Source organism: Rhizobium sp. ZW T2_16 (assembly GCF_044987325.1).
GTDB classification, from domain to species: Bacteria; Pseudomonadota; Alphaproteobacteria; order Rhizobiales; family Rhizobiaceae; genus Neorhizobium; species Neorhizobium cellulosilyticum.
On record NZ_JBJDRG010000011.1, the window covers coordinates 53,282 to 110,110 of the forward strand.

Annotated in this window: 54 protein-coding genes and 4 pseudogenes (2 of these 58 only partly in view); 32 read left to right on the forward strand and 26 right to left on the reverse strand. The window is 58.3% G+C overall.

Annotated features, from left to right (window positions below):
• Nucleotides 1–294 carry the 5' portion of a LacI family DNA-binding transcriptional regulator gene (locus ACI3K0_RS21850; protein ID WP_148142965.1) on the reverse strand. It extends 729 nt beyond the left edge of the window, so 294 of the gene's 1,023 nt are visible here — the first part of the coding sequence; the start codon lies at nt 292–294; the stop codon falls past the left edge of the window.
• 168 nt (nt 295–462) lie between these two features.
• Here ACI3K0_RS21850 and iolG point away from each other — a divergent pair, with 168 nt between their 5' ends.
• The 10 genes from iolG to ACI3K0_RS21900 all read left to right on the forward strand — a co-directional run bounded on the left by iolG (nt 463) and on the right by ACI3K0_RS21900 (nt 11,916).
• Nucleotides 463–1,452 (forward strand): inositol 2-dehydrogenase, encoded by a 990-nt coding sequence (gene iolG, locus ACI3K0_RS21855; RefSeq protein ID WP_148142966.1) that lies wholly within the window; start codon nt 463–465, stop codon nt 1,450–1,452.
• Nucleotides 1,453–1,597: 145 nt separating this feature from the next.
• Nucleotides 1,598–2,521: a sugar ABC transporter substrate-binding protein gene (locus ACI3K0_RS21860; RefSeq protein WP_148142967.1), complete on the forward strand. Its 924-nt coding sequence runs from the start codon at nt 1,598–1,600 to the stop codon at nt 2,519–2,521.
• Between the two features lie 67 nt (nt 2,522–2,588).
• Nucleotides 2,589–3,695: an ABC transporter permease gene (locus tag ACI3K0_RS21865; RefSeq protein ID WP_148142968.1), complete on the forward strand. Its 1,107-nt coding sequence runs from the start codon at nt 2,589–2,591 to the stop codon at nt 3,693–3,695.
• A 2-nt stretch (nt 3,696–3,697) separates the two neighbouring features.
• Nucleotides 3,698–4,477 carry an ATP-binding cassette domain-containing protein gene (locus ACI3K0_RS21870; protein WP_148142969.1) on the forward strand — a complete coding sequence of 260 codons (780 nt, stop codon included), beginning with the start codon at nt 3,698–3,700 and terminating at the stop codon, nt 4,475–4,477.
• Nucleotides 4,478–4,487: 10 nt separating this feature from the next.
• Nucleotides 4,488–5,612: a Gfo/Idh/MocA family protein gene (locus ACI3K0_RS21875; protein ID WP_404946253.1), complete on the forward strand. Its 1,125-nt coding sequence runs from the start codon at nt 4,488–4,490 to the stop codon at nt 5,610–5,612.
• 5 nt (nt 5,613–5,617) lie between these two features.
• Nucleotides 5,618–7,543 (forward strand): 5-dehydro-2-deoxygluconokinase, encoded by a 1,926-nt coding sequence (iolC, locus tag ACI3K0_RS21880; RefSeq protein ID WP_206828231.1) that lies wholly within the window; start codon nt 5,618–5,620, stop codon nt 7,541–7,543.
• On the forward strand, nt 7,540–9,372 hold the full coding sequence (gene iolD / locus ACI3K0_RS21885; protein ID WP_206828232.1) for a 3D-(3,5/4)-trihydroxycyclohexane-1,2-dione acylhydrolase (decyclizing): 1,833 nt from the start codon (nt 7,540–7,542) through the stop codon (nt 9,370–9,372). The genes iolC and iolD overlap by 4 nt, the downstream gene beginning before the upstream one ends.
• 10 nt (nt 9,373–9,382) lie before the next feature.
• Complete coding sequence (gene iolE, locus ACI3K0_RS21890) at nt 9,383–10,279, forward strand: myo-inosose-2 dehydratase (RefSeq protein WP_404946254.1); 897 nt, start codon at nt 9,383–9,385, stop codon at nt 10,277–10,279.
• A 23-nt stretch (nt 10,280–10,302) separates the two neighbouring features.
• Nucleotides 10,303–11,100, forward strand: a complete 798-nt coding sequence (gene iolB / locus ACI3K0_RS21895) for a 5-deoxy-glucuronate isomerase (RefSeq protein WP_183687062.1) — start codon at nt 10,303–10,305, stop codon at nt 11,098–11,100.
• Between the two features lie 24 nt (nt 11,101–11,124).
• On the forward strand, nt 11,125–11,916 hold the full coding sequence (locus ACI3K0_RS21900; RefSeq protein WP_404946255.1) for a TIM barrel protein: 792 nt from the start codon (nt 11,125–11,127) through the stop codon (nt 11,914–11,916).
• A gap of 25 nt (nt 11,917–11,941) precedes the next feature.
• Here the strand turns inward: ACI3K0_RS21900 and ACI3K0_RS21905 are convergent, their stop codons facing one another.
• The 8 genes from ACI3K0_RS21905 to ACI3K0_RS21940 all read right to left on the reverse strand — a co-directional run bounded on the left by ACI3K0_RS21905 (nt 11,942) and on the right by ACI3K0_RS21940 (nt 21,426).
• The gene (locus ACI3K0_RS21905; protein WP_183687066.1) at nt 11,942–12,985 is read right to left on the reverse strand and encodes a sn-glycerol-3-phosphate import ATP-binding protein UgpC; all 1,044 of its coding nucleotides are present in this window, start codon (nt 12,983–12,985) and stop codon (nt 11,942–11,944) included.
• Complete coding sequence (ugpE, locus tag ACI3K0_RS21910; protein WP_148142977.1) at nt 12,985–13,833, reverse strand: sn-glycerol-3-phosphate ABC transporter permease UgpE; 849 nt, start codon at nt 13,831–13,833, stop codon at nt 12,985–12,987. The genes ACI3K0_RS21905 and ugpE overlap by 1 nt, the downstream gene beginning before the upstream one ends.
• 9 nt (nt 13,834–13,842) lie before the next feature.
• Nucleotides 13,843–14,724 (reverse strand): sn-glycerol-3-phosphate ABC transporter permease UgpA, encoded by an 882-nt coding sequence (gene ugpA, locus ACI3K0_RS21915; protein ID WP_404946256.1) that lies wholly within the window; start codon nt 14,722–14,724, stop codon nt 13,843–13,845.
• 68 nt (nt 14,725–14,792) lie between these two features.
• A complete protein-coding gene (gene ugpB, locus ACI3K0_RS21920) occupies nt 14,793–16,097 on the reverse strand; it encodes a sn-glycerol-3-phosphate ABC transporter substrate-binding protein UgpB (RefSeq protein WP_148142979.1) in 1,305 nt (434 codons plus the stop codon).
• A 105-nt stretch (nt 16,098–16,202) separates the two neighbouring features.
• A complete protein-coding gene (locus ACI3K0_RS21925) occupies nt 16,203–17,024 on the reverse strand; it encodes an inositol monophosphatase family protein (protein WP_148142980.1) in 822 nt (273 codons plus the stop codon).
• Between the two features lie 10 nt (nt 17,025–17,034).
• Nucleotides 17,035–18,093: an ABC transporter ATP-binding protein gene (locus ACI3K0_RS21930; RefSeq protein ID WP_206828241.1), complete on the reverse strand. Its 1,059-nt coding sequence runs from the start codon at nt 18,091–18,093 to the stop codon at nt 17,035–17,037.
• Nucleotides 18,090–20,321 (reverse strand): ABC transporter permease, encoded by a 2,232-nt coding sequence (locus ACI3K0_RS21935; RefSeq protein WP_404946257.1) that lies wholly within the window; start codon nt 20,319–20,321, stop codon nt 18,090–18,092. The genes ACI3K0_RS21930 and ACI3K0_RS21935 overlap by 4 nt, the downstream gene beginning before the upstream one ends.
• Nucleotides 20,322–20,400: 79 nt before the next feature.
• On the reverse strand, nt 20,401–21,426 hold the full coding sequence (locus ACI3K0_RS21940; protein ID WP_183687080.1) for an ABC transporter substrate-binding protein: 1,026 nt from the start codon (nt 21,424–21,426) through the stop codon (nt 20,401–20,403).
• A gap of 195 nt (nt 21,427–21,621) precedes the next feature.
• Here ACI3K0_RS21940 and ACI3K0_RS21945 point away from each other — a divergent pair, with 195 nt between their 5' ends.
• A complete protein-coding gene (locus ACI3K0_RS21945) occupies nt 21,622–22,623 on the forward strand; it encodes a substrate-binding domain-containing protein (protein WP_148142989.1) in 1,002 nt (333 codons plus the stop codon).
• A 298-nt stretch (nt 22,624–22,921) separates the two neighbouring features.
• Nucleotides 22,922–23,409 (forward strand): annotated as a pseudogene (locus ACI3K0_RS21950) (MgtC/SapB family protein).
• 42 nt (nt 23,410–23,451) lie between these two features.
• Here the strand turns inward: ACI3K0_RS21950 and ACI3K0_RS21955 are convergent.
• The 4 genes from ACI3K0_RS21955 to ACI3K0_RS21970 all read right to left on the reverse strand — a co-directional run bounded on the left by ACI3K0_RS21955 (nt 23,452) and on the right by ACI3K0_RS21970 (nt 26,665).
• Complete coding sequence (locus tag ACI3K0_RS21955) at nt 23,452–23,748, reverse strand: PRC-barrel domain-containing protein (protein WP_404946258.1); 297 nt, start codon at nt 23,746–23,748, stop codon at nt 23,452–23,454.
• A 127-nt stretch (nt 23,749–23,875) separates the two neighbouring features.
• A complete protein-coding gene (locus tag ACI3K0_RS21960) occupies nt 23,876–24,076 on the reverse strand; it encodes a DUF2934 domain-containing protein (RefSeq protein WP_404946272.1) in 201 nt (66 codons plus the stop codon).
• 596 nt (nt 24,077–24,672) lie between these two features.
• Complete coding sequence (locus ACI3K0_RS21965; RefSeq protein ID WP_183687086.1) at nt 24,673–26,223, reverse strand: sorbosone dehydrogenase family protein; 1,551 nt, start codon at nt 26,221–26,223, stop codon at nt 24,673–24,675.
• Nucleotide 26,224: 1 nt separating this feature from the next.
• Nucleotides 26,225–26,665, reverse strand: coding sequence for a DUF2231 domain-containing protein (locus ACI3K0_RS21970; protein ID WP_148148359.1), 441 nt, complete (start codon nt 26,663–26,665; stop codon nt 26,225–26,227).
• Nucleotides 26,666–26,923: 258 nt separating this feature from the next.
• Between ACI3K0_RS21970 and coxB the strand changes: the two genes are divergently transcribed.
• From coxB to ACI3K0_RS21995, 5 genes are read left to right on the forward strand one after another with little or no spacing between them, the layout of a single operon-like run.
• Nucleotides 26,924–27,901, forward strand: a complete 978-nt coding sequence (coxB, locus tag ACI3K0_RS21975) for a cytochrome c oxidase subunit II (protein ID WP_404946259.1) — start codon at nt 26,924–26,926, stop codon at nt 27,899–27,901.
• Complete coding sequence (gene ctaD / locus ACI3K0_RS21980; RefSeq protein WP_404946260.1) at nt 27,901–30,414, forward strand: cytochrome c oxidase subunit I; 2,514 nt, start codon at nt 27,901–27,903, stop codon at nt 30,412–30,414. Before coxB ends, ctaD begins: the two co-directional genes overlap by 1 nt.
• Entirely contained in the window at nt 30,411–30,794 is a 384-nt protein-coding gene (locus ACI3K0_RS21985; RefSeq protein WP_148148362.1) for a hypothetical protein, read from the forward strand. Before ctaD ends, ACI3K0_RS21985 begins: the two co-directional genes overlap by 4 nt.
• Entirely contained in the window at nt 30,791–31,432 is a 642-nt protein-coding gene (locus ACI3K0_RS21990; RefSeq protein ID WP_210349100.1) for a cytochrome c oxidase assembly protein, read from the forward strand. The genes ACI3K0_RS21985 and ACI3K0_RS21990 overlap by 4 nt, the downstream gene beginning before the upstream one ends.
• The gene (locus ACI3K0_RS21995; protein ID WP_404946261.1) at nt 31,432–32,484 is read left to right on the forward strand and encodes a c-type cytochrome; all 1,053 of its coding nucleotides are present in this window, start codon (nt 31,432–31,434) and stop codon (nt 32,482–32,484) included. Before ACI3K0_RS21990 ends, ACI3K0_RS21995 begins: the two co-directional genes overlap by 1 nt.
• A gap of 75 nt (nt 32,485–32,559) precedes the next feature.
• Here ACI3K0_RS21995 and ACI3K0_RS22000 read toward each other — a convergent pair whose 3' ends face one another.
• Together ACI3K0_RS22000 and poxB are read right to left on the reverse strand one after the other, a co-directional pair.
• The gene (locus ACI3K0_RS22000) at nt 32,560–32,811 is read right to left on the reverse strand and encodes a YMGG-like glycine zipper-containing protein (RefSeq protein WP_148148365.1); all 252 of its coding nucleotides are present in this window, start codon (nt 32,809–32,811) and stop codon (nt 32,560–32,562) included.
• A gap of 60 nt (nt 32,812–32,871) precedes the next feature.
• A complete protein-coding gene (gene poxB, locus ACI3K0_RS22005) occupies nt 32,872–34,599 on the reverse strand; it encodes a ubiquinone-dependent pyruvate dehydrogenase (protein WP_148148366.1) in 1,728 nt (575 codons plus the stop codon).
• A gap of 249 nt (nt 34,600–34,848) precedes the next feature.
• On the opposite strand from poxB, the gene ACI3K0_RS22010 reads away from it, so the two are divergent.
• Nucleotides 34,849–35,130 carry a hypothetical protein gene (locus tag ACI3K0_RS22010; RefSeq protein ID WP_206828252.1) on the forward strand — a complete coding sequence of 94 codons (282 nt, stop codon included), beginning with the start codon at nt 34,849–34,851 and terminating at the stop codon, nt 35,128–35,130.
• Between the two features lie 6 nt (nt 35,131–35,136).
• A pseudogene (locus ACI3K0_RS22015) lies at nt 35,137–35,663 on the forward strand (DNA polymerase ligase N-terminal domain-containing protein); the annotation flags it as partial.
• Nucleotides 35,664–35,778: 115 nt separating this feature from the next.
• Here ACI3K0_RS22015 and ACI3K0_RS22020 read toward each other — a convergent pair.
• The 7 genes from ACI3K0_RS22020 to ACI3K0_RS22050 all read right to left on the reverse strand — a co-directional run bounded on the left by ACI3K0_RS22020 (nt 35,779) and on the right by ACI3K0_RS22050 (nt 43,595).
• A complete protein-coding gene (locus ACI3K0_RS22020) occupies nt 35,779–36,117 on the reverse strand; it encodes a slr1659 superfamily regulator (protein ID WP_206828253.1) in 339 nt (112 codons plus the stop codon).
• A gap of 7 nt (nt 36,118–36,124) precedes the next feature.
• Complete coding sequence (locus ACI3K0_RS22025) at nt 36,125–36,685, reverse strand: slr1658 superfamily regulator (protein WP_404946262.1); 561 nt, start codon at nt 36,683–36,685, stop codon at nt 36,125–36,127.
• 3 nt (nt 36,686–36,688) lie between these two features.
• Nucleotides 36,689–39,043 carry a SpoIIE family protein phosphatase gene (locus ACI3K0_RS22030; protein ID WP_206828255.1) on the reverse strand — a complete coding sequence of 785 codons (2,355 nt, stop codon included), beginning with the start codon at nt 39,041–39,043 and terminating at the stop codon, nt 36,689–36,691.
• Nucleotides 39,043–40,143 (reverse strand): class I SAM-dependent methyltransferase, encoded by a 1,101-nt coding sequence (locus ACI3K0_RS22035; RefSeq protein WP_404946263.1) that lies wholly within the window; start codon nt 40,141–40,143, stop codon nt 39,043–39,045. The genes ACI3K0_RS22030 and ACI3K0_RS22035 overlap by 1 nt, the downstream gene beginning before the upstream one ends.
• Before the next feature lie 68 nt (nt 40,144–40,211).
• Entirely contained in the window at nt 40,212–40,688 is a 477-nt protein-coding gene (locus ACI3K0_RS22040; RefSeq protein WP_206828259.1) for a hypothetical protein, read from the reverse strand.
• Between the two features lie 45 nt (nt 40,689–40,733).
• A complete protein-coding gene (locus tag ACI3K0_RS22045; RefSeq protein ID WP_148148373.1) occupies nt 40,734–42,404 on the reverse strand; it encodes a bifunctional diguanylate cyclase/phosphodiesterase in 1,671 nt (556 codons plus the stop codon).
• Between the two features lie 990 nt (nt 42,405–43,394).
• Complete coding sequence (locus tag ACI3K0_RS22050) at nt 43,395–43,595, reverse strand: hypothetical protein (protein WP_206828260.1); 201 nt, start codon at nt 43,593–43,595, stop codon at nt 43,395–43,397.
• A 358-nt stretch (nt 43,596–43,953) separates the two neighbouring features.
• On the opposite strand from ACI3K0_RS22050, the gene ACI3K0_RS22055 reads away from it, so the two are divergent.
• The 6 genes from ACI3K0_RS22055 to ACI3K0_RS22080 all read left to right on the forward strand — a co-directional run bounded on the left by ACI3K0_RS22055 (nt 43,954) and on the right by ACI3K0_RS22080 (nt 48,621).
• On the forward strand, nt 43,954–44,382 hold the full coding sequence (locus tag ACI3K0_RS22055; RefSeq protein WP_148148608.1) for a helix-turn-helix transcriptional regulator: 429 nt from the start codon (nt 43,954–43,956) through the stop codon (nt 44,380–44,382).
• 354 nt (nt 44,383–44,736) lie between these two features.
• Nucleotides 44,737–46,218 (forward strand): hypothetical protein, encoded by a 1,482-nt coding sequence (locus ACI3K0_RS22060; RefSeq protein ID WP_206828264.1) that lies wholly within the window; start codon nt 44,737–44,739, stop codon nt 46,216–46,218.
• 31 nt (nt 46,219–46,249) lie between these two features.
• Nucleotides 46,250–46,468 (forward strand): hypothetical protein, encoded by a 219-nt coding sequence (locus ACI3K0_RS22065; RefSeq protein ID WP_148148606.1) that lies wholly within the window; start codon nt 46,250–46,252, stop codon nt 46,466–46,468.
• 8 nt (nt 46,469–46,476) lie between these two features.
• Nucleotides 46,477–47,628 (forward strand): YcaO-like family protein, encoded by a 1,152-nt coding sequence (locus ACI3K0_RS22070; protein WP_404946264.1) that lies wholly within the window; start codon nt 46,477–46,479, stop codon nt 47,626–47,628.
• A complete protein-coding gene (locus ACI3K0_RS22075) occupies nt 47,625–48,314 on the forward strand; it encodes a TfuA-like protein (RefSeq protein WP_206828268.1) in 690 nt (229 codons plus the stop codon). The genes ACI3K0_RS22070 and ACI3K0_RS22075 overlap by 4 nt, the downstream gene beginning before the upstream one ends.
• 91 nt (nt 48,315–48,405) lie before the next feature.
• A complete protein-coding gene (locus tag ACI3K0_RS22080) occupies nt 48,406–48,621 on the forward strand; it encodes a hypothetical protein (protein ID WP_206828269.1) in 216 nt (71 codons plus the stop codon).
• Nucleotides 48,622–48,766: 145 nt separating this feature from the next.
• On the opposite strand, the pseudogene istA reads toward ACI3K0_RS22080, so the two are convergent.
• Nucleotides 48,767–49,727, reverse strand: a pseudogene (gene istA / locus ACI3K0_RS22085) (IS21 family transposase); the annotation flags it as partial.
• Nucleotides 49,728–49,914: 187 nt separating this feature from the next.
• Between istA and ACI3K0_RS22090 the strand changes: the two are divergent.
• The 4 genes from ACI3K0_RS22090 to ACI3K0_RS22105 are packed head-to-tail and all read left to right on the forward strand — an operon-like array spanning nt 49,915 to nt 52,115.
• Nucleotides 49,915–50,397, forward strand: coding sequence for a pyridoxamine 5'-phosphate oxidase family protein (locus ACI3K0_RS22090; protein WP_148147202.1), 483 nt, complete (start codon nt 49,915–49,917; stop codon nt 50,395–50,397).
• A gap of 14 nt (nt 50,398–50,411) precedes the next feature.
• On the forward strand, nt 50,412–51,047 hold the full coding sequence (locus tag ACI3K0_RS22095; RefSeq protein WP_206828271.1) for a glutathione S-transferase: 636 nt from the start codon (nt 50,412–50,414) through the stop codon (nt 51,045–51,047).
• Nucleotides 51,048–51,054: 7 nt separating this feature from the next.
• Complete coding sequence (locus ACI3K0_RS22100; protein ID WP_148147200.1) at nt 51,055–51,657, forward strand: DedA family protein; 603 nt, start codon at nt 51,055–51,057, stop codon at nt 51,655–51,657.
• A 17-nt stretch (nt 51,658–51,674) separates the two neighbouring features.
• Nucleotides 51,675–52,115 carry an MgtC/SapB family protein gene (locus tag ACI3K0_RS22105; RefSeq protein WP_206828320.1) on the forward strand — a complete coding sequence of 147 codons (441 nt, stop codon included), beginning with the start codon at nt 51,675–51,677 and terminating at the stop codon, nt 52,113–52,115.
• 72 nt (nt 52,116–52,187) lie between these two features.
• Here ACI3K0_RS22105 and ACI3K0_RS22110 read toward each other — a convergent pair whose 3' ends face one another.
• Nucleotides 52,188–52,436 (reverse strand): hypothetical protein, encoded by a 249-nt coding sequence (locus ACI3K0_RS22110; protein ID WP_148147199.1) that lies wholly within the window; start codon nt 52,434–52,436, stop codon nt 52,188–52,190.
• A gap of 39 nt (nt 52,437–52,475) precedes the next feature.
• Nucleotides 52,476–53,300 (reverse strand): DUF1206 domain-containing protein, encoded by an 825-nt coding sequence (locus ACI3K0_RS22115; protein ID WP_148147198.1) that lies wholly within the window; start codon nt 53,298–53,300, stop codon nt 52,476–52,478.
• Nucleotides 53,301–53,402: 102 nt separating this feature from the next.
• Here ACI3K0_RS22115 and ACI3K0_RS22120 point away from each other — a divergent pair.
• Nucleotides 53,403–54,321: pseudogene (locus ACI3K0_RS22120) on the forward strand (ABC transporter ATP-binding protein); the annotation flags it as partial.
• Nucleotides 54,322–54,524: 203 nt separating this feature from the next.
• On the opposite strand, the gene ACI3K0_RS22125 reads toward ACI3K0_RS22120, so the two are convergent.
• Nucleotides 54,525–55,463 (reverse strand): LysR family transcriptional regulator, encoded by a 939-nt coding sequence (locus ACI3K0_RS22125; RefSeq protein WP_206828275.1) that lies wholly within the window; start codon nt 55,461–55,463, stop codon nt 54,525–54,527.
• Between the two features lie 179 nt (nt 55,464–55,642).
• Between ACI3K0_RS22125 and ACI3K0_RS22130 the strand changes: the two genes are divergently transcribed.
• Entirely contained in the window at nt 55,643–56,602 is a 960-nt protein-coding gene (locus tag ACI3K0_RS22130; RefSeq protein WP_148147196.1) for a tripartite tricarboxylate transporter substrate binding protein, read from the forward strand.
• Nucleotides 56,603–56,694: 92 nt separating this feature from the next.
• A protein-coding gene (locus tag ACI3K0_RS22135; RefSeq protein ID WP_206828277.1) for a tripartite tricarboxylate transporter TctB family protein crosses the window boundary here: on the forward strand, nt 56,695–56,829 show its start. The gene runs 312 nt beyond the window's last position; the window shows 135 of its 447 coding nt (coding positions 1–135); the start codon lies at nt 56,695–56,697; its stop codon lies beyond the right edge, outside the window.

The following is a 56,829-nucleotide window of genomic DNA, read 5'->3' on the forward strand; positions in this document are numbered from 1 at the left end:
GCGCCGCAGGATGCGCGTCAGTCGTTCCATCATCACGAGTTTATGCGGATTGGCGAAATCATCGATCAGCAGTGCCACCAGATTGGAACGATCTGAAGCCAAGCTGGAGGCTCGCAGATCCGGAACATAGCCGAGCCTTTCAGCAGCGATCCGCACCTTCTCGAGGCTCTTGGGCGAGATCGACGCGTCCTTGCGAAAGGCGCGGTTGACCGTCCAGCGAGAAACGCCGGCTTCGGCCGCCACATCGTCGGCAGTGATGTTTCCCGCAAATGCAGGGTTCTTTCCGTCGGCCATAGCTCTCTCCCGAATCCACTGTGGGTCGGTTCATCCCATACATAGCGTTTTTATTGAGCCCTCGGGAAATAAATTTGCCCCCGCGTGCAAATTGCTATTGCTCGCGCGAGCAAAAATTGCAATGGTCAAATCCAAGGCAGTCGAGAGACGCCTTTCGGGAGGATGAGAGTGCTGAAAATCGGATTGCTCGGCGCGGGCCGCATCGGTCGCGTGCATGCCATAAACATTGTCGGTAACGGCCGCAGCCAGCTAGCTGCCGTGTCGGATGTAAACGAGGTCGCGGCGCGTTCGCTGGCGGATGCCTATGGCGCAAAGGCCACCAGTTCTGAGGCGATCCTGTCGGATGCCTCGATCGATGCGGTGCTGATCGCCACCTCGACGGATACCCATTCGGACATGATCGAAAAGGCGACCGCCGCCGGCAAGGCCGTGCTGTGCGAAAAGCCTGTCGACCTTTCGCTGGAACGGGCGCAGCGTTGCCTCGATGCGGTGATCAAGACCAATGTTCCTGTCATGATCGGCTTCAATCGTCGTTTCGATCCGAATTTTTCCGCGATCAAGGCGTCCATTGCATCAGGCGAGATCGGCAAGCCTGAACTACTGTCAATCACGTCCTTCGATCCAGCCCCGCCGCCAGTGGCCTATGTCAAAGTGTCGGGGGGTCTGTTCCGCGATATGATGATCCATGATTTCGACATGGCGAATTTCTTGATGGGCGATCTGCCGAAGACGGTGCACGCCGCCGGCACCTCGATCGTCGATCCCGAGATCGGCAAGGCTGGTGATGTGGATACTGCCGTGGTGACGCTCACCTATGCCGATGGCCGCATTGCCGTAATCAAGAACAGCCGACGTGCAGTTTACGGATATGATCAGCGGGTAGAGGTCCTCGGCTCCGAAGGGCTGCTCTCTGCCGGGAACGTGCTTGAAAATACGGTCTCGAAGGCAACGAAGCAGGGCGTGATCAGCGCCAAACCGGAATTCTTTTTCCTTGAACGGTATATGCGCGCCTATGCGGCAGAATGGGATGCGTTTGTCGCTGCCATTCTCGATGGGGCTGCCATTCCCGTGTCGCTCAAGGATGGTGTTGCCGCGCTGGCGCTGGCCGAGGCCGCGACCGCATCGGCAAAATCCGGCCAGACGGTTTCGCTGGCCTGATTGGTCACATACGCCGGTCTATGCCGGCGCGAAAAAGGATTGCTGCGGAGCAGGGGAGTGTGCCGCGGACTTTCGGTGCCGGTCCCGCATGACCGGATGACGGACGCCTGGGAGTGGCGTTCCGGTATTCAACTGGGAGGAAGTCATGAAGAAATTGCTTGCAGCCGCAGCGACGATTGCGCTCGTTGCCGCCGCCACCCCGGTGCTCGCCACCGATATCATCGTCGTCGCGCACGGCCAGGCCAACGACCCATTCTGGTCGGTGGTCAAGAACGGCGCCGAAAAGGCCGCCAAGGATACCGGCGTCAATGTCGAGTTCCGCTCGCCGGAAACTTTTGACATGGTGGCCATGGGCCAACTGATCGACGCCGCCGTCAATCAGGATCCCGATGGCCTGGTGGTTTCGATACCGGATGGCGACGCGCTTGGTCCGGCGATCAAGCGCGCCGTCGATGCCGGCATTCCGGTCATCTCGATGAATTCCGGCTCCGATGTTGCCCACAAGCTGGGCGCCAAACTGCACGTCGGCCAGTCGGAATTCGATGCCGGCAAGGTTGCCGGAGGCAGGCTCGCGGAGATGGGCGGCAAGAAAGCTATCTGCGTCAACCAGGAGGTCGGCAACGTCTCACTCGACCAGCGTTGCGCCGGTTTCGCCGAAGGTTTCGGCAAGGAAGTAAAGGTACTGCCGACCACCAATGACCCGACCGAGGTCGAATCCAAGGTGCGCGCGGCGCTGGAATCCGACAAGGATCTCGATGTCATTCTGTCGCTCAATGCCTCTCTGGTGGGTGAACCTGCCGTCAAGGCGGCCCAGGCACTCGGTCGCGACAAGGTGTTAATCTCTACCTTCGATATGTCTGCCGGTTTCCTCAAGGATATCGCGGACGGCAAGGCGGCATTTTCGATCGACCAGCAGCAGTATCTGCAGGGCTACCTGCCAGTCTCCTTCCTGGCGCTGCATGCGCAATACGGGCTGATGCCCGGTGGTGACGTCGCTTCCGGTCCGAACCTCGTGACCAAGGAAACCGCAGCGCAGGTCATCGACCTGTCCTCCAAAGGCATCCGCTAAGCAAATCCTCCTCCGGGCCGCCGCAGCTTTCGCCGCGGCCCGGCCATCGCCTCCAGGAGACAGACCCATGTCGACAGACACGCTGGCGCATAGTGACGAGCGCATCAAATCCGAGCCTCTTCTCGCCAAACTCATGAAACGGCCGGAACTTGGCGCAATCGGGGGCGTGGTCCTCGTGACAATCTTCTTCATGATCACTGCCGACAGGACGATGTTTACCCTGTCGGGCGTGATGAATTTCATGACGCCTGCCGCCCAGCTCGGCATTCTCGGCATCGCGGCGGCGCTGCTCATGATCGGTGGTGAATTCGACCTGTCGATCGGCTCCATGGTAGCATTTGCCGGTATGGTCTTTGGCGTTTTCACCGTCAATGTCGGCATGCCGCTTATCATTGCCATCCCGCTGACGCTCGCTCTGGCCGCCGCACTCGGGGCCACCAACGGCATGATCGTGCTGCGCACCGGCCTGCCGTCCTTCATCGTCACTTTGGCCGGCCTTTTCGTGCTACGTGGGGCAGCGCTCGTTGGCCTCAAACTTTTCACAGGCGGTTCGACCCAGCTGCGCGGCATTCGCGAAGCCGTGGAAGGCGATTTTTTGGCGCCGATTTTCTCCGGTGATGCCTTTGGTTTCATTATGCGCTGGCTGGTGGAAGCGGGCATCGTCGACAGCTTCAAGTCGGGCGTGCCGAAAGTGCCGGGCATTCCGGTCGAGATCATCTGGTTCGTCGCCTTTTCCGCGATCGCAACCTACATCCTCCTGCGCACGCCCATCGGCAATTGGATCTTTGCAACCGGTGGCGATGCGCTCGCGGCTAAAAATTCCGGCGTGCCTGTCCGTCGTGTGAAGATCTCGCTGTTCATGCTGACCGCCATGGCCGCCGCACTCGTCGCCATCATCACCGTCATAGATGCCGGTTCCACCGATGCTCGCCGCGGCTTCATGAAGGAGTTCGAGGCGATTATAGCGGCCGTTATCGGCGGCTGCCTGCTGACCGGCGGGTACGGCTCAGCCATCGGTGCATTCTTCGGCGCCATTATTTTTGGCATGGTCACGATCGGCCTGACCTACACCAAGTTCGACCAGGACTGGTTCCAGGTTTTCCTCGGCGCGATGCTTTTGCTCGCCGTCATCTTCAACAACGTCATCCGTCGACGTGTGACCGGGGAGCGTTAAAAATGTCCGCACCGATCATCCATATGGAAAACATCAAGAAGCACTATGGCAATGTCATTGCACTCAACGGTGTCACCTTTGACGTGCGTGCCGGCGAGTGCCACTGTCTTCTGGGCGATAACGGCGCCGGCAAATCCACCTTCATCAAGACCATGTCGGGCGTGCACAAGCCGACGGAGGGAACCATCACCTTCGAAGGAAAACCGCTTTCCTTCGGCAGCCCGCGCGATGCAATGGAAGCAGGTATCGCCACTGTGTTTCAGGATCTCGCCATGATCCCGCTGATGTCGGTGACGCGCAATTTCTTCATGGGGCGCGAACCGACCAAGGGCAGGGGCATCTTCAAGCGGTTCGATATCGATACCGCCAACGAGATCACCATGGCGGAGATGCGCAAGATGGGCATCAACCTGCGTGGTCCAGACCAGGCTGTCGGCACGCTTTCGGGCGGCGAACGGCAGACTGTTGCAATTGCCCGCGCTGTCTATTTCGGGGCAAAAGTGCTCATCCTCGACGAGCCGACCTCGGCGCTCGGCGTGCGCCAGACTGCCAACGTTCTTGCCACGATCAACCGCGTGCGTGAGCAGGGTATCGGCGTCGTCTTCATCTCCCACAATGTCCGTCACGCGATGGCGGTCGGGGACCGGTTTACGGTTCTGAACCGTGGCCAGACACTCGGCACCGCCACGCGGGGCGAGATCAACCCCGCCCAGCTTCAGGACATGATGGCAGGCGGACAGGAAATGGCCGAGCTGGAAGGCTCGCTCGGCGGTACGATCTGAGGCGTTTTTTATGGTACAGACTGCAACTCTGCCGGATCGTCCGCTTGGCATCGCCTTGATCGGCACCGGCTTTATGGGCAAATGCCACGCAATGGCCTGGCGCAATGTCGCCGCCGTTTTCGGCGGTGCGCATCACCGGCTCGAAATCCTCTCCGACGCCACAACGGAAAGCGCCCAAAAGTTCGCGGACCAGTTCGGTTTTGCCCGCGCCACCGCTCATTGGGAGGAAGCTGTCACCGATCCGAAGGTGGACGTGGTGTCGATCACCGCCCCCAACGGCATGCACCGCCCGATGGCCGAGGCAGCATTGAAAGCCGGAAAACATGTCTGGCTGGAAAAGCCGATGGCACTGACGCTTGCCGATTCGCAAGCGATGGCGGCGACCGCCGCAGCCTATCCGGGCCAGGCCACCATGCTCGGCTACAACTATCTGAGAAGTCCCGCATTCCAGGCGGCGTGCAGGTGGATCGCCGATGGTGCGATCGGCAGCCCGCTTGCCTTCCGCGGGGTCTATGACGAGGATTATTCCGCCGACCCGCACCTCCCGTGGTCGTGGCGGATGACTCACGAAGGCGGTGGTCTTGGCGCGCTCGGCGACCTCGGATGCCACCTCGTGAGCCATATGCTGGCGCTGATGGGCCCGGTGACCGAACTGGTCGCCCAGACCCAGGTCGCCGTTCCCACGCGTCCGTCGCCGGACGGGCCGAAGCCGGTCGAAAACGAGGACAGCGCGCTCGCGATGCTGCGCTTCGCCTCCGGCGCGCATGGCTCGTTCGCTACCTCGCGCGTCGCTCGCGGCCGCAAATGCCGGCTGCAATGGGAAGTGCACGGCGGCGAAGGCACACTCGTGTTCGATCAGGAGAACATGAACGAGCTCTGGGTGCACAAGGCAGGCGAAGCAGGTTTCGTGCGCCACCTGACCGGACCTGACCAGCCGGACTTTGCCGCCTTCTGCCCGGCGCCGGGCCACAACTTCGGCTTCAACGAACAGAAGGTCATTGAGGCGCGCGACCTGCTCTGCGCCATCGCCGGCGGGGCGAATGCCGGACCTGATTTCGCCCACGGCCTGGAGATCGAACGGATCATCCACGCCATGGCGGCCTCCAACGGTAGCGTTGTCCGTATCGAAAGGTAAAAGCCGTGACGAAGAAATTCGATGTTATCACGATCGGCCGCGCCGGCGTCGATCTTTATGGCGCGCAGATCGGCGGGCGGTTGGAGGATATGGGCTCGTTCGAGAAATATATCGGCGGCTCACCCACCAACATCGCCTGTGGGAGCGCTCGGCTCGGATTGAAGACGGCCTTGATCAGCCGGGTCGGAAACGAGCACATGGGGCGTTTCATTCTCGAACAGCTGAAGCGCGAGGGGGTCTCGACCGAAGGCGTGAAGACCGATCCCGACCGGCTGACGGCGCTCGTCATCCTCGGCATTCGCGACGACACGCAGTTTCCGCTAATCTTCTACCGGGAAAACTGCGCCGACATGGCGCTTTGCGACGACGATATCGACGAGGATTTCATTGCCTCAGCGCGTGCCGTCGTCGTCACCGGCACGCATCTGAGCAACAGCCGTACGGAAGCCGCCGTGATCAAGGCGCTCACGCTGGCGCGCAAGCACGGATTGCGCACCGCGCTCGATATCGATTACCGCCCCAATCTGTGGGGTGTTGCGGGTCACGGCGATGGGGAAAGCCGGTTCGTCGAAAGCGCCGAGGTGACGGCCAAGCTGCAGACGACGCTCAATCTGTTCGACCTGATCGTGGGCACGGAAGAGGAATTCCATATTGCCGGCGGTTCGACCGATACGGTCAAAGCGCTTCGGGCGGTGCGGGCCGTCAGCGCTGCGACCCTGGTCTGCAAGCGCGGCCCGCTCGGGGCGGTCTCCTTCGAACACGCCGTTCCCGCAAGTCTCGACGAAGGGCAGAGCGGGCAGGGGTTCCCGATCGAGGTCTTCAATGTTCTGGGCGCCGGTGACGGCTTCTTCTCGGGGCTATTGCGCGGTTGGATGACGGGTGAGGACTGGCCGACATCGCTCAAATTCGCTAATGCCTGCGGTGCGTTTGCGGTTAGCCGCCATGGCTGCACGCCCGCCTATCCTAGCCTCGAGGAACTGCATTTCTTTCTCAAGCGCGGTGTCCTGCGACCTGATCTGCGCAATGATCCCGAGCTCGAACAGCTGCACTGGTCGACCACGCGGCAGAGGCGCGTCGATGGCGACTGGTCGACCATGCGGGTATTCGCCTTCGACCACCGCGTGCAGTTGGAGCAGATGCCCGGTTATACGCTGCAGAAGGGAGCGGCATTCAAGGAATTGTGCTTGCAGGCCGCGCTTCGCGTGCAGGCGGGCAAACCCGGTTACGGCATTCTCTGCGACAGCCGTATCGGCCGTTCGGCGCTGCATCGCGCTTCAGGGTCGGGCCTGTGGATCGGACGTCCCGCTGAGTGGCCGGGTTCGCGGCCACTGACGCTGGAGCCCGAGCTTGGCACGGATTGCGGCACGCTATCGGAATGGGCGCGTGAGGATGTAGTCAAGGTTCTGTGCTTCTGCCATCCGGATGACGATGCAGAAACACGCGCGGCACAGGAACAGACGGTCAAGCGGCTGTTCGAGGCGGCGCGGCGCAACCGGCTGGAGTTCCTGCTGGAAATCATTCCCTCAAAGGTGGGGGCGACCGACGATCATACGGTCGCAACGCTGATCCGTCAGTTCTATGCAGCCGGCATCTATCCCGACTGGTGGAAACTGGAGCCGATGAAGACTGCGGCCGGCTGGAAAAATGCGATTGCCGCCATCGAGGCGCATGACCGGTTCACGCGCGGCATCGTCGTGCTGGGGCTTGATGCGCCGGAAGCCGAACTTTCAGCGAGTTTCGAGGTCGCGGCAAGGTTCGATCTGGTCAAGGGATTTGCCGTCGGCCGCACGATTTTTGGCGATGCCGCACGGCGTTGGCTGGCGGATGAGATCAGGGATGCGCAAGCGGTGGAGGACATGGCCGGACGTTACGAGCGTCTCTGCCAGATCTGGGACGCGGCGCGGCAAAAGGCAGGGGAGAAGGCGGCATGAGCACGCTCAGACTGACGGCGGCGCAGGCCATGGTGAAATGGCTGGCCGCACAGATGACCGAAGAGGGAGAACGTTTCGTCGACGGGATCTGGGCGATCTTCGGCCATGGCAATGTCGCCGGGCTCGGCGAAGCGCTGCAGAAGGCCGGTAACGGGTTGCCGACATGGCGCGGCCAGAACGAACAGACGATGGCGCATGCCGCGATCGCCTATGCAAAGGCGAAGAAACGCCAGCGCGTCCAGGCCGTCACCTCGTCGATCGGTCCGGGCGCCACCAACATGGTGACCGCGGCAGCGCTGGCGCATGTCAACCGGTTGCCGGTGTTGCTGATCCCGGGTGACGTTTTCGCCAATCGCCGACCTGATCCGGTTTTGCAGCAGGTCGAGGATTTCGACGACGGTACGGTATCGGCCAATGACTGCTTCCGCCCGGTCAGCCGCTATTTCGATCGCATAACCCGGCCGGAACAGCTACTGACCGCTCTGCCGCGGGCGCTGCGGGTGATGACCGATCCGGCCAATTGCGGGCCGGTGACGCTCTCCTTCTGCCAGGATGTGCAGGCGGAAGCTTATGACTGGCCAGAAGCCTTTTTCGAGCCGAAGGTCTGGCGGATCCGCCGGCCGGAAGCCGACGCCCATGACCTCGAAGCCGTAGCTGAGCTTATTCGCGCGGCAAAAAATCCGGTGATTGTCGCCGGAGGCGGGGTGATCTATAGCGGTGCGGAAGAGGATCTCGCCGACTTTGCCACGCGCCATGCCATTCCGGTGATCGAGACCCAGGCCGGCAAGTCGGCGCTTGCCCAAAACCATCCGATGAACTTTGGCGCAGCCGGTGTCGATGGTTCGGCTGCCGCCAACGCGCTTGCCCGCAAGGCGGATCTGGTCATCGGTGTCGGTACGCGCTTCCAGGACTTTACCACCGGCTCCTGGTCGCTGTTCGAGGCGGACGGCCGCAAGCTCGTCTCCATCAACGTGCAGGCCTATGATGCCGACAAGCACGGCGCGATCGGCCTTGTTGCCGACGCGAAAGTGGCGCTGGCGGCGCTTTCCGGAAAACTCGGCACCCACCGTGCGCCCGAACCGGATGCCGCCTTGCGGAGTGCCTGGCTTGCCGCCGTCGACGGTCATTGCGCAGTGCTCGCCGGGGCCGGTTTGCCCAACGATGCGCAGGTCATCGGCGCGGTACAACGGGCAACGGATGAGAGGGCGATTGCCATGTGTGCAGCCGGCACCATGCCGGGGGCGCTGAAGCTTCTGTGGCAGCCGAGCCAGGGTGGCTATCACATGGAATATGGCTATTCCTGCATGGGCTACGAGATTGCCGGCGCCATAGGGCTGAAGCTGGCGCGGCCGGAGCGCGAGGTGATCTGCTTCGTCGGCGACGGATCCTATATGATGGCCAATTCGGAACTGGCGACTGCCGTCATGCGCAAGGTGCCGTTCACCATCGTTTTGACCGATAACCGCGGATATGGCTGCATCAACCGGCTGCAGCGCGGCACTGGCGGCGAGGCTTTCAACAATCTCTACAAGGACTGCAATATAGAGCAGCAGCCCGAGATCGATTTTGTCGCCCATGCGGGTTCCATGGGGGCCTTTGCCGTGAAGGCAAAGGATATTGCCGATCTGGAGGTCCAGATCGCCGCGGCCCGGGATCGCGACATTCCGACCGTCATCGTCATCGACACCGATCCGACCGACGGTCCGGGCTTCGGTGATGCCGGCCACTGGTGGGATGTCGCCGTGCCGGAAGTTGGAACCACCGAAAAACTCAAACAGGCCTATGCGCGCTATCTGACAAGCGCCGCCAAGCAGAACACCGTGAATTGAGGGAAGAGAAATGATCCGCTTCGGCACCAATCCCATCGCCTGGGCAAACGACGACGACCAGAGCCTCGGCGCCAACATTCCGACTGAACAGATCCTTCGCGAGGCGAGCCAGATCGGCTTCGACGGTATCGAGAACGGCCATCGCTGGCCGGACGATCCGCAGGCGCTCAAGGAGCTGCTCGGTTCTTACGGCCTCGCCTTCGTTTCGGGCTGGTACTCGCTGAACCTTCTTGTGCAATCCGTCGAGGAAGAGAAGAAGGCGATTCAGCCGCATCTCGATAAGCTCAAGCACAATGGCTGCAGGGTCTGCATCGTCTGCGAGACCTCCAACAGTGTGCAGGGCCTGCAGGCGCCGCTGTCGCAGAGCCCGGTGCTCTCGGATCAGGAGATGAAGGCCTTCGGCGGCAAGGTCGAGGAGATTGCTGCGTTCACGGCAAGCCAGGGCATCAAGCTCGTCTATCACCATCATATGGGAACCGTGGTCGAGACACCGGAAGAGATCGACGCCTTCATGGCGGTGACAGGTCCCGAAACACGGCTGCTCTTCGATGCCGGTCATTGCTATTTTGGCGGTAACGGCCGCGATCCGTCGCCGGTCCTGTCTCGTTACGTCGACCGGGTCAGTCATTTCCATGCCAAGAACGTGCGGCCGACAGTGATGCGGCAGGTGCGCGAGGAGGGGTTGTCCTTCATGGATGGCGTTCGGGCCGGCGTGTTTACCGTGCCGGGAGACGAGGAAGGCGGGGTCGAGTTCGAGCCTCTGCTGCAGATCCTGAAAGATGCCTGCTACGATGGCTGGATCGTCATCGAGGCCGAGCAGGATCCCGATATACGCAACCCCTTCGAGTATCAGTCGCTCGGCCTGAAGACGCTGAAGGCTGCTGCTGCCGGAACCGGCCTCGTCTGACCTTATAAATCCAGGAGTTTCCGATGCCTCATCTTCTCCATCGCCCCTTCGGCCGTCATGGCAAGGTTCACGAGATTACGCCGGCGAGTGCCGGCTGGCGTTATGTCGGCTTCTCGCTCTACCACCTGAGAGCAGGGGAGACGGCGGCGGAGGCGACCGGTGACAGGGAAGTCATTCTGGTCATGGTAGAAGGCAAGGCGACATTCGAGGGAGCGGGCCGTGATTGGGGTGTGCTCGGCGAACGCATGAACGTATTCGAGAAGACGCCGCCGCATTGCCTCTATCTGCCCGATGGCAGCGACTGGAAGGCGTCGGCCAAGACCGATTGCATCATTGCGGTGTGTACGGCGCCGGGCAGGCAAGGTCACCAGGCGCGGCGCATCGGGCCTGACGGCATCACGCTTACCCAGCGCGGCGAGGGCACCAACACCCGCTACATCAACAATATCGCCATGGAAAACGAGGACTATTGCGACAGCTTGCTTGTGACGGAGGTGTTCACTCCGGCCGGCCACTGGTCGAGTTACCCGAGTCATCGGCATGACGAGGACGACTTTCCCCGCATCACCTATCTGGAAGAGACCTACTACCATCGCCTCAACCCGGCCGACGGGTTCGGCATCCAGCGGGTCTATACCGACGACCTGCAACTGAACGAGACGATGGCGGTGCATGACGGCGACGTGGTCTGCGTACCCCGCGGACACCACCCTTGCGGCGCGGTGCACGGGTTCGAGATGTACTACCTCAACGTCATGGCCGGCCCCTTGCGCAAATGGCGGTTCGTGGCGGCTCAGCCCGTCGAACACCTGATGCGCTGACCTCTCAAAACACGGACATTCACAATGGATCAACCGTTTACACTGGCCGCCTGCGCGGAGATGCTGTGGCGCGACCGGCCGATCGAATGGCGCTGCGCGCGGCTCAAGGAGATGGGCTTCGAAGTGGGCTTGTGGAACTGGCCGGAGCACGATCTGATCGCGCTCGAACGCTCGGGCGCCACCTTCTCGATCATGAACGGCTATCTGACCGGACGGCTAGCCGACGACGAGGGCGCCGACGAGCTGCTGCGCTCGGCGCGCGCGACGGCTGAGGTGGGCAAACGGCTTGGAGTCGCCCGTCTCAACCTGCACGGCACGGGGCTCGGCGAAGGCGGGCTTCCGGTGTGCCCCAGCGAGGTGGTGACGGGGCGGATGTGGCTGAAGGCGCGCGATACGCTGGCGCGCATTGCCGACATGGCCGAGGAAGAGGGCGTGGTGTTCACGCTCGAAAACCTCAATCTACCCGTCGATCACCCCGGCACGCCCTTCGGCCGGGCCGAGGAGACGCTGGCGCTGGTATCTAGCGTCAATCACCCTCGCCTCAGGCTCAATCTCGACCTCTACCATGTGCAGATCGGCGAGGGAAACCTGATCGAGACTTGCCGCAAGTGCCTGCCATGGATCGGCGAGGTGCAGGTGGCGGACGTGCCGGGGCGTTGCGAGCCGGGAACCGGAGAAATCAATTATTCCATGATCGCGCAGAAACTTAACGACATGGGATATCGCGGGCCCGTCGGTCTGGAAGCCTATGCCAAAGGCGATGCCGAAAAAGCGCTTGGGGCATTTCGGACAGCTTTCACTTTGAACACAGCATGAATGCTGCCTGATACGGATGTCGTTGCTAAATCCGCTTGCCCTGCTGGTCGAACAAGTGAAACCGCTCGCGGTCGGCGATCAGATCTAGCGTTTCTCCGATTGCGATTATCGACCTGCCTGACACGCGAAAGACGATCGCGCTGCCGTCCTCAGCCACGCCATGGACGTAGCTTTCTGCTCCGACGAGTTCTACTGCGACGACCTCCACCCTGGTGCTGAATCCGGTAGGCGAGGATCCTTTAGCGATAACGAGGTCCTCGGGCCGTATCCCGATAGTGGCAGCGTTATTAGGCAACCCGGATCGATCTCCTCCTGTCCACGCTGAGCCATCGCCAAGCTTCATCAGGTTCATCGATGGAGAACCTATGAAGGTCGCGACAAAAGTCGTAGCCGGTTTTTCGTAGAGCTCGATTGGCGTTCCGACCTGTTCGATCTGTCCTGCATTCAGCACCACCAGCCGGTCGGCCAGCGTCATCGCCTCCATCTGGTCATGGGTCACATAGATCGAGGTCGTGGCGAGCGAGCGCTGCAGCCTCCGGATCTCAACCCGCATTTGCACGCGCAGTTTCGCATCGAGATTGGAGAGCGGTTCGTCAAAAAGGAAGGCCGCCGGTTTGCGCACGATGGCACGCCCCATGGCAACGCGCTGGCGCTGGCCGCCAGAGAGCTGGCGGGGTTTGCGTTCGAGGAACGGTTCGATTTCCAGGGCGCGGGCGGCTTCCGTGATACGCCGGTCGATCTCGTCCTTCGGCGTGTTGCGGTTCTTCAGTCCATAGGCGAGATTCTGGCGAACGGTCATATGCGGGTAAAGCGCATAGTTCTGGAACACCATGGCGATATCGCGTTCCGATGGTTCCAGATTGTTGACGCGCCGTCCGGCAATCGTCACGTCACCGCCGGTAATGCTTTCGAGCCCGGCCACCATACGCAGAAGCGTGGATTTTCCGCAGCCCGATGGGCCGACCAGCACGATCATCTCGCCATCCTTGATATCGAGCGATACGCCCTTGATCGCCTCGATATTGATGCCATAGGTCTTGCGGACGTCGTTCAGTTCAATCGTTGCCATTACTTTTCGGTCTCCACCAACCCCTTGACGAACCATCGCTGCATCAGCACAACGACGATGACGGGAGGAATGATTGCCAGGATCGCCGTCACCATCACGTAGTTCCACGGTGTCGAAGCATCTGCGAAATCCACCATGCGGCGCAGGCCGATGATGATCGTGTTCATGTCTGCCCTGTCGGTAACAAGCAGCGGCCAGAGATATTGCGTCCATCCGTAGATGAACAGGATTACGAACAGCGCCGCGATATTGGTCATCGACAGCGGCAGCAGGATATCCTTCATGAAGCGAAATGGTCCGGCATTGTCGATGCGCGCGGCCTCCACCATCTCGCCGGGAATGGTGAGGAAAAATTGCCGGAACAGGAAGGTGGCCGTCGCCGATGCCATCAGCGGCAAGGTGAGGCCCGCGTAGGTGTTTAACAGGCCGAGATCGACGATCACCTTGTAGGTCGGCAGGATGCGCACTTCTACCGGCAACATGAGGGTGATGAAGATCATCCAGAAAAAGCCCATGCGGAAGGGAAAGCGGAAAAACACGATCGCGAAAGCCGACAGGAAAGAGATAACGATCTTGCCAATGGCAATGGCGACCGCGACAACAAAACTGTTGAACAGCAGTCGTTCGAGACTGACGCCGACGACACGCTCGACGCCGCCGGAAATGGACTCCGAATAATTCTCTACCATGTGACCGCCCGGCAGAAGCGACAGCGGCGGCCTGATGATGGCGCCTGATGGCGCCGTCGAGGCGATGAAGGTGTAATAGATCGGGAAGGCGACGATGATGATGCCAAGGATCAGCATCAGATGCGCCATCAGGCTCGCAATCGGTCTGTTTTCGATCATCTTTTCACCTCACGCATAATGCACGCGCCGCTCGACGAAGCGGAACTGGAAGGCGGTCAGCGCAATGACGATGACCATCAGGATGACAGACTGGGCGGCCGACGAGCCGAGATTGAGGTTCACGAAACCGTCGTTATAGACCTTGTAGACCAGCGTTTCCGTAGCTCTGGCCGGACCTCCGCCGGTGACAGAATGAATGATACCAAAGGTGTCGAAAAAGGCGTAGACGGTGTTGACCACCAGCAGGAAGAAGGTGGTGGGCGCCAGAAGCGGAAAGACGATGGTCCAGAACCGACGAGATCCGCGCGCTCCGTCTATGGACGCCGCTTCCAGCAGCGATTTCGGGATCGCCTGCAGGCCGGCGACGAAGAACAGAAAATTGTAGCTGATCTGTTTCCACGCAGCGGCCACCACGACCAGCGCCATGGCCTGATCGCCATTCAGGAGCGGATCCCAGGCAATGCCGTTGCGGCGCAGGATATAGGCGAATGTGCCCATGGCCGGGTTGAACATGAACAGCCACAACATGCCGGCGACCGCGGGCGCCACCGCATAGGGGATGATCATCATCGTGCGGTAAAAGCCTTTGCCGCGCACGACGAGATCTGCGGCGGTCGCGAGCAGCAGCGCGATGCCCATGGAAAGCACGGCCGTGGCGATACTGAAGACGACGGTGACGCGCAGCGCATGGAGATAATTGGCGTCCGACAGGATCGTCGTGAAATTGGCAAGGCCTACAAACGTGCTTTGCAGCCCAAACGGGTCTTCCCGCACAGCCGACTGGTAAAGCGCCTGGCTGGCCGGCCAGAAAAAGAAGACGATGGTCAGCACGATCTGCGGGGCGACCAGAAAATAGGGAAGGATCTTGTTCGGAAAGACGGTGCTTTGCACGGGCAGGCTCCTTGAGGATCAGGAAAGCCGCCCGCATGTTTGTCTCATGCGGACGGCAAAGACCGATGTCAGTTCCCAAGCGCCTGCTGGATCGCCGCATTACCGCGTTCGACGGACTTGTCGAGAGCGGCCTTGGCGTCCTGCTTGCCAGCGAGCATCGCCTCAAACTCCTCGTTCATGATGTCGCGCACCTGCGGCAGGTTGACGAGGCGAACGCCCTTGGAGTTTTCGGTCGGCGCCTTGCCCATCATCTGCAGAAGCGGGGTCTCGCGGCCCGGATTCTTGTCGTAGAAACCGGATTTCTTGGTCTCTTCATAAGCCGCCATCGTGACCGGCATATAGCCGGAGACCTGATGCAGACGGGCCTGTATCTTTGTCTGCGACAGGAAATTGAAGAAGGTGGCGACACCCTTGTATTCCGCATCGCTCTTGCCACCGAATACCCACAGGCTTGCGCCGCCCGGAATGGTGTTCTGCGGCCGTCCTTCGCCCTCGTAATAGGGCAGCTGGCCGATACCGTATTTCATACTGGACTTGATGATGTCGCCAAGACCACCGGAGGATTCCGTCAGGATGCCGCATTCACCGGAAGTGAACAGCTGCTTGGCTTCCGACGTGCGACCGCCATAGCGGAAGGTGCCGTCCTTAGCGAGATCTGCGATTGACTGGAAATGCTTAACGAAGGGCTCGGAGTTGAAGGCGAGTTTCACGTTGGTGCCACCGAGACCGTTCTCGTCACTCGCATAGGAGAGATTGTTCCATGCAGCAAAGTTCTCGGTCTGGATCCAGGTCAGCCATGTCGAGGTGAAGCCGCAATTGGCGGCGCCGCTCGATTTGATCTTCTTTGCCGCCTCAAAGACTTCCGGCCATGTCTTTGGTGGCGTATCGGCATTCAGCCCTGCCTTCTCGAACACATCCTTGTTGTAATAGAGGATCGGCGAGGATGAGTTGTATGGGAAGGACAGCATCGTGCCGTCCGGTTTCGAATAATAGGAGACGATACCGGGCAGGTATTGGGCCTTGTCGAACTTGAAGCCGCCCTTTTCCAGCACTTCCGCCACCGGGACTACGGCGCCCTGCGCGCCCATCATCACGCCGGTTCCCACATCGAAGACCTGGATAATGGCCGGTGGCTGTTTGGCACGGAAGGCGGCGATGCCGGCATTCAGCGTTTCCGGATAGGTGCCCTTGAAGACCGGCAAGATCTTGTAGTCGGACTGGCTTTCATTGAACTCCTTGGCCAATTTGTCGACGACTTCGTTATTGGCGCCGGTCATGGCGTGCCACCACGAGATCTCGGTGGCGGCGAGCGCACTCGATGCCATCAGAGCCAAGGCTGCGGTTGAAAGAACTGATACGAAAGCGGTTTTCATGGTCGATTTCCTCCCTTTCCATGAATTGGCCTGCCGACGTCCGGCGGTATTTCCGGAACCCTCCCCGGTCCCGTCATTTGCAGCGTATATTCACATGGTGCGCGATCAGGCGGCGGCAACGCCATCCGAGCCGATGCCGGCGATCCGACATAGGTCCTCAATCGCGCCTGGACCGGCTGCCAGAACCGGCGCGCCTTTCGTCAACCTTTCGCCTTCGCTTGGAAATGGCAGGAACCAGCCGCCGGCTTCGCGCACGAGGCAGTAGCCGCCGAGACAATCCCAAGCATGCATATAGGGCTCGTAGTAGCCCACGAGACGACCGGCCGCGACATACGCAATCATTAACGCGCCCGAGCCGAGCCGCACGAAATTGCCGCCGCCTGCCAGCAGATCCTCGACGATCTTCCCGACCGATGCCGGCGTCACATGATGGTTGGCGCCGATGCCGGTCACGGCGTTACGGATCGTTTTGGTGCTCTCGAGCTCCAGCTGCCTACCGTTCAACGTCGCGCCCATGCCGGAAGCGCCCGAATAAAGCTCGTCATGGCAAGGGACATGGATGACGCCGATCACGGGCTCGCCCTTATAGAGAACGGCGATCGAGACGCACCAGTTGGGCATCCCGTGTACGAAAGGACTGGTGCCGTCGATTGGATCGACCACCCAGGTATAACCGCTATCGCCAACGGTCAGCCCGTATTCCTCGCCGAGAAAACCATCGGCGGGAAAGGCCTCCCCCGTTCTTTCCCGGATCAGGTTCTCGACGTTGCGATCAGCGATCGACACCACATCCTGCGGGTCGCCCTTGATCTCTATGACCAGCGTATCGCGCCGCTGATAATAACCGAGCGCCAGCTTGCCGGCTTCGACGGCGATGGTTTCCGCCAGCTTGTGGCGTTTGACGATCTCGTCCTGTTCCGATGTCATGGGGCGTTCCTCACTGCGCGATAATGGCGATGCCACGGTTTTTCAAGCCGATGGCGACGCGCGTTCCAGGGGCAAGCGGGCGGTCGACCGACGGGTCCACGATAAACAGGGTCCCGCCGCTCGTTTCCGCCTCGTATTCGATATGATCGCCGAGATAGGCCGCATGGCTGATCCGCCCCGGAAAGGCAGCCGTTTCCGCCGGTTCCAGCGTGATGGCACTGGGGCGCACGGCAAGCTGGCTCTTGCCGGTTCTTCCTCCGCGCGCCGGCACGACATGTTGGAGGCCTCCAATGCTGATCGTTGCCTCGTTGCCGCTGATATCGATGATCTCGCAGGGTACAACGTTCGCTTCGCCAATAAAATCGGCAATGAAAGGCGAGGCCGGGGCTTCATAAAGCTCGCGGGGTGATCCCTGCTGGGCGATCTCGCCGTCCTTCATGACGATGATCCGGTCCGATACGGCCAATGCCTCGTCCTGGTCGTGGGTGACGTAGACGGCTGTGAATTGCAGGCGTTGTTGAAGCTCGCGGATTTCCGTGCGTACCCGGCGGCGAAGGCGGGCGTCGAGATTGGAAAGCGGCTCGTCGAGAAGCAGGACCTGCGGTTCGAGAACCAGCGCGCGGGCAACCGCCACGCGTTGCTGCTGGCCCCCGGACAATTCTGCCGGAAGCCGGCCGCCCATGCCGGCAAGGCCGACGAGTTCGAGCCCGTGTTCCGCCTTCTGTCGCGCATCCTTTTTCGAAAGACCGGTGGATTCCAGGCCATACGCGACATTGTCTAGCGAGTTCATATGCGGAAACAGTGCATATGACTGGAACACCATCGAGACGTCGCGCTCGTTGGCCGGCAGCATGGTCACATCCTTGCCGCCGATCAGGATGCGGCCCGAGGTCGGGTGTTCCAGACCTGCGAGCATGCGCAGCGTCGTCGTCTTGCCGCAGCCGGAAGGGCCGAGCAGCGTCACCAGCGTACCGGGCTGAACCGTCAGCGACAGGTCATGGATGGCCGTGAAGGAACCGAAGGATTTGCGAACATTCTGGAACGTGACCGAACCGGCATTTTTGCTCATGCGGTTTTCTCCTTGGCCTGAGCAGTCGGAAGGCGGACGCGGGACGCCGAAATGCGGTTCTCGCGTCGCAATCGCCGCTCGCCGACCAGAAGCTGGAACCCTGTGATGACGGTGATCATCACCACGATCAGCATGGAGGAATAGGCGATGGCGACGCCGTATTCGCCGTTTTCCACCAGCCCGACGATATAGGATGTCGCCATGTTGTACTGGGCGCTGACGAGGAACACGACGGCGCTGATCGAGGTGATGGCGCGCACGAAGGAATAGACCAGTGCGGCCGTGATGGCGGGACGCAAAAGCGGCAGGATGACCTTGCGGGCGGTGCGGAAACTGGTGGCGCGCAGGGTCATCGAGGCTTCGTCGAGGCTCTTGTCGAGTTGGCTCATCGCTGCGATGCCGCCGCGCACGCCGACCGGCATGTTACGGAACACGAAGCAGGCGATTAGGATCACTGCCGTCCCGGTCATTTCCAGCGGCGGGAGGTTGAAGGCCATGATGTAGCTGATGCCGATGACCGTGCCGGGAATGGCAAAACTCATCATTAGCGCAAATTCGAACAGTTCGCGCCCGGCGAATTTCTGCCGTATGATCACGTAAGCCGTGGCAAGGCCGACGATCGCTGTCAGCGGGGCGGCGATCAACGCTATTTCCATCGTCGTCCAGAACGAGTTCCAGGCGACGCCGGTCCAGACCAGCGAGCGATCGCGAAAGGTGATGGAAAAGGCCTTGGCGTAATGCGCGAGCGTCAGGCTGTTGTCGAGACCCCAGGTTTTGACGAAACCGCCGAACAGGATCATGCCGTAAACGACGAGCGTGAAGATCATCCACGGAATAACCACGGCATGTACGCCGATCGACAGGAGCCGGGGCAGGGCGATATGGGCGCCGCTATCGCCCTTGCCGGTTACGGTGGCAAAATTCTTGCCCGACAGCCAGATGCGTTGGGCGAGGAAGGCCGACAGCGTGAAACCGAGCAGGATCATGGCGAGCACGGCCGCACGGGCCGGATCGTTCTGCGATCCGACGACGGCAAAGAAGATTTCAGTCGACAACACGCCGTGGCTGCCGCCAAGCACGAGCGGATTGCCGAAATCAGCCATGCTTTCGATGAAGCCAATCAGGAATGCGTTGGCGAGACCGGGTTTCATCAGCGGCAAGGACACTCGCCAGAAGGTGCGCCAGCGATCGGCCCGCAATGTTTGCGAAGCCTCCTCCATCGACGGGCTGACGCCCTCGACCACGCCGATCAGCACCAGAAACGAAATCGGCGTGAATGACAGAACCTGTGCGATCCAGATGCCGGTCAGGCCATAAAGCCAGCGGCTCGGTTCGATGCCGAATGTCGAAGACAGACCCTGCGTGACGATGCCGGCACGGCCGAAGAGGAGGGTGAGGGCAAGGCCGATGACGAAGGGCGGCGTGATGATCGGCAGAATGGTCAGAAGCCGAAGGCCCTTCTTAAAGGGAAAGCGCGTGCGGGTGGCGACAAGCGCGAAGGCAAGGCCAAGTGCTGTCGAACCCGCCGCCGTCATGATGGCCAGAAACAGCGTGCGCCATGCCACGCCGCAACGCGCGCCGCCAAGGACGCAATCGAGGCTCCAGATCGATGGATCGACAATGTTGCGGGAAAAACCGTCGAAACTCACCGAGCCGTCGAAATCCTGAAAGGCACCGATGAACATCGAACCGATCGGATAAAACACGAAGACGGCGACGAGGAAGACCAGCATGGAAATGGTGGCGACCACGAAGGCATCACCGCGCATGACGCCCCGTTCGGCAAGGCCGAAGGCAAACATCAGCACGAAGCAGATGGCGGAAAGAACCGCACCCGCTCCCATCGACGGTTGGCCGTCGGCAAGCGGACCAAAGACCGTTTCGCTAATTGTCCAGGTGAAACCGGTGGCCCCGATCGCCAGACCCTGCAGGGCAAGCAAGGCGACGCCGAAACCACCGGCAAGGGCAAGCATTTTGCCACGCCGCATTGGATCGACAATGAACCGCGCTGCAAGCGCCAATCCGTAAGCTGGAAGGACCGCGATCAACCAGACACGGCCATGCAGAAAAATCTGCAGGAAACCGGGTGCTGCCGCAGGCTCTCCGGGGAAATCGGAAAGCCAGGTAAACGCATAAAACCCCTGTTCGATTCGATACCAGGGAAGGAGCAGCATCGCGGCAGCGCCAAGCGCCAGCACGATATCCAGTCTGCGATTGCGATTGTTCATGGTTCGATGCGACCTCATCAAAGGACAAGTCGATCATGCCGCGCCCCTTTCAGCCGAAGCGCGGCAGAGACAAATGGGATCAGTTGGCGTTGGCGCCGATTTCCTTGTCCCAGCGTTCGAGCAGCTTTTTGCGCTCGGTCGGATCGCCATAGGTCTTGAAGTCGTAATCGATCAGCTTGATGTCTTCGAAGCGCGGCGATTCCTTCGGGACCTCGGCCGTCTTGTTGGACGGAAGCTGGAAGGATTTTGCGTCCTTCATGTGAGATTGCACCTGCGCCGTCAGCGCCCAGTCATACCACTTTTTGGCATTGTCCAGATTGCGTGCACCCTTGATGATCGACATGGAACCGATCTCGTAGCCGGTCCCCTCGCAGGGCGCAATCGACTTGACCGGAAAGCCCTCGACCGTCTGGGCCACTGCATCATGCATGAATACGATGCCGAGACCGGTTTCTCCGCGGGCTGCCGCCTTCACCGGTGCAGAGCCGGATTTCGTGTATTGCGAGACATTGGCATTGAGCTGTTTCAGGTAATCGAACGCCTTGTCCTCGCCCATAATCTGCACGAGCGATGCGAGCGCCGTGTAGGCCGTGCCGGAGGAATTCGGGTTGGCCATCTGGATCTCGCCCTTCAGCGAAGGGTCGAGAAGGTCGGCCCAGCATTTGGGCTCCTTGTAGTTCTTCTGCTTGAAGAGATCGGTGTTGTAACCCCAGCCGAGCGCACCGGCATAAACGCCGACGGTCTTGTAGCCGGAGCTTTCCGCCTGCTTCTTTGCCCAGTCCTGCAGTTCATCGAGATGCGGCGACTTGTATTCCTGCGACAGTCCTTCCGACGCGGCCTGAAGATGCGGGTCGCCGGTGCCGGCCCACCAGATGTCGGTTTTCGGGTTGCGGGCCTCGGCGCGGACCTTCGCATAGGTTTCGCCAGACGACAGGCGCACCATGTTGACCTTGATGCCGGTGTCCTTTTCGAACATCTGCTGCATCATTTCGCAGATCACCACATCGGCGGAACATATGAGATTGAGGTCTCCGGCAGCCTTCGATGCCGGTGCATTCATCAAAAGGCCGGCAGCCGCGACCGATGCCATCAAAGCAAGACGCATAATAATCCTCCCAGATTTCTAGATGACGCCTCCACATCATCCCGCTCTTGCAAGCGTGTGCAATGGTTCCACGCATATCTGTGGATTGTCAATAAGAAATACTGCATAAAATGCGCTTTAATACGCGCCATGCGTCACGAAATTGTTGCACTCGATTGCAAAAAGAGGCAGAAAAATTTGCGGGAGAAAGCAGACGTGAACCAGAAGATCTTCGTGAGCGCCAAGGAAGTGGCGGATCGTGCCGGCGTGTCGCGTTCGGCCGTCTCGCGCACGTTCACGCCTGGAGCGAGTGTTTCGGAGGAAACGCGGCGACGTGTGATGGAGGCTGCGGAGGCCTTGGGCTATCACGTCAATCACCTCGCTCGAGGGCTGATGCGCAACGAAAGTGGCCTTGTCTGTCTCATCGTCTCTGAGATGGACACGCCTTATCGATCAAGCCTCATTCGGGCGATTTCCCATCAATTGCAAGCCGTCTCCAAGATCGCCATGCTGATCAACACGGATCGTTCCGATAAAAGCGTCGATGATGCGCTCAGGCTGGCGATCAGCTATCGCGCCGATGCGTCCATCATTCTCTCCGGAATGCCGGACAAATCGATCACCGACCTTTGTGTGAAAAGCGGTCAGCGGCTTGTGCTTATCAATCGCGACGAGGAGCGCGAAGGGGCGCTGATGATCAATCTAAATGACCGGGAGGCCGCACACCGCGCATTTATCGCGTTTCAGCGGGCCGGGTGTCGCCGTGTTGCCTTCGCGAATTCTGATGTCGGAACACCAAGTCTAATGGCTCGTGAGGAAGGGTTTGTTGCTGCCGCGATCGAAGCCGGCGTTGAGGTCATCGTAGAGCGTTTCGGTCCGACCCGTTATCAGAGCGGCGTTATTCTGGCGCAACGCCTTCTCACGCGAGAAGCGCGCCCGGATGCGATCTTCTGCGCCAACGATCTTCTTGCCTGCGGTGTTATGGATACCGCCCGTCACCAGTTTAAACTCACTGTGCCTGACGACATTTGTGTAATTGGTTTCGATTACATCGAGCAGTGCTCATGGTCGTCTTATGATCTGACGACATTCGCACAACCCGTCGACCAAATAGCGAAGGAGGCGGTCTCGTGGCTTACGCATCCAGCCAAAACGGATAGCATTGCTTCCCAGATTTCCCCGGAACTGGTCTGGCGCGGGTCTGTGCGCGGTGGTTAGAGAATTGTCCTTCAACCGCACAGCTAAATTATCCGCATACCTAAAAACCAAAATCAAGCAAACTGCGTGAAGATCAACGATATTAGTTCGTCTCGAATGCGTTATCCTTTCCGAATAGCTTCGCTTTGTATCGACATGCCCATTGCTGTCCTTCAATCCTCCGGCCCAAACTTCTCGATAGCCATGCGGGGGCTCCTCACTATAGTCGAGCCACTTTTATGAACATTTCTGATTGATCGTACGCTTACAACATCTGCGACCCGCGGAGTCGGTCGCTTTGTTACAGAGATGGATTGCAATGATCGTTTCGGTTCAGGGCCACAGGCTAGAACTCGATTCTATGCCTCATCTGCGGCACTGGTTTTTGCTCATCCGCTCGCTCTGCCTATCGGTTGGGATCGAACGCGTGAGGAACGAGGTGCAGGTTTGTGAACATTCCACTGGTGGCGATCGCGGCCTGTGGCTTCATTCAAGTGGCTGAGACGGTGACGGCCGGTAACGCTGAGGCAACTGCGCGCATAGTCGAGGGACTTGTCAAAGGTGTCGGGTTTATCGCCGGTGGCGCGATCCTGGTCGGAAAAGCGAACCCGAGGGACAGCGGCTGTTGCGAGTTTACGGGCTACCGGCGCAATTGGCGCCCCTGTCGGGCTCGGTGCCTTCGATACTGCTATTGTTCTATCGGTCACGACATTTGCCACTTTGATAATTAGGGCTAATTTCAAGTCTTCCGAAAGCGAAGGCGGCAGGACCGACCGAGCGAAATTTTGCACTTGGGAAAGAATGTAGAAAAAGCCCGGCTTTGGAGCCGGGCCTGCATGTGGATGTCAGTCAGTGATGATGCTCAGGCATTTCTTTGAGCTGATCCGTCGTCCATGCAGTCACGGCATGGACGTCGCCATCCTGATCGCGCATGAACTGAAGATCCGTCAGCGGAACAGCGACAGGTTTTGCGCCGATCCCAAGGAAACCGCCGACATCAATGACTGCAGAACTGCCGGGACCTGTCCCATGGATATGGTCGACCTTTCCGACCTTATGGTCGTCCGCGCCATATATGGTTGCACCTTCGAGAACAGCTGGTGTCAGTTCCGCTGGGTTCAGGCGAACGTGATTGGTGTGGTCCATGTCGTTTCCTCCGTGCGTTTTGTTTGCGGGGAAAGAACCACGAATTCGCTGGTTTGTTCCTGGGCTATTTGCGATGGTCATTACAAAAAAATCCTTTTGAATCAAATCGGGTCATGCCGCAATTCGTCTAGTCCAGGTTGCCGGGACGCGGCTTCACGCAAAGCGGGCATGATGTCGCGCTGGCGTGCTGCCAATGCTTTTTGTCCTGTCCGTCCGGACGACCAGCTTGCTCCCAAATCTCATATGCCCGTCTGGCGATCCACCCTGTCTTTCCGCCATAGATATCCGCTAGGTCATCGATAGGATTAAACTTGTGCGATTGAATCATTCCGATCAATGTCCGGTACCCTCCCTAGCCGCCTCGAGCCGACGCTTGTCCTTTATGGTTTAGTGGTATTTCCGGAGGGCGCGTTGCTTTGTGAAGATCCGCCAGTGCCGCTTTCGGCATGCGGCGTCCGATCGACCAAGGTGGGCGTCGAGGTCTCGCTCGGGCTTGCCGCGGATTTTGGAGTGGTGTCACCGGCGGGCGGTGTAGCAGTCTGCTCGGTGGGAGCATCGGTTGCTTCCCCCCAAAACTCAGCACCAACCCAAGCGACCGCTGCGAGGCAAAGGCCAACACATAGCACGATCAACACAGGTTTTCCTGTCCGCCCCTGACGCGCATCCGTCGCATTTTCAACGACCTTCCGATCCGTCATTTCATTTCCTCCCATTGAGGAGGAGTAAACCTAGTAGACTGGAAAGTGTTCCGCTCTGGTCTGCGGGGCGGCGCGGATGGAGTAGTGCGCGCCGGGCTACGATCATGGGCTGCGATGGGGCTTCAACGATTCGACAATACCGACCCACCGCCAGAACGAAAATCCGCGTGTGCTACCCTTGAGCTCTGAAGTATGAGCAGCAATGAGCTCCACATCTGACCGGCCGCTATGGCCCTGTCGCAGGCGCGATCTGCATCTGGGCGGGGCGCAGTTTTTCAGGTGCGCCGGACATCGCCTCCTGTCCCGTCAGTCGCTCCTGCGATGTCTGCGGCGTACCTGTATTAGTTTCGATCGCCGAAGCCGTATCAGTAATGCGATCGGTCCTCAATTTTGTGGAGCCTTGAACGTTCGTAGGGACAACGTCAGTCCCTCTCGTTTGCGGAATGACGGTTCCGTCCGAAGACGCGACACGCCAGACGGTATTACCTGCGTCATCGGCCACGAGCAGCGCGCCGGTGCCATCGACACCCAGGCCGACGGGACGACCGCGAGCCTGCTCGCCATTGATGAAACCTGTGACGACATCCTGCGTCTTGCCCGATGGCTTGCCGTTCTCAAACGGAATGTAGACGACTTTATAGCCGTTGAAGTTGTCGCGGTTCCAGCTGCCACGGTTGCCGACAAACGCTCCGTTTGCATAGGCTTGCGGCATGGCCGAGCCTTCGGTGAAGGCCATGCCGAGCGCGGCCACATGGCTCGACAGCGCATAGTCAGGCTTGATTGCTTTTTCGACCATGTCGGGACGTGGGGGATAAACGCGCGGATCCACGTGATCGCCATAGTAGCTCCATGGCCAGCCATAAAAGCCGCCATCCTTAACCGATGTCATATAGTCCGGCACAAGGTTGGGGCCGAGCTCGTCCCGCTCGTTGACCACTGTCCAGAGTTCGCCGGTTTGCGGATGGAATGTCAGCCCGTTCGGATTGCGCAGGCCGGAGGCGAAGACGCGTGCGGCACCCGTCTGTCGGTCGACCTGCCAGATTGCGGCCCGGCCCTTTTCTGCCTCAAGCCCGTTTTCGGCGACATTCGAATTCGAACCGACGGAGACATAGAGCATGCGACCATCCGGGCTCAGCGCCATATCCTTGGTCCAGTGATGGTTCAACGGACCACCGGGAAGTGGGGTCAGAGTTTTCGGCGCTTCGCTGATCTGGTTCTGGCCGAGTTCATAAGGATAGACGAGAACGGCGCTGGCGGACGCCACATAGAGCGTGTTGTCGGCCCATGCGAGGCCAAAGGGAGAATCGACGCCGGTCAGAAGATCATGACGTTCGTCTACCGCTCCATCGCGATTGCTATCGCGCAGCAGGGTGATGAGGTTGGTTTCCTTCTGCTCGCCGCCACCGCCGGAAGCCATCGCCATGATCCAGCCGCGGATGAAATCCTTTGGACGACTGAGCGGCTTTCCCTCCGGCGCCTTAGACTGCACAACCAGCACATCGCCATTCGGCAGCGTGTGAACCGTGCGTGGGTTGGCGAGGTCTTTGGCGTAGGCTGTCACCTTGAGGCCTTCCGGAACTAACGGCGTTTCGCCATCCTTCCAGCCGATAACCTTGGCCACCTTGAGGTCCGGCAGCAATTCCTGCTGCGGTTCCGGCAGGACCGGGTCAGGCCCGATCTGCTGGGACGCATCGACTGCCGCAGTTTGCGCCATTGCAATGCCTGCGAGGCAGGCGGTTAAAGCAAGGACGGACACGCCAGGAAAGAACGATTTCATCTCAGACCCTCCAGGCCAGTCTTGCGTATTTTCTTGCTGACGTGACGGCAGCGAAAACGGTGAGCACGAATGTTGCCGTCGAGATCGCAAAGCCAAACGGAATGACGGCCGTCCAGCCGTCACGGGCATGAACGAAGCTGTTGACGAAGGCGAGCAACAGGATCGCAATGTAAAGCAGAATGGCCATGAAGCCGGGGCGAAGGGGCCTTGTGCGCCGCCGGAGAATGTCGACTACGCCCGCCAGAAGGCCGATTGCCCCAAAAAAAAGTCCGGCAAACAGAAGCCATGAGGCGAAAGTCAACCAGATCAGGTTACCACCGCTTTGCCAGTAGGCGATGTCTGCTCCTAGCGTGAGCGTGAAGCAGACGAGGGGGAAAGGGACAAAGAGCGACTGCAAAGGGTATGCCGCGGAATCGCGGTTTGGCGAGGAAAGGACGGCCATCTGTCACTCCGTGGCACAGGTGAGCTTGTGTCAATCAACCGCATCACGGCGTGAATTGTTCCCGTATAGGTACGGTCCCGAACTCCATCGGCTCACGACTGATGTCGCCAAGGACAGACGAGCAGGAAAATGACAGTTACTTGGAACAATGAGGTTCCGCCACCGTTTCGCATCGAATGTTCAGATACAGAGGGGCGGTTCTGAATGCCAGATGGCGGGGTGACAGGCCTATTCCAACCGATACCGTCGCAAAGGCATTTGTCGCGGCTCTGTCCCGGCCTCGTCGCACTGCTCGTCCTCCCGCTCCCATCCTGCTCCGGGAATCACTCCGCACTCGACCCCGCCGGCCCGGAGGCTGCAAACATCGCGCAGCTTTTCTTCCTCATGCTGGTCGGCGCCGTAGTCATCTGGCTAGGGCTTGTCGCTTCCATCATCTACGCCTCTCGGAAAAAGCGGGAGCACAGTGAGGAAAGCGCCGGTCGGGTAATCCTTTGGGGCGGGGCAGTCATCCCGACAATCATCCTCTGCGCGCTCCTCTCTTACGGCATGTGGCTCATGCCGGCGATCCGGCCATGGGTGCCTGACGATCAGCAGGTGCGGCGCATCGAAGTCACCGGCGAACAGTTCTGGTGGCGGGTGCGCTATTTCGACGAGGCGGGCAAAACGATGTTCGAGACGGCCAATGAGGTGCGTATCCCCGTTGGCCAACCGGCGCATTTCTCGCTAAAGGCGGCGGACGTGATCCATTCCTTCTGGGTGCCGTCGCTCGGCGGAAAGATGGACATGATCCCCGGTCGCACCAATCCGCTGACGCTGACGGCCGACCGCGAAGGCACTTACCGCGGCGTCTGTGCAGAATTCTGCGGCGAGTCCCATGCGCTGATGGCTTTCACCGTGCGTGCGGTGGCACCCGATGAGCATGAAGCCTGGCTTGCCGAGCGAAGGGCCTCCAGCCCCCAGGATACCGAAGGGCTTGCGGTCTTCCTCAACAATGGCTGCGGGGCCTGTCACGCTATTTCCGGCACGGCCGCGAATGGTCGTATCGGTCCAGATCTCACCGCATTCGGAGAACGATCGACGCTTGCAGCCGGAACACTGCCCCACACTGTCGAGGACATCGCCCGCTTCGTCGCTTATCCAGGCGTGATCAAGCCGGGTGTGAAGATGCCGCATTTCGGCATGCTTCCCGAAGACGACATCAAGACAATCGCGGTCTTCTTGAAGGAGCTCAAGTGATGGTGGAGCTCGGCAATTTTTCGCCCGAGGAGAGGGCGGCGCAGGAGGAGCGGTTGCGCAAGGTGTGGAAGACGCCGGGCGGCTGGCGTTATTGGACCTCGGTCAACAATAGCGAGATCGGCCTCTGGTACGGCGTCACCGCCTTCGCCTTCATGTTGTTTGCCGGACTGCTGGGCCTGTTGATGCGCGCTCAGCTCGCAGTGCCGAACAACGATCTGATCTCCTCCGAGCTGTTCAACCAGGCCTTTACCCTGCACGGCACGGTGATGATGTTCCTCTTCGCGGTGCCGATCTTCGAGGCGATCGCGATCTTCCTACTGCCATCCATGCTGGGCGCACGCGAACTGCCGTTCCCGCGTCTTTCCGCCTTCGGCTACTGGAGCTTTCTGCTCGGAGGCATTTTTGTCTGCGGATCGATCTTCTTCAATGCGGCACCCAATGCCGGCTGGTTCATGTACCCGCCGCTCGCTACCGACAAGGATTATGCCGGCATCGGCGCCGATATCTGGCTGCTCGGCCTGTCCTTCATTGAAGTGGCCTCGATTGCTGCCGCCGTCGAGATCATCGTCGGCATCATGAAATGCCGTGCTCCGGGCATGCGCATCAACATGATGCCGATGTTCGCCTGGTATCTCCTGATCGTCGCCGGCATGATCCTCTTTGCCTTCCCGCCGCTGATTGCCGGGGACATTCTGTTCGAAATGGAGCGGATGTTCGACTGGCCGTTCTTCGATGTCGCGCGCGGGGGCGATCCACTCTTATGGCAGCACCTGTTCTGGATCTTTGGTCACCCGGAGGTCTACATCATCTTTCTGCCGGCCATTGCGCTGATGGCGATGATCGTGCCGACCTTCTCGCAACGGCCGATCGTCGGCTATTCGTGGATCGTGCTTGCGGCGGTCGGCACAGGTTTCCTAAGCTTCGGCCTATGGGTGCATCACATGTTCACCACCGGCCTGCCGCAGATATCGCTCGCCTTCTTTTCTGCTGCATCCGAGGCCGTGGCGATCCCGACCGGGGTGCAGATTTTCGTCTTCATCGCCACCATGCTGGCGGGCCGCGTGATCTTTTCCGTGCCGATGCTGTTCGGGGCAGGCGGTCTGGCGATCTTTACCATCGGCGGCCTGACCGGCGTTATGGTGGCGCTCGTACCCTTCGATTGGCAGGCACATGACACCTATTTCATTGTTGCGCACCTGCATTACGTGATCATTGGCGGGATGTTCTTCCCGATCGTCGCTGGCATCTACTATTATTTCCCCTTCGTCACCGGAAAGAAGCTTTCAGCTACCTGGGGCAAAACGGCCTTCTGGCTGATGTTCGTAGGCTTCAATGTAGGCTTCTTCCCGATGCATTTTTCCGGGTTACGCGGCATGCCACGCCGCGTCTTCACGTATCCGGAAGAGGTCGGCTGGGACCTGTTCAACATGATCTCGACGATTGGCGCTTTCGTCTTTGCTGCTGGGGTCATGACCTTCGTGATCGATATTTTTCGGCCGAAGCCCGAGACCATGGAGCGCAATCTCAACCCCTGGAACGCCGGCACGTTGGAATGGACCAATGATCCAAGTGAAAGTTGGGGTATGCGTTCGGTGCCGATCATCACCAGCCGCTATCCGCTATGGGAACAGCCGAACCTTCAGGCCGATATTGAAGCGGGACGCTACTATCTCCCGGACGCGAAGTCGGGCAAGCGCGAGACGCTTGTGACTTCCGTGCTTGATGCCAAGCCGATCCAATGCCTGCGCGTCGGCGGCCTCTCCTACGTGCCGATGGTGGCCGCCCTGGCACTCGGCGGCGTATTCATCGCGCTGACCTTCCACTGGTGGATCCCAACCATCATCTGCGCCATCATAACCTTCATCGCGATCATGGTCTGGCTCTGGACGGGGACGGCGCAGATCCCAGAAGCGGAAGAGGTGGATGTCGGCCTTGGACTGAAACTGCCGGTCTATGTCTCGGGACCAGCTTCGGTCGGCTGGTGGGCGATGTTCATCACCATGGTCGGCGACGGCACCGCCTTTGCCAGCCTGATCTTCGGCTATTTCTTCTACTGGACGGTGCATGTTGATTTTACCTCCGGTGCAGTAGGCCCAGGCGTATCTTGGCCTATGGCGGCGCTCGCCCTCTTCGTCGTCGCATGGCTCCTTACCATCGCGGCAAGGCAGCTGAACGAGAAGGGACCTGCTGGTTGCCGCATCGCGCTCGCCGCCGGCATGCTCGTCACCATCGCAGCCTGTCTCGCAGGGCTTGCCGGTCCCTATTTCCACGGCATGGATCCGACCTCCAACGTCTATCCTGCCACCGTCTGGATCATCGCCATCTGGACCGTCGCCCATGGGGCGGTCGGGGTAATCATGCAGGCCTATTGCCTTGTCGGCAGCCTTACCGGCCGCGTAACTGCGGTCTATGATCAGGATATCCGCAATGTGACGCTCTACTGGCATTTCATGGCCTTTACCGCCGTCGTCGCCTTCGCGGTGCTCGGCCTTTTCCCGATGGTGAGCGCATGAAGAGCGTCATCCCGCGCGAGGTGGAAAGCCTCTGGACCCTGTTTACCGCTCCGACCGTCTGGGCAGTGCACTTCGTTGGCTGTTATACGACCGTTGCCGTCTATTGCGCCAAAGCCTCATCCCTCGATTTCGGCTTCGAGACGGTAAGGCTGCTTCTGGCAGGCCTCACCATCCTCGCATTGGCAGTCATTGTGCTTTCCGCCTGGCTCGCCTGGCGGCAATGGGGCTTCGGCGTGCATGATCCACCACATGACGAACCGACGAAAAAAGGCCGTACCCTGTTTCAGGGCTATGCGACGCTGCTTCTTTCGGGCCTCAGCTTTGTCGCCGTCGTCTACGCCGCTATTCCTCTGATTTTCATCGCGGAGTGCCAGCGATGAAACGCGCTTCGCTCTATACCGGTTTGATCCTGCTCGTAGCGCTTTGGGGGTTGTTGCTACCCTTCGCCGACCGAGCCTCGTTCACCATCCACATGATCGCCCATATGGGCGTGGTTGCTGGTGTGGCCCCACTGGTCGCCATCAGCCTCTCGGGCACGCGCTTCGATTTCCCAGCACGCTGGCCGTGGTTTTCGCCGATCGTTGCTTCAATATTGGAACTCGCCGCTGTCTGGGTCTGGCATATCCCCGCCCTTCGGGCAGTTTCGGAAAGCTCACCATTCATCGCCGCACTTGAGCAGATTACTTTTCTCGTGGCAGGTCTGGCACTTTGGCTATCCTGTCTCGGTGGGCTTGAAGCGGGCAGGGACGGTCGACGCATGGCCGGAGCCATCGGCCTCCTATTCACCTCCATGCACATGACGCTGCTCGGCGCATTGCTGGCGCTGTCGCCGCGGGCACTTTATGGCTCAGGCGATGTGAGCTGTTTCGGTATCCCGCTCACCCCGATCGTCGATCAGCAGGCAGGCGGGGTCATCATGTTGCTGGTCGGAGCAGCGATCTATCTCGTTGGCGGCGTCTCGCTTCTGGCCACGATGCTCAATTCCGGCAGTCCGCAAGCATCGCGCAGGAGAGGCTGATGACCATTCGCTCGAAACACCTGATCGTGCTCGCCATCCTCGCGCCCCTGCTCGGCCTCGCCGTCGGTTGGTCCGGCCTGTTGAGCGTGCGCGCCTCAAGCGGCCATTGGGCCGTCACCGACTGGTTCCTGCATTGGGTGATGCGCAATTCGGTCTCGGCCAGAGCGGTTACAACCGGCGACGTGCCGCCGCTCAACGATCCTGGGCTTGTCCCGGGTGCCGCCGGCCATTACGAGACGGGATGTGCCGTTTGTCACGGTTCGCCGGCTCAACCGCGGCCGGATTCAGTGCTCGCTATGTTGCCCCCACCGCCGGACCTGACGGCCGTGGTACCTGGATGGACAGATGCCGAACTGTTCGAGATCGTCAAGCACGGTGTCCGTTTTACTGGCATGCCGGCATGGCCCATCCAGTCGCGAGACGACGAGGTCTGGTCGATTGTGGCGTTGCTTCGCAAACTGCCGGATATGGACGCGGAGGCCTATCTCCAGGCATCCGGCCTGCATGGGTTAGGTCATGCAGGCGAGGTCTCGCCTTTGCCGATCACTTGCGAAAGCTGCCACGCGGAAAGCAAACTCAATGACGGCAGCCTCGTTCCGCGGCTGGCCGGCCAGTCGGAAGCCTACCTTTTGAACGCGCTCAAAGCTTATGCCGGAAAGACGCGCCCAAGTGGCATTATGCAGGTGGCGGTCGGTACATTGTCCGTTGAGAGCCTGCCAGAACTGGCTGCCTACTATGCCAAGGAGGCTCCAGCGGCTCGTGCCGGTGCTGTTCATGATCCCATTTTGGTCGAGAAGGGTAGGGCACTCGCGGAGCAGGGACGTTATGCCGACAAGATCCCGGCGTGCCTGAGTTGCCATGATAAAGCAGATGCGAATCCGGCCTACCCAAAATTGTCCGGTCAAAACTCAGCCTATCTGCAAAATCAGTTGGCCTTATTTCGATCCGGTGGGCGCGGTGGCTCTCAATACCACCATCTGATGACCGGGTTTGCCAAGGAACTCACGGCCGATGATATTTCAGCTGTAGCAGCCTACTTCAGCGCCAGATAGTATGAGAGATAAGTAGCAAAATTGGAATGGATAACGGTGGATGGGGTAGGAGACTATCCTACCCCTCACAAAGCATCAGCAGCGATCCACATACCTGTTACCGTTTCGATCGCGATAGTAGCAACGCCCTGGCTGGTCTGCGACATTGCCGATCAACGCGCCGGATACGCCGCCGACAGCCGCACCAACGGCTGCACCTCTGACATTGCCCGTAGCAACACCACCTATGACGGCACCACTCGCAGCACCGATGCCGGCGCCACGTTCTGTCGAAGAGCATGCGGTCAAAGCCAACGCCGCCAACAGCGGAATGATGATTTTATGCATTGAAGCCTCCTTGTGTACAAACAGCAAAACGCCGCGAGGTGTGATGCGTTCCGCCCATCTTTAGCGAGAGAAGAAGTTGGATCTTGCAACATCGATCAGTTCGTCTCCTCGACCACTCATCACCGCCTTGGCCGCCCAAAGGCTCATGCCCATTACCTGTGCCGCCTTGATTTTCGGAGGAATGGATAGCTCTTGCGGATTTGTGACAACATCCAGAAGCGCTGGGCCTGGATGGCGTAGAACAGCTTCAATGCCGCGTTCCAGTTCAGCGGGATCCTCGACACGGACAGCATGAATGCCGGCGGCACGCGCGACCGCTGCAAAGTCTGGGTTTTCAAGATCGGTTCCCGTCTCGATATATCCTGCCGCCTTCATCTCCATGGCAACGAAACCCAGAGACGAGTTATTGAAGACGATAACCTTCACGGGAAGATTTTCCTGTTTCAGCGTCAGAAAATCACCCATCAGCATGGTGAAGCCGCCGTCGCCGGACATGCTGATGACCTGCCTGTCTTTATCGGCAGCCTGCGCTCCAATCGCCTGCGGTAAAGCGTTAGCCATAGAGCCATGAACAAGCGATCCAATCAGGCGTCGCTTTCCGTTCATTTTGAGATATCGTGCGGCCCAGACCGTGGGCGTTCCGACGTCAAAGGTGAAGATCGCGTCGTCCGATGCCTGTTCGCTCAGCAGCCTCGCAACATGTTGCGGATGAATTGTCCCTCCGGCTTTGCCGGTCGCGAGGTCATCCAGACCTTCACGCGCTTTCTCGTAGGCTGCAAGGCAGCGATCGAGGTGTTTTGTGTCCGTCTGCTCTCTAAGCTTTGGAAGTATTGCGCTAAGCGTCGACTTGACGTCACCGACGATCGCCAGGTCGAGCGGTGTTCGTCGGCCGAGGTTTTCGGGCCGGACGTCGATTTGCACGACCTTTGCATCGGCCGGATAAAATTGTCTGTAAGGGAAGTCGGTCCCGAGCATGATCAGCGTGTCACATTCGAGCATCGCCTTATAGCCGGACGAAAACCCGATCAGGCCGGTCATGCCCACGTCATACGGGTTATCCCATTCTATATGCTCTTTGCCACCAAGCGCATGGACGATTGGTGCCTTGAGGCGCGAGGCTATTGCTACGACCTCGTCATGCGCGCCTTGGCAGCCACGACCGCAAAGGAGAGTGATTTTTGAACTTTCGCTAAGCAGCGCTATCAAGGCGTTGACCTGATCACCGGCCGGGACCACGCTGGGCAAGGCCACTTTCAGAGCTGCCGGAGAGGAGATTTTCGTGGAAAAATCGGCAAGGGCGATATCGCCGGGTATAACGATCACCGAAACGCCGCGTTTGCCAACTGCCGCCCGAATGGCAGCCTCCATGACCCCAGGCAACTGCTCGGGTTGGCTGACGAGCTCGCAATAATGGCTGCACTCCCGAAAGAGCTGATCTGGATGCGTTTCCTGGAAATAGCCTCTGCCGATTTCCCCCGACGGTATCTGTGCTGCGATCGCCAGAACGGGGACACCCGACCGGTGGCAGTCAAACAACCCGTTGATCAGATGCAGGTTGCCCGGACCGCAGCTACCCGCGCAAACAGCGAGTTCGCCGGTGATATGAGCTTCCGCGCCAGCGGCAAAGGCTGCAGTCTCTTCGTGGCGAGTATGAACCCACTCGATATCACCTCGTTTGCGCAAGGATTCTGTCAGCCCATTCAGGCTATCGCCGACAACACCATAAATCCTTTTTACGCCGGCAGAGTACAGGATCTCGGTCATTACGTCGGCGGCTTTGGATTTCATGAGGATACTCCTTCGAAAAAATGGGTTCATGGCGGCTCCACTATCCCAAGTAGTCCCTATGGTGCCCATTCCAACCCTCGCGCAAAGCGTCAGTGTCGTTGTGAAACTGATTTCGAAGGTTTTGTACTTATGAGATGCCCATGAGCACCGTTGCAGCTGTTGCACACACTGGCTTAGCAGCGCAGTCGATGAATTTTTTCGTGATCGATTGGAACCTCACGTCAGCCAGCGCCTTGTCCAGACATGAGCGTGTCACCGAACAAAAACGAACACTGCAAAGCTGATCTCGAGGTACGAGATCAGATAATTCACGCGCTCTACCTCGGGCTCAAATCCGAGAGGGAGACGCGTGAAGCTCTTCTCGATGCGTCCCAAGCTGGTGCCGGACCTGAGGTTCTGGAAGCCATTGCATCCGATCCTATCCCTGTAATCGATGAGTTCGGACAGGAAGAGACGGTAAGGGTGCTCGTCGACCGGTTTATCGTTAGATCGGATATGAAGTCGATCGAGAATAGTGGCACTGGCAGGTGACACGTGATGCCCAACAAGGTTCCTGCCTATCAAGCGAAACGCGATTTTAAGAAGACCCAGGAGCCATCCGGCGATCTCGAGGTTAGGCCGCCCAACTTCCTTCGGGTCGTTATCCAGAAGCATGATGCCACTGGATTGCATCATGATCTGCGCCTGGAACTTGATGGTGTTTTTAAATCCTGCGCGGTGACCCGGGCCCGTCTCTCGACCCTGCTGACAAGCGGCCGGCCGTCGAGGTGGAAGATCAACCCCTAGACTACGGTGACTTTAAAGGCACGATCCCGAAGGGCGAATATGGCGGCGGTACCGTTATGCTACGGGATCGCGGTTACTGGGAGCCGAAAGGCGTCTCCCGACCGAGGCCGCCCTGCAGCGGGAACCACTCTGTGTCGAAGCAAGGTAGGCGCTCCAGCATGTCCCCACAGCCTGCCTTCTTGCCGCCGCAGCTCTGCAAATCCCAGGATCGGGCTCCATCCGGCTCCGGCTGGCTGCACGAGATCAAGTCCAAAGACTACCGCATCCAAATGCGCGTCTTTGGCGATGTCAGATAGGTGCGTCAAAGGTTCGATCTTCATCACGAGTTAACGATGAGGTCGGCTTGAGCTGATCATCTGTCGGTTTTAGAATCAAGAAATCCGCGGTGCTTGTTCAGGCGAGTTGCAGATCAAGTTGAGGATACAGCTTCTTGAGGTTCGGAAGCGACTTGGATTGCCAAGGGTAACGCGCCGTACCTTTCACGACCAGTCGCACGACGGCCAACGTGCGCGCTTCTATCGTGAGTTTTGCGAGCAGATTGATGCCCGAAGAGTTCAGGAATTCGAGACCGGTGAGATCGAATATCACGCGCTCATTATTTTCGTGAAGCGCCGCCGAGGCCAGCGAGTAGATCGGAGCGTAAGCCTCCGGCCCGGCCAGGCGCAAAACGCCGTCGAAAAAAACGGTTTCGTCTTCTGTCCAGATTCGAAAATTCTCGTACCTGATTTCCATCTGAAACTCACCCGTTTGAAGCCAGTGGTAATGTAAGCGAGGCGGTCGTCGTAAGCTTGATGCGGTCTCCGCCAAGGGGCTCGAATTCCCACGACATGCGCGCATCGTAGTCTGCCAGAAGCGTCAACAGACCTAGCCCCGAACCGGTGGCGTCGGAAGCTGCATTCGCCTCGATCTGCCCGATGAGAAGCTCGCTTGGATCAGCAGCGAGGATTTTCGTCAGGATATCCTGAAACCGCTGCGAAGTCTCGATATCAATGTCGTTACTCACCCTCATTAGGAAAACACCCGCGATCACACAGGCCTCGATCATGATCTTGCCGGGCTGGCGAAATTTTACCGCATTCTCGATCAGTTCGTTGCTCAGGTATCCGATGCTGTGATGGATATCGGCATGCAGCGTTTTCGATGCGGAAAACGGCAGAGCCATTGCATCGGCGATGAAGTCCGAGGTTAATCCCGAATGCCGCCATCCGAGCTCCAGCGGCCCGTCGATGAGCGTCAGGCTGGCCCCGGATAAGAAGCGCGCTTCGGTAAGATCGTAGATGCCCAAGATCGTCTTTGACATTGACTACCTGTGCCGCAATACGAGAAGTGTGATGTCGTCGTGAATCTTGTGGGGACCTATATAGGCCATGAGCTTGTCGATAATCCCGGCGACTATGAGGTCCGCACTTTGTAAGTGCAGCCGCACCGCTTCCTGGCAAAGGCGATCGATTCCAAAAAGTTCGCCCTTTTCATTCTCGGCTTCCGTCACCCCGTCGGTGTGGAGAATGATGATATCGTCTTTCGCGAGCGGGACCTTCCGGGTGCCGACGAAAGGTGAGATGTCGGATTCCAGCCCGATCGGAAGACCGAGATCCATGGTCGCTATTCGTTCCAGATTACCATTGGCGCGAACAACAATGACCTCCTCGTGCTGGCCCGAAATAAGCATATCGCTCCCGTCATAATCAAGGAAGGCGAGGGTTAGATGCTTGTCGATCCTGGTGCGCACGATGTTCTTGAACAGGGCGCTATTGAGATCGACCAGAAATTTGACCGGATCGGTTGTACCTGCCTCCTGCAGAGCTCTGGCGACGGACTGGACCATCAGCATGAGAACGCCGCTTTCGAGCCCGTGTCCGGTCACGTCGCCGATGCCGATCTTGAAGCGTCCGTCTGCTTCGAGAACGTCGTAGTAGTCGCCTCCCACCTCGTCGGCAGCACTCATGTAGGCCGCGATCTCCAAATCCTTTGAAGCGGCTAGTTCCGAGGCGAGAGGCAAAACCATCATCTGGATTCTCTCGGCGACCGCCAACTCCGTGCCCAGCCGCCGGTTTTCACGCTCCAATAGCGCATTGAGCGCCGATATCTCTTCCTTCGCACCTTCGATTTCGACCGTGCGCTCTTCCACGAGCTGTTCGAGATTGTCGGTGTGGTAGCTGATCTGCTCGGCCATCCGGTTGAAGGCCTCGCTTGCTTCTCCGACCTCGTCGCGACTGGAGACCGGGACACGGACCGAATAATCCTGCGCCTGGATGCGTCGTGCGGCGCCGGCAAGCGCGCTGATGCCGCCGGTAATGCGCTTCGACACGGCCAGCACCGCCATCGTCACGATCATCAGGGACAGAAGGATCGCAAGAATCTGGTAGACAACGATGCGGTTTGTCGCATCAAAGATCTTGGTCTGCGCGGCAAACAGGGAGGCATAGATCTCGCGTTCAGGAACGACGATCCCAAGCGACATCGCGTCTTGCCTGACCTTGCCCGGTTCCCAGAGATTGACCGGCGGAAGCTCCTTCATGATCACCATGAACGGCACGGGCTCGCCGTTCTGATCCAGGAGCAGATGCCTGATGCCGTCATCATGATTGCCGGCCAGTTGGGCGATTGCCGGCTGCGAACTGTCCCGGAGCGATCGCTCAAGGCCGGTGACGCCGGTTCCCTTGCCGCCACTTGCCGACCGCAGGCCAATTGTCCTTTCGCCCTCCTTGCTGATGGCGATGACGTTTCCGTCGGACATTGCCAGAAATCCGAAACCACTATCGGCGACCTTTACATTCTCGACTATCCCGGCAAGCTGATCGAGGGTGATGTCGGCGCCGGCGGTTCCGGCCACGCTTTTCCTGTCGGCGCTCCAAAGCGGATGAAAGAAGCTGACGATCTGCTTGCCGGTAATGGCGTCGGTGTACGGAGCGGTCTGGGTGATTTCATTGGGCACGGGTCGCGATCCGCGACCAACCGCCCAGCCTTGCCAGGCCTCGTAAAGGCCCGGAAAGAAAAAGTCCCAGAAATTGGCGTCGTTGTGGCCGGGATAGAGCCGGTCGAAGGTTTGCGCCTGCTCCGTATAGGGAGCCGTGCGGAAGATCGGCCGATCTTTCGGTCCAATGAAATACATCTGGAGTTTCGATGAGCCGTTTTTCAGCAGGCTCGGCGCAATGAGGTCGAGAACGGCGCTCGCTCTAATTTCGGTCTGTACGTCGGTCCGCGGTGAATGATCCTTGTCCAGCAGGTAGCCCCAGGCGCTGACAACAGACGGACTGCCGGGCGCATTTTGGGCCCATTGTCCGGCAGGATTGAAGGAAAGCCCGACGCTCCCCGGTGAAATGCCGGATATCGCAGATCCAATCTCCGCCTGTCCTTTCGGATTGTCGATCTGCTCCTGCAGAACGCCTGCTAGAACACCGACATCGTTGTTCACCTGGCCGAGAAGCAGCGAGACCTGGGCTGCAGTAGAATTCGCGTAGGTGCGAATATAGTCCAGGCTGGCCTGTTCAAGTCCGTGGCCGACCTCTTCGGTAGCGTCACGTGACAGGCGCTGGACATTCCATAGAGCGAGCCCGCCGCTGATAAGCAGATCGAAGAGAACAGCGCCACCGACGACAAGAATGAACTTGGCCCGGAAAGATCCCCACGGTCGGTTGCCGATCTGTGTATTCGCCATCAATATGGTTTCCGCCCTGACGCCGCCCAGATCGGCCATCCTGCGTAGCCCTTGGGATGAAGAGCCGCGAGAACGTGATCCTTGAACCCCTGCCTGAACCTACGTATGAAATCCGGCGGGTCACCTCGCCGTACCGCCATCTGCCCGGCATAGACGTTTTCCCATGCTTCGATCATGTTGGCGAAATCCCGCGGATCTCCGTCAAGATTGGTTACCATGAAGGTCTCTACCTGAATGGCATCGAAGCCGGCATCGGTGAGCAGGCGCCGGCTTTTCGGCCCCATCTCGACGTCCATATCGAAATGGCTGAAGAGCCTGGCGACCTGATCATAGGTCCAGCGGATCGATTCCGAATGCGGCTCACCCAGGCAATGGGAGTTCTTCTCGTTGGTGATGTAGACCCTGCCACCCGGCTTGCATATCCGATAGAGCTCGCGCAGCAGAACATCCGGCCGATCGAAAATCTGCAAGGAATGGCGGCACGTGACGAAATCGAACTGGTTGTCTGCCAGCAGCATCTGGGAGGCATCCCCGTAGGTGTATTCGATGGATGTCAGGCCGAAGTCTGCCGCCACCCGCCTTGCGTATTCCAGGCTTTTCCTCGAGTGGTCTAATGCGAGGAGACGCGTCGGATTGAAATGTCGTTTGATCAGGGTCGCGAAGTCGCCGATCCCGCAACAGATATCCGCGATGGCCAGGCCGTCTCGAAGGCCATGTCGGCCAAGAATCTCGCGCTCATGGCGCCAGGTCATCTTTGTCTGGGTTCGAAGGATGGGAATGAAGCTTTCATCCTCCACAAACGTCTGACCCGGATAGAAGGCTGAATCATAGATTTCGACCAGCAGGTTGGGCTCATCGGATGCCAAAGTCTTGAAGAGAGGCGCTGACCAGGCAATGACACTCGACGTCACGATGACGATCTTGCGCTGTCGGTCTGCCTTGCACGCACTGGACAGGATTTCCGCAATACAATTGAACGCGGTCATGTTGATGTGGGTGAGGCGACGCGTATTCACATAGACGGTGTTGCTGTGGCCATCGAGATTGCGCCTGATGACCTCTGCCGCACTCGCCATTTCCTGAACTGTCTGAGGGCGCATTCTGCCGCTCAGCAGGATCTCCTGATTTACGTCGTTGAACTCTGCCGAGAACGATAAGAGAGATCGGCTCAATGGATGCCCTCCTGCAGAATGAATTCTGCAATCAGCGTCACCCGATCATCGGTGCTGCTATCGAAGGACAGTGTCACTCCGAGGGCCTGGCCCATCATTATGAGGTTCCCGGCAGGTTGTTGACCTTCAGACCCAGAGGAAATGGCCGGAGCCGACCAGCTATCGCGCCCATGCTTGTCGAGTGGAAAGCCGACCTTCATACGCACACATGCATCGCTTTTCAGCAGATTGAAATCGATCCGGCCTCTCGGGCCCACTGAGCGAAAGGCTAGTTCGACAATCTCGTTGGCAAGCAGGGAACTGAAGTTGGCATAGCGCGCGGGATCCTCGTGCGATTGGCCGATTATAGTCCCCAGATATTCCGCAATCGTGTCGCAGAGGCGAAACTCGCACGCGAACAAAGCGGCATCCAATGTCAACGCCGCCATGTCCTGAAACTCTGCCGATTTCGGACTAACGTATTGCCCTGTCATGGTCATCTCCACAAATAGATCCGGAAGAATGCGATTTCATCAGGGCTATGGATGTGCCTGCTGGTCAGGTGAACCAGAGCGCCCGGTGAGTGCCTGAATCAGAGATTCCGAGCTCCGGATAAAGCCCTTTATCGACGCGGCCGGCAAAGGCTTACCGACCGCATACCCCTGTAAACGATCACATCCCAGCCCGCGAAGCCAATCGGCCTGCTCGGACGTTTCGACACCTTCGGCGGCGACCTCCATTCCCAGATCGTGTGCGAGAGTTACGACGGACCGGACGATGGCTTGGCTCTTAGGGTCGATTTCGAGATCTGAAACGAAGTATTTGTCGATCTTCAGTGTGTCGAACGGAAAATTCTTCAGATAGCTCAACGAGGAATACTGCGTACCGAAATCGTCGAGAGCTATCCTAATTCCGAGCACGCTGAGCGTGTTAAGAGTATCCAGGTTGTTGACGGTCTGCTCCAGCAGAACGCTTTCGGTAATCTCGAGTTCAAGACGATCGGAGGCCAGGCCGACAGAATCCAAGACCTGCGAAATCCGATCGGTTAGGCCGCTGACTAGGAATTCGGCGGGAGATAGATTGACAGCGACGATGCACTCGGAAGGCCACGTCAATGCCTCGCGACAAGCATTTTCCAGAACCCATCGACCGATATCACTCATCAGACCGTCCGCCTCGGCCATCGGAATAAAAACAGCGGGAGGGATTGAGCCGAGCAGTGGATGTTGCCATCGAAGCAGCGCCTCGAATCCGAACAGTCGACCATGCTCCACGATTGGTTGGTATTCCAGAATAAACTGGTCCTTCTCAAGTGCAATCCGCAGGCTTCTGCGCAACAGTTCTCGCTGCTCGATGATCTGCAGCATAGAAGCGTCGAAGACGCTGGCGCGGCCGCGTCCAGCCTTTTTGGCGGCGTAAAGCGCTACATCCGCGGTTTTCATCAGGGTTTCCGGATCGGCCCCATCCGCAGGTGCAATCGAGATACCGACACTCAGGCCAACAAACACCGAAATACCGTCGATCGTGAAGGATTGGTTGAAGGCCTGAACAAGCGCATCCCCAACCTCTTTGTTCCGAAGGCGATGACCAGAGCCAACGGATATGATCGCGAATTCGTCGCCGGCCAAACGGTAAACTCGCTCACTGCCGGCAAGGCAGTCCCTGATCCGGCTTGAAGCGAATTTGAGCAGCTTGTCACCCGCCGCATGCCCGAGGGTGTCATTCACCGGTTTGAAGTCATCGAGATCTAACTGCATTAGACAGACGGTATTGCCTTCGGCGGTCAGGTCCTTCAACGCCGCCAAAAGGTCGCTCGCAAACTGCCGTCGGTTCGGCAGTCCGGTCAGCGGATCATGAGTTGCCTGATGCAGCAGGGCAGCGCGCTCCGCCCTGTCCCCGCTCCGATACGTATGCACAACGCCATAAAACTCCCCGATGGCGTGAAACGTGAGTTCGCGGACTGCTCCGTTTTCCAGCTCGTGGCTGATGCGAAGCGGCTGCTCCGGCCTCGTCTTGAGATGGGCCGAGACGGTGACACTATCCAGTTCCGGATAGATATCCCAAAGCGACGAGCCACTTTCGCGAAGGGTCGGCCGACTTCCATTCGTCAAGCCGATCAGTTCGAATTGATGATTGAATAGCGCAAGCTTGTCAGTCCAACTGTTCACGGTTTCTGGTGAAGGCTGCCAACTGGATTGCGCATTGCTCATCTGTGAGAGTACCCCCTCATCGTCGTTCACGGACGTGCCTTCGCACAGCCTACCTCCAAATCTATATTAGTGTAAGCTACTTAATAATCGACCAATAAAGCTGATCGCAATGGATATTGAAGGCTCGGACCTCAGCTCGGCCGCCAGTTCGCCGTCGAGTACGACGGATGCGACATTAGAGCGAGACGCGGTTGGGCTGTATCAATTCAATGTCTTTGAGCCGTGTTATGTTCGCTTTCCACACAAAAAGTACGCTTTCTGTTGGCTTCCAGCGGGTGGTCATCCTCGAGATTGAGTCTATGCGCTTTGCCGAAATCATTCGGCAGGCCGCGGATGGCGCGCAGCAAGGCTACGTAAGTTTTAATTTTCGATTTATCCAATCCAGTCGCGTATGCCGATCGGGCAACTCGAGGTGCTCGCTTTACGATTGCCAGGACGACCCTTGAAATATTTGCTCGATACAAACGTTGTCTCTGAGCTTGGTAAGGTCGGCGACGGTAAAGCTGATCCGAACGTGACCGCTTGATTGGCGCGCCGGGATCCCGAGATCTGTATTTTTCCGCCGTGGCAGTTTTAGGGCTTGAGCGCGGGATACTTAGCATACAGAGGCGTGACATTGAGAAGGGCACTTGTTTCCAGGCTTAGATGTATAAGCCAGTTCACCCGGAGTTTGCTGAGCGCATCATGTCTGTCGATGAAACAACTGCGACGCGATGGGCCCCTTTACATATTCGCGATTGCGGCAAATGCAACGGATGTACTCATCGCCGCCATGGCCATCGTGCACCGGTTGATGGGCGTGACGCGACATATTCAAGATTGCCGGGGATCTGGTGTTGCCCTCCTCGGTCCATGCCATGCCTGATGGCCGGGACGCAGGGCGCACTTTAGCTTTTCGGCGAGACTATCTGAAAATGTTACCGATTTTACAGTCAGCGAGCCATTGGTTCCAACCTAACAAGTCCGTTCTCTAGAATATAGATGAGAACTTCAGGTCATCGTTTGGCCGTCGAGAGGTAAGACTTTTATCTCAAGTTCGCGTTCACGAATATCACGTGCATCGCAAACGCTTTGTGCAGATGTGTCTGCAAAGTGATGTTTGAGCGCCAGCCGCAAATCTCTCTGGCTATCTTTGCGGACCTTAAGTGCGGCGAGCTTTCGCATTTTCGACTGCCGCTGCTCATATTCCATATGAAAACACCTAAATGTCGTTTCTCAAATAGTCGCTCGAGAGAGGTATAGACGTGGTCATCTGCCCCTTACGTAGCTGACTAGCGCGATTTGACGGTGTGGTGGCGTGAAACAAGCGTGACATGCTTTTGGGCGCTAGACATGAGGATAACTCGTCCTCCTATTCTGAACGTCAACTGCTCGCCTGATTTCAAAGCCGCCGCTGCGTAATTTCGCGAGCTCAGTTCAGAAAAACACCTCCATTACCGATAGGCACCTAAAAACAAAGACCCAATAAATTTTTGATCTGGCACAACCAAGACCGGTTGCATCGATTACCCGCTTCAATCATTCTGGCAGAATTGTCGAGGGGAAGACGATGACTAAGAAAGTGGGACCGGATCCAATCGACGTGCATGTCGGTGGAAAGATTAAACTTCGCAGACTTGTGTTGCGCATGTCGCAGGAAAAACTTGCGGAAGGATTGGGAGTTACGTTCCAGCAGGTTCAAAAATATGAGAAGGGAACCAATCGTGTCGGCGCAAGCCGGCTTCAGATGATCGCATCCATTCTGCAGGTCCCGGTGGGATTTTTCTTCACGAATACCGTCGGTTCGAACGAAAATTCGCAATTCGATCCGCGGCCTGATGACGTGGTGATGAGGTTTCTCTCGAGCCGGGAAGGCGTAGAATTAAACGCAGCCTTCGTTCGCTTGCGTGACCCAAGAACCCGGCAGAGCGTTGTTCATCTCATTAAATCACTCGCGTCTGTCGGGACTGATCCCACGGCGGAGGATCCGAAGCTTTAACGACAGGCCGATCTGGTGCTGCATTTGACTACATTCGGCCCCGTGACGCTGACCGAACGCGGAAAAGGTGCTCTGCCTTTGCCACGCAAGGCCTTGTTGTGTGCGGCATATCTCGCGACTGAGCAGAACATAGATCCCTCCCGGGAACATCTTGCGGCTATCTTATGGCCGGGCGATGGTAGCACGGCGCGACTAAATCTCAGAAAAATGATAGAGCGCGTGCGTCAATGCGAGACAGAGGGGTGGCTGAATCCTTTCGAGATCTCGCCGTCAACCATGCGGGTTTCCGACAGTGTCCAGACCGATTTCAGCACCTTTGCAGCAAATCTTGAACCGCTGCAAAAGTTGCGGGCCGTGAAATCACTGATCGAAAGACCGTTTCTGGATATCGTCGGAGCTCCGGCGCCGCTCGCTGGCTGGATAGAAAGGCGGCGGCGGGACTATTGGTGGCAGTTCCGGGAAATTCTTGTCGGATCAGCGCCTCATGCCGCAGAGAAATCCGACTGGTTGGTCGTTCGCGAAGGAGGAAAATTGCTTCTCGAAAACGATCCGTCAGATGAAGTTGTTGCGGAAATCTTGTTCAGTGCGCATCAACGGATTTCGGGAAACAGCGGTTCTGTTCGCCTGCATGCTGAACCCCGTCATGAGACGGTACAGCAGCTCGGTGCTCCAGCCGCGCCCTTCAGGGCTCAGCCGGATCTTCCGCGTCTGGTACTGCTTCCGCCCACACTTCACGGCAATGTCGATGCAGGGGTTGCCTCGGCATTGATCGAGGATATCACCATCGGGCTCTGTGCGCTTCGAAGCGCAGCGGTGGTTGCCCCATATACGGCCGCGAAAATCAGAGAACATTCCGATAAGCTCGCTCAGCTCGAGACCCATTCGATTTCATATGTGGTCGACACAAGGATTTCGGAGGAGGGACTGTTTGCGCAAATGGTTTTCCTTCCTGCAGACGCGGTGCTATGGGCGGAGCGCTTTCCTCTTGGCGGAAGCTCTCTCGTGTCTCGGCGCAAGGACGTTGCCGGTCTCATCGTGAGTGCTATTTCGGGTCATCTTGGAAAAAGTGTAGGTCAGCTTGACGAATTTCGCACGCAGCCCGAGGTCTATCGTTCGTATCTTTTCAGCATTCAGCATCTCAACACCTATACACTGCCAGGAATGCGCCGGGCACGCAGCGCATTCAAGGAAACCTTGAAGCTTCGCAGTGATTTTGCACCTGCATTGTCTGGGCTTTCGCGAACGTTTTCATGGGAATGGGTGCTGACGGCAAGGGGAGACGATGAGCTGTTGGTGCAGGCAGAGGCTTTGGCAAGACAGGCGGTGGCCGCGTCTCCGGATCTTGCGACGGCGCATCGCGATCTTGGCCTATCTCTTCTATACAGAGGAGACGTCGATGCCAGCCTTCGATCATTTCACGAAGCAGAGCAACTCAGTCCGCATCTGGCCGATGCGCTTTGCGGCTACGCCGACGCATTGGTTCACGCATCGAGACCGGATGACGGGCTGAGAAAGATCATCAAGGCCATATCGCTCAATCCGATGCCGCCTGATGACTATCGTTGGATCGCCGCGGGAGCGAGTTACTTTCTCGGAGATTTTTCCGGCGCCATTTCGCATATTGAAAGCATGGAGGACGGCTCTTCGGCACGCAGGTTGCTTGCCGCCAGCTATGCCATGGCGGGAGACATGCAAAGAGCGCGGATGCATCGCCGAAAGGCGCAGGAACTCAATCCTCTCTTCGAGCTTGAGAAATGGCTGTCGATCCTTCCGGTGAGGGAGCAATGGCAGAAAGATCTTTATCGGGAAGGCCTGATGAAGGCTGGTTTTCAGTAAGATGTTCCACGAACGCAAATGGAGTATGTTGATGTCAAAGATAGTTGTAATCGGGCTTCCGGGTGAAACGGGACTTTATCTGGCGGATCTGGACGCCGGGACGGTTGTTGCTTTTGAGGTACCCGCAAATGGGACGCTCGCTTCGGCAAATGACATCCGAAAGGCAGGCGGATCCGTCGTGAAGGACGTCGATTTCGCCGTTGCGATTGGTGCCTCAGAGGCTGCTTTTTCAGGGGTGTTCGATGGCTGAGGCGGGACGTGGAGCGAGCATATCCAACTGCTGAGACTTACCGCCGAGTGTCTCCTCACCTGGCGGAATACGGCATTACGCGGGTAAGCCGCCATACCGGACTTGATTTCCTAAACATTCCGGTATGGTGCGCCTACATCCCGAACGCGAAGTCGATTGTGGTTGCCCACGGTAAGGGCCTCACGGATGATGACGCGAGGACTTCCGCAGTAATGGAGGCTTTGGAACGGGCAGTTGCCTGTGATCCGCTGGTCGGCGTGGTCACGGCTAGCCGCACCGCCCTAAAGCGTGATGGACGCAGATACGACCTTCTACCCGAATTTCTGGCCTCTCGTCAGGATGTTGGCGCCTCGGAAGACGAGATTGTCCTCGTCGAGGCCACCGACCTTTTCTCAGGCGAGACCGTACTCGTGCCTTACGATGCCGTGTCCCTGGATCGGACCGTGCCGGATATTCGGTACTGGAAGTCTTCGGACGGTCTGGCATCAGGAAACACGGAGGAAGAAGCCGTTTTCCACGCACTGCTCGAGCGGATAGAGCGAGATGCAATGGCTCTCTGGCAGCTTCGGTCGGAGCCGCGACAAGTCGCTTCTGCGGTATCCCCGGAAGCATTCGAAAATTCCTGCGTAACGGAGCTCGCGAGACAGGTAGAGCGGGCGGGGATGCTGCTGCGGCTTTTTGATGTTACCAGCGATATTGGCATCCCCACCATCGCGGCCTATATCGCCGAAGCGAGCGTCTTGGAAGCGATGGCACCGCGATATGTCGACGTGACATTCGGCTGCGGCACCCACGTGGATGCCGCGAAAGCCGCCTTGCGCGCAATCACCGAAGCCGCCCAATCCCGCCTGACCTATATCAGCGGCGCGAGAGATGACGTCTATCCCGAGACCTATCTGAGACCGTTGCCGGAAGATATTAAGCGTCTTGTGGCCATCCGGCCGGGCGCTCTTTCGCCGAAACGGAACGCCAGCCAATCGAAATCCATCGTCCAGTTATTAGAACGACGCGGGCTATCGCGGCTTTATTCCATCAGACTGTCGGAGCCTGGGTTGCCGTTCGTTGTCGTCAAAATCCTTGCTCCCGAGTTGGAGAACCCGCCCGGGGACAGAAAGTTCAGGCATGGTGCCAGGGCAATAGCCGCTGCGCTTTCGCCATGAAGGTCGTTTTTGTCGGCCCAAGCCTACCCGATGCGACCGAATACACCGGACCATCGGTGGAGATAAGACCTCCAGCCGTTCAGAGCGACATCCTGAATGCCGTGCGCGAAGGAGCCACCGTGATTGGGCTCATCGACGGGGGCTTCGAATACACTGCCCCCGTATGGCACAAGGAGATCCTGTATGCCCTGTCGAAGGGTGTGGTGGTAGCGGGCGCCGCAAGTATGGGCGCGTTGCGCGCGGCGGAATGCCAGTCGTTCGGCATGGTCGGGGTGGGCCGGATATTCGATGATTACGCATCAGGTGCCGTGGTTGACGATGCCGCCGTCGCACTTCTTCACGCGCCGAAGGAATTGGGTTTTCGAGCCATGACGGTGCCGATCGTCAACATCCGCGCAACGGTGGAACGGCTTCGCGACCAGCAAATCTTCTCGGCTGAGGAGGCGCAGGAAATCGAAGAGATCGCCGCCACCCTATTTTTCAAACGTCGCACTTGGTCGGCATTTTACAGCCAATGCGCGAAATTTGGTCGAGTCGGTGCGGAGGCGCGCTCCCGGATCTGCCATGACCACTATGTCGATCAGAAACGTCTCGACGCCATACGCCTTATGCGGCTCGTCGCTAATACTGATCGAGGAGTTGTTCCGGCGTGGATTTTTCAAAAGACCTCTCTCTGGAGAAACTAGCCCGGTTCTCCTGCATGCGTTGTGTCACGCTCAATTCACGCTGCGGACTACGCCTCCGGGATTACGATCTGCACAAACCCGGAGGATCGCAGTGATTGACGACAGGACTGAAAGACAAGAGGAACTGGCTGCCCTCGCCAGACTAGTGATCTACGCAAGGGGATGTGCCGGGATGATAAAGGCGACGCAGGTCGAAGAACAACTGGCCGCAACTCTCGATGCGATAACATCAGAACTTGGTATGACACCTGATGCGGTTCTTGCGGGCACTCTCGAAATTGCGACAACAGGCTCAACTATTCAATAATATCAGGGTGCCAGCCGACACTATTCGCACTCGCGGGGGTATTGCGAATACATTGACAGAGTTGGCGACCCAGAAGAGGGGAATTGTTCCGCTTTATTGCTGAGCCGTTCCCCTCTTTAGCACAATTGTTTTTGGTTTAGACACGATGGCCGCGTCCGCGGCGCAACGTCATCAGGTGCGTACCGCCGACGAAGACATCCAGCCGATCGTCGAACAAGCGAACTCGTAGCCTGTGGCCGATCAGGCGGGACGGCACGGTGTAGAAGACTTTGCGCAGGGTGAAGCCACCGGTCCGGGACACCGTGACGACAATCTCTTCGAAGTCCGTGGTCCGCCGCTCGGGCAGCGCTTGCAGATGGGATCGTTCTGCATCAATGCGCTTACCATGGGCAGCATTGCGACGGCTGACGATCTCATCGACAAAGGCGCGATAAGAGCCGAGGTCGTCGAATTCCTTGGTCCCCCTCATCAGCAGGGCATCATGAACGGCGTTCTTGAGATGGCCATGGGAGCTTTCGATCGAGCCGTTCTCATGCGCGACGCCTTTGTTGTTGCGCGTTGACGTCATTCGATAATGGGAGCAAAGCTGATCGTATCGGTGTGTAAGATCGACCTTGGCATCGGCGTCGAGGTTGCGGAATGCCGCCGAGAGGCTGTCGCTCCGATGATAGAGCGGCGTACCGCCCACGGACCACAGAGCATTTTGAAGCCCTTCAGCCAGCGCGACAAAGCTTTCTCCGCCGAGAATGACGTGGGCATGTTCGAAGCCGGACCAGACAAGCCGGAAGTGATAGAACAGGTGATCAAGTGGCTGGCCGGCGATCGTTACACCAAGGCGGCAGGCGTCGGTAAAATCCGACAGGCCTAACCGGCCTGGCTCGTGCGTCGGGCGGAAGATGACTTCCTGCGCCTCGCCATGGACAGCACCACGACCGGATCCGTCGTTCAAGCGTACGACGGATACCTTCAGACAGTTCTGGATGTCGGCGCAGCATCTCGTTGTAGACGGCGACAGCACGGATGCCGGGTGCGGCCTTCAGGAGCGGGACGACTTCTGCCTCGAATATCGGCTCCAAAGGATCAGGGCGTCGGCGTCCACGCGGGGAGACGGCGGCGCAATTGACGGTGCCCGACTTCGGTGCCAACCCGTGAGCTTAGGTTAAGATCTACGTCCAGCTATAGGATATTCAGGGCGCACTGGTGTCATTTCGGAGATACTCGGTAGAGAGATGATTGCCCCGGCGGAACATTTACTCGCAGCGCCCGTTCTCTGGCGTCACACAGGAGACCACTATGGCGCACGAAGAAGATCAGATTTCAACGGTTTGGGACCTGGCGGAAAAAATCGGGTTCTGCATGCTGACGACGCAAAGCGGCTCCGATCTGCGAGCGCGTCCAATGTCTGCATACAGCGAGCGCATCGACAACGCGTTTTATTTTTTGACCGACGTGGCGAGCCATAAGGATGAAGAGATCGCGCGATATCCAAATGTGTGCCTCGCCTTTGCTGACTCGAGGGGCCAAAAGTACGTTTCAGTCTCCGGAACGGCCGAAATCCAGAATGACCGTGAGAAAATCCGCGATCTATGGGCGACGCCTGCGAAGGCTTGGTGGGATAACGCCGACGATCCGTCGATCCGCATTCTCAAGGTGACGCCGTCCTTCGCAGAATACTGGGACAGCCCGGGCACCATCATCAGCTATATCAAAATGGCGGCGGCGGCTGTCAGCAATTCCCGTCCGGACATGGGGGATAACGCCAAGGTCCAGATGTAGGGGCGTGGCCAGGCATGTTGATTGTCCACCATCTGAATAACAGCCGATCGCAACGCATCCTTTGGTTGCTTGAAGAGCTCGGACTTGGCTACGAGATCCGGCGTTATCGCCGCAGCTCCGACATGTCTGCACCTAAGGATCTGAACGCGATTCATCCCCTCGGCAAATCACCCATTTTAGAGGATGTGGGTGAGAATGTTCAGAGGTGTATTCTGATCGAGACTGGAGCGATCTGCGAGTATCTTGTCGAGCGAGCGGATGGTCGGTTCGGACCCAACGCGGCAATAGACGCTCTCTTGTATCGTCAGTTCCTTCATTATGCAGAGGGTTCTGTGATGCCAGTCCTCTTCGCACTGCTGGTTGTTTCCAAGATCCCGATCTTGGGCCGCGTCGCGACAAAGCGCATTCAGCCTATGCTGGATACGCATCTGGACTTCATTGAATGGCACCTCGCTGCCAGGCCTTGGTTTGCGGGCGACCAGATCAGCGCAGCGGACGTGATGATGAGTTTTCCGCTTGAGGCTGCTAATGTGCGAGGAACCCTGGCTGAGGATAGACCGGCCATAACAGCATGGCTGGAACGCATCCATGCCCGGCCTGCCTATATCAATGCGCTCGAAAAGGGCGGTCCCTACGCCTTCGCTGCTTAGGTGCATCATGGAAGCTTTCGTGCAAATGATGATGCAGCGCCTTGGCCCATTCGGCATTGGCCTACTCATGTTCCTTGAGAACGTCTTCCCGCCAATACCGTCTGAGTTGATCATGCCTCTTGCGGGTTATCTGGCAACGCGGGGAGACATGAATATCTCTGTCGTGATCGCCTCCGGAACGGTAGGTTCCCTGCTCGGTACACTCCCCTGGTACTGTGTTGGGCGTCGGCTCGGCCACGACGGCGTTCGTCGTCTGGCGGATAGCCATGGTCGTTGGCTCACCATGTCGCCATCCGATGTCGATGCAGCCTCTGACCGTTTCAAGCGGCACGGAAATTCTTCGGTCCTTCTGGGAAGGCTCATCCCCACGGTGCGGACACTCATCTCCGTTCCCGCTGGCGTTGCCAATATGCCATTGGGGACTTTTCTTCTTTTTTCGTCGATTGGCACGCTTGTATGGACGGCGGCGTTGGCTTTGGCAGGCTATTTCTTGGGACAGGCATACAGCGTGATCCAAGACTTTGTGGATCCCGTTTCGACAGCCGTCCTGATTATTTTGGTCGGCTATTACATTTACCGCATTGTCACCTTCAAAAAGGAGCGAACGTGAGCGAGTGGTTGGCTTCTATGGGTGTGGAACTCGATATCTTCCCACACCTGATCACGTTGCTTATCGCATATGTCCTTGCGCTGCCGATCGCTTGGGATCGTGAGAAAAACGAACGGAGCGCGGGTTTGCGCACCTTTCCTCTTGTCGCTATCGCCGCCTGCGGGTTCGTTCAGGCTGCGGAAACCGTTACTGTTGGAAATGCCGAGGCGACGGCTCGCATCGTCGAAGGTATTATCAACGGCGTCGGCTTTATTGGCGGCGGAGCCATCCTTGTAGGGAAACTTGGAACACGCGGGACGGCGACTGCCGCAAGCATATGGGCGACGGGCGCGATCGGTACCGCGGTCGGACTTGGAGCCTATGACACCGCAATTGTTCTTTCGATAGTCACGTTTGCCACGCTCCGGATAATGGCTAACTTCAAAGCAGTCAGGGACGAATCGGATGATGGCGGATGATAGCGAAGGCGAAATCGCGTTTTGGGAGCGGAAAATTCGGTATGCATTGAGCTTCCGCACATGCCGCTGCGATCATTCCGTTGAGGGTATGCTTGTTGATCCGACCCGCACATGGCTCCCACGTTCCATCACATAGTGATCAAGCGCCGCGATCAGGCCATCGACACTGTTGTGCTCGACGTCGAACGCTTTGATCAAAAAAGCGGCCGCTTCTTCTCCGAACGGGCTTTTCGGGTCGACCGAATTTTCAGCACACCATTCCAGATGCGCGTCTCTGATCGTGTTGAGTTGGTCTACGTTGAAGATCGACGATGAGTTCATGGGAGTTTTTGTCCTTCAAGCATAACGCGAGCCGCTTCCTTAGTGTCGTAGGTTCAGGGGAGCCCCGCGCTTCACATCATTGAGCCTTGGCCCTTTGACGGTGCGATATTTAGCAGCAATTAGGTTATACACCCCGAATGCGGCTAGACCGATTGCAATGACGACATAAAGGACAGAGCCGAAAGGTAGTTCGCGGAGCCACTCAAGCGCGTCCGCGATACCTCCCGCCTGATCTGGATCGACCTTGAAGCCAGCGTACGCAAACAATATCCCCGTGATAGAGAACACCGCACCTCGTGCCATGAGACCATACACGCAGATGTAAGAAAGCACTCCGCTACGATCGGGGAACTGGACATACTTCTCGAATTTTCGGAGAGCGCCTTTAGCTCCAGTGACAATGCCTCCCACCATCAGTCCGAGCCCAATCGCGATTGCCACATACGAGCCGAAGGGCTGCGACATTACCCATTGGGCGAGCCCTTTCTCTCCTGATCCACCGCTATCGCCGCTCGCACTGACCGCGTGACCGAGGGCATATACGGCGAGACCAGTGTAAGTAACTGCGCTACCAAGCAGCGCAGCCCGTATTATCATAGCTTTGCCGTCGTTACCCTGCCCATCGGCATCAGCGATCGACTGGGCCAGCCGCCAGGCCACAAAGCCGAGGAGACCAACACCAATCAATCCAACCCAGACGCGGCCGAGTGGCTGTTGCAGCAGCGTGGAGATCGCTGTTTTCGTTTCTGGCTGCCCACCGGCCATACCTGAGAAGAGTGCCAGAACAGCAACGAGAAGAAACACAATGCCGCGGGCGGCATAGCCTAGTTTTGCAAGTAGCTCGAAACGCATCACTTCCCGCATATCCACCTCCCGGTTGTTCGCTGTTTCAACGCACGAAAGCGACTGTCGTTGCCAAAGCGCAAGGTACTATCCTGTTTACGGCCTCTTTTTTGCTATTCTAGTTTGTTTGGGTCATGCTGCGGCTCAGACATCCGCAAGAGTTATGGCGGCGTAAAGACCATTCACGGTGTCGACCTCGACCGGAGGGTCAATGATCTCGATCCGAAGGATCGTCACGTCGCCATGGTCTTCCAGTCCGATGCGCTATATCCGAGTATGACGGTGGCGACGAATATGGGCTTTTCGCTGGAGCACCGCGGTGCCACCAAAGCCGAAGTCGCGGAGCGGGTGAATTGGGCGGCCAGCATACCGGGTCTTACCAATCTTCTAGGTCGCTATCCGCGCCAGCTCTCCGGCGGCCAGCGACAGCGCGTCGCCATGGGCCGCGCGATCGTCCGTAATCCACAGGTTTTCCTATTCGGCGAGCCGCTGTCGAACGTCGACGCGAAGCTGCGCGTCGTTATGCGCGGCTAGATCAAGGCGCTGCATCATAAGCTGAAAACGACCACCTTCTAGGTCACCCACAATCAGGTGGAGGCCATGACCATCCCCGACAGGATCGTCGTGATGAAACGCTGCAGGATAGAGCAGATCGGTGCGCCGCTCGATCCCTACGACCGCCGGGCAAACCAGTTCGTTGCGGGCTTCATCGGATCGCCGTCGATGAATTTTCTTAATGGCACGATAACGGAAGCGAGCTTCCAAACATCGGGCGTCGTTATGCCCCTGCCTAGGTCTATGGACACCGCTATGGGGCGGGCTGCCGTTTACGGGATTCATCCCGAACACTTTCGATTGACTGACACTTAGGTAGCGGAAGCGTTTCTGGCGAAATCGTGCTCATCTAGCCTGTGGGGTCTGAGACCGAGGTGACTATGAGGTTGGGAGATACCAATGTGATTGGCGTCTTTCGTGAGCGAATGAGCGGTACGCCTGGCGATATCATAAATGTCTCGCGCCGGATATCGACGCCATCCACCTTATTCGGAAGACGGCGCTACTCGCTTCAATTCGCACCGTGGGCTATACCTTAATTATATTCAGGAATGTAAAGTCGATTCGCAGTCTACGTCATAAAGCGGTCGCCCGCTTGCACGAATGGACCGGCTTCTCCATGGCTGAACGAGTGGAGGTGTTGGGCGTAGGCACGAAGCAGTTCAAGAGCTAAATTCGCCCCTATAGCTTTCAATGCGTGAAAAAATCCTCCCCTTCTACATAGCCCGTAACCCGGCGCACCTCACGAATGATGGTATCGGCCAGGTGTTTTGCCGCCGGAGACAGATCCCGCTTCTTCATTCGGATTAGGGACATGGCCCTTCGGATATGCGGGGCGGTCAAGGTCATCACGCGCGCGGTGACAGGGGGATGCTTGGCAAGCCGCGTACTCGGCTGGACAGCGATCCCGAGCCCCGCCTCCGCCATGGCAATTATCGTCTCGGCCTGGATGAATTGGTAGCGGTTCGTCTCTTCCAGACCGTTATCGTGCAACACCTGATCGACGATCCGGCGCATCGCAGTCTGCGGGGCCGGCAGAAGTATCGGGAATTGGGCAATTTCCTTCCAGGTTATTGTTTTTCTGGAAGGACCGACGAAGCGGGGATGGACCACCGCGTGAAGCGGTTCAACCAGTATCGGGCTGAATTCGAAGGCATTGTCCGTTCCATGCGGCCCGATCGCGAAATCGACTTCTTGCTTGCGCAAGGCCTCATATAAATCGGCTGAAGTCAACTCACGTATCGTGACGGCGATTTCTGGAAACTTGCTGACGAAATGCGTGAGTATGGGAGGCAGATGAACTGAGGCCACATGAGAGGAGCTTGCGAGTGACAACTGTCCACGCTTGAGATCTGCGGCTTCGCGTATCTCCCGCAATCCATGCAGTATCTCGAAATGCGCCTTCCTGAGACTTCCCTGCAGTTTGGCACCTTCCTCCGTCAGTTTGACGCTGCGTGTCGTACGCTCGAAGAGCTTCACCTGAAGCTGTTCCTCCAGCTGACGGATCTGGATGCTGACGGCTGAATGGGCCCGGTTCAGCTTTTCACCTGCGAGGCGAAAACTTCCTTCGTTCGCAACGACGAGGAAAGTCTGTAGCAGTCGGAGATTGATATCGTTGATCGTATCCATCGAGCGTCCTATTGGTCACTGCAAGAGACCAATAGGTATCATTATTATACTTGCCTTGCCACTGCTCACGGGTCCAAAGTTGGCAAACCGCAATCGGGAAGGGATTGTCGGCATCGGCTCGAGGACCGAGTTTCAAATCGGGAGGAAATATCTTGGACACCCAGGAAACCCCTAGGGGCATGAAACGGCGTACGCTGCTCGGATGCAGCGCGGCCTTTGTCGCAGCTCAGTCGCTTGCAATCGGCACGGCTCGGGCCAATGCCTATCCGAGCGACACCATCAATTACATTGTCGCTTTCGGCGTAGGTGGCGGCAGCGATATCGTCGCACGCACCATGGCCAAGGTGATCGACGAAAAGAAGCTCATTCCGGTCAAGATGCTGGTGGAGAACCGGCCGGGCGGGTCGGGAGCTGTCGGCTATTCCTATATCAGTTCCCGCAAGGGCAATCCCTATTATCTCGGCGGCGTTGGCGTCAGCTTCTTCACCACGCCGCTGCTCGGCAAGATGCCGCTGAGCTACAAGGACTTTACCCCGCTCGCGGCGATCGCACGCTCGCCTTACATTCTGGCTGTGCTTGCAGATTCCAAGATCAAGTCGATTGATGACCTCAAGAGCGCCAAGGGGCTAACGATCGGTTCGGCCGGTGCAGTCTCCGACCCGGCACTTCTGTCGCATCTCCTCAACAAGCAGCTCGGCAGCTCGATCAAGGTCGTGCCCTATGACGGCGAGGGCGAGGTGATGGCGGCGGTTCTCGGCAAGCATCTCGATCTTCTCTTCGGCAATCCGAACGAGATCCTAGAACAGGTCAATGCCGGCAAGATGCGGGCCCTTGCCGTCACCTCGGCGGAACGGATGGGATCTCTTCCGCAGGTTCCAAGCTTCGAAGAATTGGGGCATGACATCGTCCATACCCAGCTTCGCGGCATAATCATGCCCAAGGACGTTCCGGCGGAAGCGGTGTCCTATTGGGAAGGCGTGATGAAAACCGTGGCGGAAAGCCCGGAATGGCGCAGCCAGTATGTCGACCGGTTCAACGAAATACCGCTCTTCCTCGATAGCAAGCAGTTCGGCGAGGAGATCGTCGCCACCTCGCAGCGTTACGAGACGCTGATGCGCGAGCTCGGCCTGATCAAGTGAGGCTGATCAAGTGAGATTGGCGGCCCCCGATCAGCTTGGGGGCCGATAGTTCCACACGAATTTAAATGCTCTACGCTTGGGAGGCGCGGTAGATGATACCCTTACGTTCATTCGATCTTGGTCTTTCTGCGATCTTCGGCCTGCTCGGCCTCTACATGATCTGGCAGGGAAGCGGTTACGGCTACCAGGAGGGTTCCGTGCCATCGGCCGGCTTCTTCCCCGTCTGG

Coding starts and splice junctions, on each gene's coding strand:
- ACI3K0_RS21860 (WP_148142967.1), top strand. CDS start 1,598: ATGAAGAAATTGCTTGCAGCCGCAGCGACGATTGCGCTCGTTGCCGCC.
- ACI3K0_RS21865 (WP_148142968.1), top strand. CDS start 2,589: ATGTCGACAGACACGCTGGCGCATAGTGACGAGCGCATCAAATCCGAG.
- ACI3K0_RS21870 (WP_148142969.1), top strand. CDS start 3,698: ATGTCCGCACCGATCATCCATATGGAAAACATCAAGAAGCACTATGGC.
- ACI3K0_RS21875 (WP_404946253.1), top strand. CDS start 4,488: ATGGTACAGACTGCAACTCTGCCGGATCGTCCGCTTGGCATCGCCTTG.
- iolD (WP_206828232.1), top strand. CDS start 7,540: ATGAGCACGCTCAGACTGACGGCGGCGCAGGCCATGGTGAAATGGCTG.
- iolE (WP_404946254.1), top strand. CDS start 9,383: ATGATCCGCTTCGGCACCAATCCCATCGCCTGGGCAAACGACGACGAC.
- iolB (WP_183687062.1), top strand. CDS start 10,303: ATGCCTCATCTTCTCCATCGCCCCTTCGGCCGTCATGGCAAGGTTCAC.
- ACI3K0_RS21900 (WP_404946255.1), top strand. CDS start 11,125: ATGGATCAACCGTTTACACTGGCCGCCTGCGCGGAGATGCTGTGGCGC.
- ACI3K0_RS21905 (WP_183687066.1), bottom strand. CDS start 12,985: ATGGCAACGATTGAACTGAACGACGTCCGCAAGACCTATGGCATCAAT.
- ugpE (WP_148142977.1), bottom strand. CDS start 13,833: ATGATCGAAAACAGACCGATTGCGAGCCTGATGGCGCATCTGATGCTG.
- ugpB (WP_148142979.1), bottom strand. CDS start 16,097: ATGAAAACCGCTTTCGTATCAGTTCTTTCAACCGCAGCCTTGGCTCTG.
- ACI3K0_RS21925 (WP_148142980.1), bottom strand. CDS start 17,024: ATGACATCGGAACAGGACGAGATCGTCAAACGCCACAAGCTGGCGGAA.
- ACI3K0_RS21930 (WP_206828241.1), bottom strand. CDS start 18,093: ATGAGCAAAAATGCCGGTTCGGTCACGTTCCAGAATGTTCGCAAATCC.
- ACI3K0_RS21935 (WP_404946257.1), bottom strand. CDS start 20,321: ATGAACAATCGCAATCGCAGACTGGATATCGTGCTGGCGCTTGGCGCT.
- ACI3K0_RS21940 (WP_183687080.1), bottom strand. CDS start 21,426: ATGCGTCTTGCTTTGATGGCATCGGTCGCGGCTGCCGGCCTTTTGATG.
- ACI3K0_RS21955 (WP_404946258.1), bottom strand. CDS start 23,748: ATGGACCACACCAATCACGTTCGCCTGAACCCAGCGGAACTGACACCA.
- ACI3K0_RS21960 (WP_404946272.1), bottom strand. CDS start 24,076: ATGATTCAATCGCACAAGTTTAATCCTATCGATGACCTAGCGGATATC.
- ACI3K0_RS21965 (WP_183687086.1), bottom strand. CDS start 26,223: ATGAAATCGTTCTTTCCTGGCGTGTCCGTCCTTGCTTTAACCGCCTGC.
- ACI3K0_RS21970 (WP_148148359.1), bottom strand. CDS start 26,665: ATGGCCGTCCTTTCCTCGCCAAACCGCGATTCCGCGGCATACCCTTTG.
- ctaD (WP_404946260.1), top strand. CDS start 27,901: ATGGTGGAGCTCGGCAATTTTTCGCCCGAGGAGAGGGCGGCGCAGGAG.
- ACI3K0_RS21985 (WP_148148362.1), top strand. CDS start 30,411: ATGAAGAGCGTCATCCCGCGCGAGGTGGAAAGCCTCTGGACCCTGTTT.
- ACI3K0_RS21990 (WP_210349100.1), top strand. CDS start 30,791: ATGAAACGCGCTTCGCTCTATACCGGTTTGATCCTGCTCGTAGCGCTT.
- ACI3K0_RS21995 (WP_404946261.1), top strand. CDS start 31,432: ATGACCATTCGCTCGAAACACCTGATCGTGCTCGCCATCCTCGCGCCC.
- ACI3K0_RS22000 (WP_148148365.1), bottom strand. CDS start 32,811: ATGCATAAAATCATCATTCCGCTGTTGGCGGCGTTGGCTTTGACCGCA.
- poxB (WP_148148366.1), bottom strand. CDS start 34,599: ATGAAATCCAAAGCCGCCGACGTAATGACCGAGATCCTGTACTCTGCC.
- ACI3K0_RS22020 (WP_206828253.1), bottom strand. CDS start 36,117: ATGGAAATCAGGTACGAGAATTTTCGAATCTGGACAGAAGACGAAACC.
- ACI3K0_RS22025 (WP_404946262.1), bottom strand. CDS start 36,685: ATGTCAAAGACGATCTTGGGCATCTACGATCTTACCGAAGCGCGCTTC.
- ACI3K0_RS22030 (WP_206828255.1), bottom strand. CDS start 39,043: ATGGCGAATACACAGATCGGCAACCGACCGTGGGGATCTTTCCGGGCC.
- ACI3K0_RS22035 (WP_404946263.1), bottom strand. CDS start 40,143: ATGCGCCCTCAGACAGTTCAGGAAATGGCGAGTGCGGCAGAGGTCATC.
- ACI3K0_RS22040 (WP_206828259.1), bottom strand. CDS start 40,688: ATGACAGGGCAATACGTTAGTCCGAAATCGGCAGAGTTTCAGGACATG.
- ACI3K0_RS22045 (WP_148148373.1), bottom strand. CDS start 42,404: ATGAGCAATGCGCAATCCAGTTGGCAGCCTTCACCAGAAACCGTGAAC.
- ACI3K0_RS22050 (WP_206828260.1), bottom strand. CDS start 43,595: ATGGAATATGAGCAGCGGCAGTCGAAAATGCGAAAGCTCGCCGCACTT.
- ACI3K0_RS22055 (WP_148148608.1), top strand. CDS start 43,954: ATGACTAAGAAAGTGGGACCGGATCCAATCGACGTGCATGTCGGTGGA.
- ACI3K0_RS22065 (WP_148148606.1), top strand. CDS start 46,250: ATGTCAAAGATAGTTGTAATCGGGCTTCCGGGTGAAACGGGACTTTAT.
- ACI3K0_RS22075 (WP_206828268.1), top strand. CDS start 47,625: ATGAAGGTCGTTTTTGTCGGCCCAAGCCTACCCGATGCGACCGAATAC.
- ACI3K0_RS22090 (WP_148147202.1), top strand. CDS start 49,915: ATGGCGCACGAAGAAGATCAGATTTCAACGGTTTGGGACCTGGCGGAA.
- ACI3K0_RS22095 (WP_206828271.1), top strand. CDS start 50,412: ATGTTGATTGTCCACCATCTGAATAACAGCCGATCGCAACGCATCCTT.
- ACI3K0_RS22100 (WP_148147200.1), top strand. CDS start 51,055: ATGGAAGCTTTCGTGCAAATGATGATGCAGCGCCTTGGCCCATTCGGC.
- ACI3K0_RS22105 (WP_206828320.1), top strand. CDS start 51,675: ATGGGTGTGGAACTCGATATCTTCCCACACCTGATCACGTTGCTTATC.
- ACI3K0_RS22110 (WP_148147199.1), bottom strand. CDS start 52,436: ATGAACTCATCGTCGATCTTCAACGTAGACCAACTCAACACGATCAGA.
- ACI3K0_RS22115 (WP_148147198.1), bottom strand. CDS start 53,300: ATGCGGGAAGTGATGCGTTTCGAGCTACTTGCAAAACTAGGCTATGCC.
- ACI3K0_RS22125 (WP_206828275.1), bottom strand. CDS start 55,463: ATGGATACGATCAACGATATCAATCTCCGACTGCTACAGACTTTCCTC.
- ACI3K0_RS22130 (WP_148147196.1), top strand. CDS start 55,643: ATGAAACGGCGTACGCTGCTCGGATGCAGCGCGGCCTTTGTCGCAGCT.